Source organism: Sphingobacterium sp. ML3W (assembly GCF_000747525.1).
Lineage (GTDB): Bacteria > Bacteroidota > Bacteroidia > Sphingobacteriales > Sphingobacteriaceae > Sphingobacterium.
Map to the genome: position 1 here is coordinate 4,495,399 of NZ_CP009278.1, position 57,671 is coordinate 4,553,069.

A 57,671-nucleotide genomic window follows, 5' to 3' on the forward strand; every position below is an offset into this window, starting at 1 on the left:
GTAGATGTTACTCCTATCGAAGTAAAACGTTATTTTGAATCACTCAACACTGACAGCTTACCCTACTTTACTACTGAAGTAGAGATTGGTGAAATTGTCATGTTTCCGAAATTAACTACTGAGGAAAAAGCAGAATTTAAAGATAAAGCAGAAGGACTTCGAAAACAAGTCATGGATGGGTCTGAATTTGGTACGATTGCTCGATTATACTCTGAAGATGGATCAGCACCTTATGGAGGAGATTTAGGCTTTAATACCCGTGATAATTGGGTTAAAGAATTTGCAGCGATGGCCTTTAAATTGAAAGCTGGCGACATTTCGCCCGTATTCGAAACGCAATATGGATTTCACTTCTTACAGGTGCTAGAAAGACGTGGTGAAGAAGTTCATGTAAGACATATACTAATCAAATTTAAACCAACTGCTGCTAGTATAGAACGCACACAAACGAAAATTGATAGTATCTATAATTTAGTCACAACGGGTAAATTAGATTTCTATCATGCGGCTACAACGAATTCGGATAGTGAGGAAACTAAGTTCAATGGTGGGATGGTCTTAAATCAAGGTGGTGAAACACGTACTACCTTAATACCAGTTGATCAATTAGAAGCTTCGGTATTTCAAGCCATCGACACGCTTCAACCTGGAGAATATTCGAAACCCGCACAGTTTACAGATCGTACAGGAGAAGTTGGATTACGTTTTAACTATTTAAAATCTCGTATTGCACCTCATAAAGCGAATTTAGATGAAGATTTTTCTAAAATTAAAGAAGCTGCAAGACAAGATAAGGTTAACCGTAAATTGAATACCTGGTTTGAATCGAAAAGAGCAAATACCTATATCGATATTGCAGATGACTTTCAAAATTGTGATGAACTTAAGGTATGGATCACCAAATAAGTTAATGGATTTCTATATAAAAAAGTAAGGGCTTCAAATTGAATTTGAAGCCCTTACTTTTTTATATCATGAATACAATATAAGTACGCTATCGTTCAAACATCATTTCAACTAATACATTCCAATTTGCCTTAGTGACATCATCCTTTGCTAGTTCGCTCAGTTTCCATACACGGATATAGTTATACTTAACTACTTTATCTTTTAGTTTGATTGTAGCAGTACCAAAAGAGTATGCATACTCACCACTATAAGCTCGACCTACCTGCTCAGGAGTGGTGGTTATGTCCATGCGAGATTTTTTTAAATAGGCTAATATGTTCTTTTTCCCTTCTATTGGTTGAATCCAAGGAAAAAGAAGGCGTGCATCATCATTTAAAAACTCCTTATAGCCTGCTTGATTATCAGCTTTAAGCACGGCAGACATAAGCTTATCCGTCTCAAAAACGATCTCTTTACGTTGCCCTAATCGCACTTGTGAACGATGTTTTAAATACCATGATTCACTAGGTTCATAAAATGCCAATTCCGAAGCTTCCTTATTACCTAAGTTTTCTACTTCAGCACGTATATCTACCAGCCACTTGCCTTTTTTATTTCTTTTCCAAACCGTTAAATATTGTCCAAATCGTTTTCTTGCCCCTACCTTTTGAAACTCCATAGGGCCAGTTGTTATCCCAAAATCTTGACTTTTTGAAACCATAGCCAATGCAGGTTCCCATGTCATAACATCGGGAATATTAGGCCTATTGTTAAGGTAGTCAAGAGCATTGACTTCAGAAGGGACAAAAAACTTTGACTCTTTATCGATTATGGATAAAAATGCTTGATGTGGGGTGGTTGTTTTGGAAATCAGTGCAGCTTCTTTATCCGCACTGATCAAATTACCTACTTTATCGGGTATTTGTGCAAATACTTGTGCAGATAATGCACTCATAAAAACTACCGCCGATAATTTATTCCATATATTCATGTAATGTCTTTATTTAATTTGGACACTAACTATCAAATCTTATTCCAAAGTGTGCCATCTTTGCTATCCTTTAATTGAATTCCGATAGCATTCAACTCTTCGCGAATACGATCTGAAGTTGCAAAATCCTTATTTTGCTTTGCTCCATCACGCAATTTAATAACAATATCCATGACCTCATCAATACCATCATTATTTGATATTAAATCATTTTCAAGACCAAGAATATCAAAAACAAAATGTTGCAAGAATGATTTCAACTCTTCCAAATCACTTGCGCTGATTGCAGATTTTCCGTCATAGATAGAATTAATCAACCGAACAACTTCAAACAGCTCTGCAATTAAAATAGGGCTATTAAAATCGTCATCCATTGCCGCATAACATCTTGCACGTAAAACAGCTATATCTACTGCAGATTTCCCTTTAGAAGGCTTCAATTTATCCAGTAGACTAATAGCTGTCATTAAGCGTTTAAATCCTTTATCTGCCGCATCCAAGGCTTCATTAGAAAAGTCTAGCGTGCTTCTATAATGTGCTTGAAGCATAAAGAAACGAACGGACATCGGTGAATATCCCCGTTCTAACAAAGGATGATCACCAGTAAACAACTGATGAGGTAAAAAACCATTACCAGAAGATTTGGACATTCTAGCTCCATTTACCGTCAGCATATTGGTATGCATCCAATATTTGGCTGGAGCTGTGTGGTTACAAGCCTCAGACTGTGCAATTTCATTCGTATGATGCGTAGCTGCTAAATCCATGCCACCGCCATGAATATCAAATTGGTCACCTAAATATTTGCGACTCATCGCCGAACATTCAATGTGCCAACCTGGAAAACCAACGCTCCATGGTGAAGGCCAACGCATGATGTGCTCAGGTTTGGCTTTTATCCAAAGTGCAAAGTCCAATCTTCCACGTTTTTCATCTTGGCCACCAAGTTCACGTGTATTATTCAACATATCCTCTAGCTTACGATTGGTTAAAATAGTGTAATCGTAATCCTTAACATATTTTTCCACATCAAAGTAAACAGTACCATTACGCTCATAAGCATATCCATTGCTGATGATTTTTTGCACCATTTCAATCTGTTCAGAAATATGTCCTGTAGCAGTAGGTTCTATGCTTGGAGGAAGTGTATTGAATAGACGTAATACATCATGGAAACCAAGTGTATACTTCTGCACAATCTCCATTGGCTCCAGTTGTTCCAATTTTGCTTTTTTCGCAAATTTGTCATCTCCTTCGTCATTATCCCCCTCCAAATGCCCGGCATCTGTAATATTCCGCACATATCGGACTTTAAATCCAAGATGTTTTAAATAACGAAAAATCAAGTCAAAAGACACAAAAGTCCGGCAATTTCCAAGGTGAACATCACTGTATACCGTAGGCCCACAAACATACATCCCTACTAAAGAGGGATGTAATGGTTGGAACTTTTCTTTTTTACGTGTTAGCGTATTGTATAAATAAAGATTGTTTTCCATGTCTAGAAAATATCAGTTTCTATTTTTGTCTAAAATAAATTTGAAGTGGAACACCTTCAAAATCGAAGTGTTCACGTAATTTGTTCTCAATATAACGTTTGTAAGGATCTTTCACATACTGTGGTAAGTTACAGAAGAATGCAAACATAGGTGTACGTCCAGGTAACTGTGTTACATATTTTACCTTGATATATTTACCTTTTAAAGCTGGTGGCGGGTAATTTTCAATTACCTGCAACATCACTTCATTCAATTTTGAAGTTGGTATCTTTTTCGTTTTATTTTCATATACCTTAGCAGCTACCTCTAATGTTTTGAAAATACGCTGTTTTTCTGTAACTGAAGTAAAAACAATAGGCACGTCTGTAAATGGAGCTAATTTTTCTTTGATTCGCGCTTCAAAATCTTTCATCGTTTTATTGTCTTTTTCAATGGTATCCCATTTATTGACAACAATTACAATTCCTTTTCTATTTTTCTCAGCCAAATGGAAGATATTGATATCCTGAGCTTCGATGCCATCATTTGCATCTAACATCAAAATAACAACGTCTGAATCTTCCAGCGCTTTGATTGTACGCATCACAGAATAAAACTCAATATCTTCGTTCACCTTTGATTTACGTCTTAATCCAGCGGTGTCAATAAGCAAGAAATCATGACCAAATTGCTTATAATGAATACGAATCGAATCGCGCGTAGTACCAGCTACTGGCGTAACAATATTACGTTCCACACCTAACAAAGCATTTGTCAAAGAGGATTTACCAACATTTGGACGACCTACAATCGTATATTTTGGTAGTGAGGTGTCATCTTCAAATTCAGCTTCAAGAGTAGACACAACAGCATCTAATAACTCTCCTGTCCCAGAACCTGTAGCAGAAGAAACATTATAAATTTCACCTAAACCAAAGGCATAGAATTCTGCAGAATCATGGTGTAATTTTGCATGGTCAACTTTATTTGCAGCAACGTATACAGGCTTAGAACTTCTTCTTAAAAGATCCGCGATTTCATCATCTAGATCCGTAATACCTGTTGTTACATCTACCATAAAAATAATCGCAGATGCTTCTTCTATTGCGATATGGACCTGATCACGAATTGCTTCTTCGAATACATCATCCGAGCCATGTACAAATCCACCAGTATCAATTACTGTAAACTTTTTCCCAATCCATTCTGCCGTTTCATAGTGACGGTCGCGCGTCACTCCACTAAAGTCATCAACAATAGCTTTTCTACTCTCCGTCAGACGATTAAAAAGCGTGGATTTCCCAACATTTGGACGACCTACAATTGCAACAATATTTGCCATATTTTTACTATATATTATTCTCGTTACCTCACGGCAACTTATTTAAATACGATTTAACTCAGTTGGCAAAGTTACACATTATACCTGGTATTTTTGGAAACCAATCTAATCTAATCGTAAACAATAGCATTTTTTTGCGGAACTTCCCTATAATGCGATTCGAGATTGAACAAGCTTGCTACCAGTAAGTAATGTAAAGTTTTCTTTAACGTCATTTTTTATCTTTACAGTACTCCTATGCATATCTTAACCTAGGATGCAAAAAAAAGCCCTCGCTTATTTTGGAGGGCTTTTTACATTTTGATAAAGGATTTACTTATTGCAATACGATTTCAAATTTCTGAAGTTTTATATCAACAACATGATCTGACAAATTAATTAACCTGACCATCTTCGATTGAGATGTTTTCTTCGGAGACCAAATTTTACCATCCTCACTATATTCCAATTTCAAAACTTCTTGTTTTGGCACTATATCAAGATGCACTTCTTTTAAAAATTGAGGAGAAGTAATTTCTAGACCAATAAAATCTTGAGGGCTTAATTTAATAACTTCCAACAATGGACTTAGCTTCAGTACGGGCTGTGGTTTATTTCCTGCGATTACATCGTTTAAAACAGGCAAAGCCTTTAATGGCGCTAAACTTGTTAGTACTTTCCCAATAGCCTGGTCAATGGCGTCAGGTACTGAGAAGCCCTTTTCACGGAATAATTGCGCAAAATGAAAATAGGACTTTTCAACCCATGGTAATATATGACGACTCCCCGTAACTATACCCGGTTGGTATGGATTTCGATTATTGTTTTTGTCTATATCCACCAATTTGTTCCGCTCAGTTTGTAACTTCAAAAAATGAGCATAAGCATGCTGGTCGTCGTTCGCAGCCAATAAATCCAACAACGCTAAACTTGCATGGCCTAAACTTTCGAAATGTAATAACCAAGGTTTTATCTCAGTTACCAAATTCTGATTTTTCGAATTATTCAAAATATCATGAACCGCTGGAGCGAATTTCGAAAACTCAGTTCGCAATAAAGCTAAATTAAACGGCGATAACTCAATGGGAAAATCCGTTAATTGTGGCGTTTTAGCCAATAAACTGTCTAATATCGGACTAATGTCTTCAGATTCAACACGTCGATACTGATGATAACTCGGTCCAGGATCTGTATTATGTTTTGAAAATAAGGCATAAGATGCCTCCACATCAGGCAGTACTTCATGTATAGCGCGCAACCAAGAGGCTTTTGAATCAAAGGCTTTTGTATTCCAAGAATAATCTGCTACTGAAAAAACTGCTACTTTAGAAGCTTCGGCTTTATCCATCGGATTGGTAACAAAACCCGACATGTCAGATTTTATATCTTTATCCAATCCATAAACAGGTCCTAATAAAAGATGATTACGAACATAATCACTTACTGGAAAATTCCACCAGACAAACGAAGGGCGTTTAATTCTATTATTTACCCAAACTTGGCCTTCTTTGGTGATATCATGAATGACAGAATTACCAGTCCACATAATCTCAACCCTTTTATCCAATTGATCTCCCAAAATATCCAGATAAGTATTCGGTTCTAGATTTGACCACAATTTATTATATTCCGTTGGACACATGATTAATGCACCCACATCATGCTTTTTATCTACAAATTCTTTTTGTAAATAATTCAATAAACCAGCTTGCTTCTCTGCTTTTGTTCCCTCCCCAGAGATATCATCGAAGAATACTGCAAAGTGACGCACACCCAAATTATACATTAAATCAAACTTATGCAATACAGCCAAACTGTCCACCTCATTCCATTTAATATCTTTTCCTGGATGAATTGCCCAATAAAAATCAACTTCATTTTCCGTTGCAATACGCACTAAATCTTGTAAACGCTTCGCTTCATCTAATGGATATGGTTCTCTCCAACTGGGTGATGAATGATAAGGGTCATCTTTAGGACCATAAAGGTAAGTATTCATTTTCCATTCACCATAAAATCTCAATTGAGCAACTCGATCTTCAAAACTCCAAGGTTCCCCATAAAACCCTTCTACTGTACCACGAAAGGCAACATCAGGAAAATCCTGTATGGTCTGCTTCTGCAAAAATGAAGTCCGTTTGGCATCATCTAAAAGTTGTTTTAGGCTTTGGGCAGCATAAAAAGCATCCCGCTCGGTTGCATAATTTATCAAAATGAACTTTGAATGAACCTGCAGCTCATATCCCTCCTTACCAATTGCTTTTTTTAACTTCTTAAAACGAACTGGAATACCCGCTTTTTCTACATAAGAAGCGAGCACCGAAGAAACATGAGTACCCACTTTCCCTTTTAATTGTATTCCTTGATAAGGTATACGCCCTACTTTTAAAATTGTTTTTTGCGGTATAGGATAAATTTGTTGCGCTTGACTCTTTATACATAGGCATAACGTGACAAATAATAAAATTAAAAATCGAAGTTGTATGGTCATTTTTGAAAATTGAGTATTGATTAAAGTAAAAACAAGTATAACGCTATAGGCTGAATGTCACAAGTAGAAAAGTCATGAAATCGTTTGCATAAAATAACAGACCATACTAAAATGGTACTAACAAGAAATGGCTTTACAAAACTGCAAAGCCATTCATATAATAATCAGAAATTCAAATACTATTGTGTCGGATTTTGCGTCAATACTCCTGAATATGAATTGATCGCAGTCTGTGGTATAAAGTATACTACACGGAAATCGGTAGCTGCTATATCCTCAAATTGATTATGAGGTCCAGGATAATGGCGCGTTAATGCTTCACCATTACGGAAAACATCATAACTACGCTCTGCCTGAAACGCTAATTCCAATTCGCGTTCTTTATCGATCAGCTTACTTGCATTAGAAGCATCCAAAGATGCATATGCGCCATTCGTAATAGAACGTGTTCTGATCGTATTTAAATCTGAAAGTGCAGCACTGTAGTTTCCTAACTTCGCCTGTGCTTCAGCACGATTTAAATATACTTCACCCAACCTACTGATAATTGGAGAATGTAATTGGGATTCTTCACCTTCACGAGAGCATTTTGTGATATAAAATTGAGGATAACCATTATTCAATGAAATATAATAATCCAATAATCCTTCATACGTCTTTCCATCTTTGTATTTCACACTATATAAGCCTTGAGAAGCATCAATAACTGTCATTACATATGGTATTCTTTCCTCATCTTTCGTCGCTGTTTTCGGTATTACCTCAACTGCGATAATGCTATTTCCTGCTCGTTCAACTACAAACTGTGCATAACTCAATGAACTTTCCTTACCTCCTTTTACAAAACGAAATACCTCGGTATACTTACCTGTTTTTTCATCTTTAGCATAGGTAGGTTCAATAAATGATGCACGGGCATCTACCAAATGGAATTGATCCGAACGCCAATCGTTGCGGCCAGTTTCATTTAACAAATTGATGTATTTTTCACTTGCGTACATCTCTCCATAGCCAATTTCATTGATATTCGAATACATTCCACCAATACCACTATAATGATCATCTCCAGAAAACTCAGAGGCAACTCTTTTAATTGCAAAGATAGTTTCATTATTACTCTCAGGAGTGAAGGTATTATATTTCATAAACTGTTCTCTATTCAATAAGGAATAGGTACCAGAGTTGATGACTTTATCTGCATACTCTACAGATAGTCGCGCATATTCAGCATTCGGAGATTGATATGTACCACTCATATATAAATACACGCGTGATAACATTGCCTGAGCAGCACCTTTCGAAGCATATACATTACCTTTATTAATAGTTAGCAATGTCTCTGCCTTTTTTAAGTCGCTGATTGCTTGTTCATAGGTATCTTTCACCGACGAACGATCTGGAAGTTGCAAATCAAAAATATCATCTGGTGTCCCATTTACAATAGGCACACCAAGATTGGTTTCTGGGTTTTGATAATAGGGACGTCCGAAAGCACGAGAAAGATAGAAGTACATCATCCCACGGATGTAATAACATTCACCCAACTGATTATCAATTGTCGCATCAGTTCCCTCTTCCAACATTTTAATCACATTGGAAGATTGTGCAATAGCCTTATATCCAGCATCCCAAAAACTTGTTAAGCGCCAATTGTTAGCTGTTCTTGAATACGAAAGGAATTCATAAAAAGCATCTGTTGAAGAGCCTCTAATCATCATATTATCGCCTGCATACTCGCCTAAGCGATGCATCACATCTGACCATCCTTTTAACTGCCCATAGCTACCTGTAATCATAGCATCTGGGTTATTCACAATGACATCTGAATCCATCGAACCTTTTGATAAGCGATCGATATCACAAGATGTAACAGTAGCTGCTGCTACTAATATTAATAATAACTTTTTCATAAAAATCTTACCTGTTGTGATTAAAATGTAACATTAAGACCAAACATAAATTTACGTGTAGCCGGGTAGACTGAAGGTCCTGATGAACCTAAAATTTTACCAGTATCTTCATTGATCGAGATTTCAGGATCTACACCAGAGTAATTCGTAATGGTGAACAAATTCTCTCCTGTAAAGAACACACGTACATTTTTAACTTTATACTGCTCCAATTTGAAATTATATCCCAAAGTCAATGCACGTAATCTAAAGAAATCGTTATCTTCTAAGTAACGCGATGATGTTTTATTGCTATTGCTTTTATTACCATAAGAAGCAACGGGATGTGTCGCAACATCGCCTGGTTTTTCCCAACGGTTCCAGCCATCTTGCAATTTCATTTGATTTCTATCTATGTATGCGCCATCAGAATCATATTCTTGACGCGCGTAATTATAGGTTTGTCCGCCTATTGAATAACCAAACGAAGCATTTAAGTCAAACTTTTTATAGGTTACACTTGTATTGATACCACCAAACAAGTCTGGAGATGCTTTTCCTGCCTCTTGATAGGTCGCCTGTGCATAATTTGAGGTCTTAACTTGAGTAATGGTGCCATCTGTATCTGTCACTTCTTTATACCATTCGGGTGCACCAGTCTCTGTATTGACACCCGCCCAAATCGGCATATAATATGTATCTACCGGAAGTCCTGGATATAAGACTCTTTCCGCAGTACCTGAAAGACCTAGACCATCATCAATCGTAATTGGCTTAACAGAAAAACTACCATCGGCATTTCTACTTTTAATCAACTCAGTCAATTTGTTCTGATTGTGACCAATATTTAAATCTAAACTCCAAGTCAAATCATTTTTACGAATGATATCACCTCCTAAAGTAAGTTCGATACCTCTGTTCTGCATCTTACCCACATTCTTCCAAAGTCTAGTGACCCCTGTCACACCGCTAATAGGAACTTGGTATAAGATATTATCGGTATTCTTATCATAATAATCCACACTAACGCGAGCACGATTGTTGAACATAGAAGCATCCACACCAAAACCGGTCGTAAAAGTACGCTCCCAAGTTAAATCCGGATTTCCAATCTGACTAATCAATGCCCCCGGAATTCCATTATAACCCGATCCTTGGCTAATGGAGTACAAACTATATTGTGGATATAAAGCACTTGGGCGATTTCCAACAGAGCCATAGGATGCTCTTAATTTTAAATTATCAACCCAATCCGCATTAAACCAATTCTCACGATTGATATTCCAACCCCCACTTACTGAGAAAAAGTTACCATATTGTGCGTTGGTACCAAAGTTAGAAGCTCCATCACGACGGAAGGAAACTTGTCCTAAATATTTACCATCATAAGCATAATTCACATTAGACAACACAGATTGTACTGCCCATTCCGTGATTCCGCCACGAGCACGTTCCGGTAAAGAAACAACATCTAGTACCTCAAAACCTGGAATAAATCCTGTACCATAAACATCTAACGATTTGGACCAATAATCATTAAATTCATACGCTGCTAAAGCGTTTACCGCATGTTTACCCCAAGACTTATTGAATTTCAAAATCTGACTGGTGTAACGACGTGCATATTCCGTTCGATAATCGGTTAAACGACCTTGTACACTTAAACCACCACTGGAGCGCGGATCGATATAACCTGCCCTAGAAAAGCTATTATAACGGTAGTTATTGACCGATGAAAACGTCAACCAACTGTTAAATTTGATATCAAAATCCATGTTACCATTAAATTCATAATTGGTATTGGATTCTTTATTCCATTGCAGATCGTATAAGTAGTTCGTGCTTGAATTGTTCACCCAACCGTTATAACGATGTGGTACTAAATTACCATTCTGATCGTATGGACTATCCCATGGCAAATTGGTGTACATAGCTGTAGTAGAATACTGCCTATCATCAACCCCACGCTTTGCTCCTACTAAGGTTGGTTTAACAGTCAACCATTCATAGGGCTTGTAAACTGTGTTTAAGCGGAAATTATAACGATCGTATTCATATCCTTTTACGGCACCGACCTCATTATAATATCCCACAGACATATATGACCTTAACTTCTCTGTACCACCTTGGATCGAAACATTATGATTTTGGGTAATACCATTTTGTGTAGCCACTTTCCACCAGTCAAAATCACTATTCCTCAAATCTTGATTCCAACGTGAAAATTTAATATCTGATTGATTCGGAAAAGTAGCGTAATAATCGTACAATTCAGCACCGTTCATCATCTTCATATTACCATTAGTAAGCTGATTAAAGCCTACTTTTGAAGAAATATTGATGGAAGTACTACCTACAGATGGATTTTTAGTCGTTACCACGACTACTCCATTTGCTCCTTGCGAACCATAGATCGCTGTTGAGGCTGCATCCTTCAAAATAGTTAAAGTAGCAATATCATCTGGGTTTAAATCACCAGCACTTGAACCCAAGATTACACCGTCTACTACCCATAATGGACTCGTAGTACCGCTTAAAGTAGCTTGACCACGAATAACCACCCCTCCTTTTGCACCTGGTTTGCCAGTTCCTGGCGCCACATATACACCCGAAGCTTTACCATTTAACATATTCTCGACAGAAGGAGAAGTAACATCTCTTAATTGATCCCCTTTTACGGTCTGCAATGAACCTGTTAAACTTTCCCTTTTTTGGGTACCGTAACCGACAACCACAACCTCTTCTAATGCTTGATTGGATTCATCCAAGCGTACATTTAAAAATGCACCTTCCACCTTCTTTTCAACGGAATTAAATCCGATAGCGGTAAACACTAAGGTCTGTCCAGCAGTTACTTTAATGGAAAATCGTCCGCTTCCATCAGTAGAAGTAGCAGTTGTCGAATTTTCTTTAACATGAATAGTAACACCACTTATTGGGCCAGTACTCGAAGTAACAGTACCAGAAACTTGCTCTTGCAAACTATTACTTGTTGCACTAATCAAATCACCATAATCATTAGCTTGAACCATAGTCGGAGCTACAAGAGCCAACATCAAAGCCGAGGTTACGGGATAAAAATTAGTTGCAAAAAAAGGTTTTGTAAATCTTTTCTTCATCAGTAGCGTCCTAAACGTTGAAAAAAGTGGCGGTGTTTTGCTATAGCAAAGTTGCTATATTTAAATCGTCAAATTTTAACACACCGCCATGGTAAATTTAAACGTTTTTAGTCAGATTTTATCACTTATCGACCGCGAATTATTCAAGGTTTTGGTTGCTAAGCACAAGAGTGACAAACATTGTAAAGGGATCAACAGCTGGACGCATCTTGCTAGCATGTTGTTTTGCCATTTTTCTTCTGCAGATTCAGTTCGTGATATCAGTAATGGCTTACGTAGTACGACTGGTAATTTGAACCATTTAGGTGTTGGTAGAGCACCCAGCAAGTCCAATATTTCCTATATCAACAAGCACCGCACCCATGAACTCTTTAAAGATCTGTACTTTTCGCTATTAGATAAGCTATGGCAAAAGGATACCCATTTGCGCAAAGATCTAACGCAATTAAAGCGCAAGGTTTATCTGATGGATGCCAGTATCATCCCTTTATGTTTATCTGTATTTGACTGGGCTAAATTTAGAAGCACCAAAGGTGCTGTAAAACTGCACACTGTGCTGGATTATGATGGATGTCTTCCTGTTTTCATGCAGATTACAGACGGGAAAGTTCATGAAAGCCAGCGTGCGGGTAGCTATAGTTTTTCCAAAGGAAGCGTTGTAGTGGTGGATAGAGGTTATGTGGATTACAACTGGCTCGGGGATTTGGACAGCAGAGGTTGTTATTTTGTTACCAGGAGTAAAACTAACATGAAGTACAACGTTATCAAGTCATACCAGAGTGAAGCACTCCTTGAAAAGGGAATCATTAAAGATGAGATCATTGAGCTTTCTGGTCCATCAGCAGATAGATACAACTCTAAACCATTACGCTTGATTCACTTTTGGGACAGCAGCACAGACAACCAGTACCACTTTCTGACAAATAATATCCAATGGAAGGCATCACTAGTAGCTAACATTTATAAACAGCGATGGCAGATCGAGATTTTCTTCAAGCATCTGAAGCAACGCTTAAAAATATCATCTTTTGTGGGTACTTCTGAAAATGCGGTCATGATCCAAATATGGACTTCGTTGATTGGAATATTACTGCTCAAATACCTTCAGAAGAAGGCTAAATACGATTGGAATCTGTCTAACTTGGTCGGGTTTATCAGGATGAATATATTCGTGAAAATAAATATATGGCAATGGATAGATGATCCTTTTATCAGGCCACCAGTTAAGGGTAAAAATGGACAGCTACAGATATTCTCAGACTAAAAAATAGGGTCAAAATTGAAATTATCTAAAAATAGATACTGTTTCAAGGGAAACACGCGCCTAAAATTTATTTAGGACGGAAGTGTTTCTTCATAAAATTAATATCAAGATAATCAGTGAATTAGTTAATTATCATAATTTATATCCTGCAAAATAGTGTAAAGATTACTTAATATAAATTTAATATACAACGAAATCGATTGCGCAAATTAATGCAATCGATTGCAATGCAAACTAATATATAGTTAACAAGAACTAACCGAACAATTCATCGAAAATAACAACCATTTTAGCACCTTTATAACGACGGCTACACCTTAAGCATCAAGTATAACACATAAAAAAAGCAGGTATCTGTGAGATACCTGCTTTTTGAACTACTTTAAAAGGAACTAATAACCTTCATTTTGCTTTAATACGCCATAAGAAAGGTCAATTTCAGACTGTGGAATCGGCATTAAATACAATTTAGGATCCCAAACACGCTTCTGAGCTAAACCATTTGTAATATCATAGATATTATTCATTACAGCTCCTGCTATTTTCCATCTACGAATATCATAATAACGAGACCCTTCCAAGACCAACTCTACGGCTCTTTCATTACGAATCAATTCTCTTAATCCATCCTGACTAGCATAAACAGCACGATCCACTTTCGGCATGCCCGCACGAACACGTAACTGATCCAAAGCATCAAATACAGAAGCATCAGGACCTGTCAATTCATTTTGAGCCTCAGCATATGTTAACAAAATTTCAGCATAGCGAATTAAAATAATATTGACATATGAATCAACATCTTCCCTTTGTGAATAAGGATCAACTAATTTTCTAAAATTATAACCCGTTAGAGAAGTATTCGTAGATCCTTTGGGCCAAGAAAACACATAATCTCCAGAAGAAGTCAAGGCATTCCAAGGTGCTGATTCAAATAAAATTGAAGCATAAAAACGAGGGTCCCTGTTCTTAAATTCTTTTATAAAATCAGACTTATCACTTTTCGCATAGTTTGCAGCACGAACCTCATTGATTGCCATTTGCGCTGGTTGACCAGTTTTATAATTATAATATAAATTAACCAAATTCTGAGTCGGTGTTAAAGAGCTCCACCCTCCTACTGATGCATCCAAAAGTAATGTATTATTAAGATGAGACTGTGTAACACGAATTTGTTGTCTATCTAAAATAACTTCAGAATTACCTTCATTTTCATACTGAAAAATTCCTTCATAACTTCTAAGACCTAATCTGAAGTTAGTTTCATCTGCAGCATTATCAAAATCTACAAACTTTGCATAATTATCTTTCTGATTTCGAGCATCTTCTGTATTAACCCTAAATAAGGAGTAACCTAAGCCCATTACTTCTTTCGCTGAAATGGCAGCTTGTTCCCAATTATTTTCCATCAAGTATAAACGCGCTTTCAACGCCAGAGCAGCCCCTTTTGTTATTCTACCTTTTTCAGAAGAGTAAGAAATAGGTAACACTTTTGAAGCTTCTTCCAATTCATTATATAAGAAATCTAAGACTTCTTGTTTAGGCGCTTGAGGCACATTAGACTCCTCTCTAGTCAAAACTTTAGTAACTAATGGTATGTTACCGAATTTCTGAACGATTGGAATATAAGTATAAGCTCTAATGAAACGCACTTCAGCTTTATAACGCTCTTTTAATTCGCTATCCATAACCGCTTTATCCACGTTATCCAAGAAATAGTTACACGTCCGAATCGGAATATAATTCCAACCTGCATCTCGGTCGGAACCAATTGAACCTGCCGAAATCTCTGTAGAAGCACTTTCCCATGGATTTTTTGCATGCGTTAAATCAGAAGCACCATCATCAAACATTGCGTCTCCTAATTTACCATAAATCGCATTTACAGCTAGTTTAACATCATTTTCAGTATGCCAAAACTCTTCTTCTGCAACTTTGTTAGCCGGTGTACGATCTAAAAAATCTTTTGAACATGCCCCAAAAAGTAATGTCGTTGCTAATAATGAATATAAAATATGTCTTTTCATTGCTTTTCTATTAAAAAATTAAAACTTAGCTGTTAAACCGAAGGAAATAGTTTTAACACCCGGGTAACTTGCTCTTCCAGAACCTGTTTCAGGATCAAAATCACCAAGACGTTTGTCTGCCATAAAAGTAAATGGATTGTTAGAAGAGGCAAATAAGCGCAATTGTGACATTTTAATATTACTTAACACCTCTTGAGGGAATGTATATCCCACAGTAATGGCACGAATTCTAAAATAATTACCACTAAACAACCAAAAATCTGAAGTCTTGTAATTGTTAGGAGCAGCATCTGTTAAAGTTATACGTGGGAAATCTGCATCAGATACATTATTTTCTTCAGACCAACCATTTAGCCAAGCTTTTTTAATATTACCGCCATTAAAAAACGGTTGAACAGCTTCACTTTCCATATAAGTTTTCACTCCTCCAACACCATAAGTCAACACATCAATGTCAAAATTCTTATAGCCTGCACGAAAATTAAACCCATAAGTAAACCAAGGAACATCATTACCTATGATCGTACGGTCATTAGCATCAATTTTCTTATCATCATTGATATCTACATATCGGATATCCCCAACTTCTGGTGCACCACCTGCTGCTGAATAATCAATTCCTTTCAGTTGATCTTCAGAAGTGAATAAACCATCTGTTTTATAACCAAAGAAATCACCCACTGAACCACCTACACGGTTAATATAATAACCTTCAATGATTTCGTTCACGTTGCCAAGAGAAAGAATGGTGTTCTTAATTTTAGACATATTACCCGAAATGGAATATGTAAAATCCTCACCAACTTTACCATTGTAAGTTAATGCGATTTCAATACCTTTATTCTGCGTCACTCCTTGATTGTAATATGGCGTATGCTTTTTGTCAAATCCATACGTCAATAAAGTCGCTGGTTGCAATAGGATATCATCCGATTTTTTAACAAAGTAATCTGCAACGAAATTAATTTTACCACCTAAAAATGTTGCATCTAAACCAATGTTTGACATCGTTACTTTTTCCCAAAGTGCTAAACGGTTGGCTCCATACTGCTGTTCTAATCCATCTACAGCTATTCCATCGAAACTATAAGCAGCATAGCGGTCCAATAAATTATAATAATTACCAATCGCTACAGCATCTTGATTACCTAAAGTACCATAAGACCCTCTTAGTTTTAATAAATCAACCCATGATACATCCTCCATGAAAGATTCTTTGTTGATATTCCATCCTGCAGAGAACGATGGGAAGACAGCTCTTCTAACCTCTGGTGCAAATCGAGATGAATAATCCATACGAGCATTTGCTTCGAATAGGTATTTATCTTGATAAGAATAGTTAAAGCGTCCAAAGAATGAACGTAATGCCCACTCATCCTGAGTGGTACGGTTTGCTAAACCTTTATCATCTTTACTGATCTCTCCTGAGCTACCATTAATAATAGCAGAAGCATCATTACTCACAAAATTTTGTCTTCCTAAAAAAGCTTCTCTGTATACATTAGACTCTTCAGAGGCTCCTACAGTCATCTTACCATAATGATCTCCAAACTTCCGTTCGTAATTAATTGTACCTTGTATTAACAATTCTTGACGTTTACCCCAAACCTCCTTCAATTCATTGATTGGTGTACCCGTTTTATCTAAAGGAGTATTGGTATTAAAAATATTAATATTTGGCGTTCTATTAATAAAATCGAATGAATTTGCATTTGAATATTTCAATGAAATGGCTCCATCAATAGATAGTCCTTTCATAGGCGTTAAGGAGGCGTTCGCTGCTAATTGCAAATAATTATCACGATTATTTCCTCTTCCACCTTCAGTAATAGCTCTTAATTGATTGTTCTTCGTTGTATTGCCATTAGGTACTCCATTTGATATAGAGCCCCATGAACCATCAGATTGTTTAATAGCTGTAAAAGGCAAGGCTCTTCCCATTTCAACCCAACTGATCGGACTACCGCTACGATCGTAATCTTGTTTTAAAAAGGAAACGTTAGTATTAAAAGTCAATAGGTCCTTTATTACATTTGTATTGGTATTTAATTTAATATTGATGCGATCTTGCTTACGTCCTGGTACTAAAGATTCTTGATCAAAATAATTTAATCCCAAATAGTAATTCGTAATTTTACCTGGAGCGTTCACGTTCAACCCAAAGTCGCGTTGAGGAGCTGAAGATCTTAAAACCTCTTTATACCAGTCATTATTTGGATAATAATCTGGATCAGTTTGATTTTTGAACTTATTAATCACATCATCTGAAAATGTAGGTGCTTTACCCGCATTTTTCATTGCCTTATTATACAACTCAGCATAACCGACCGCATCAGCAAATTCTGGTAAATAAGATGCGCTTTGAAAACCATAATTAGCATTAAAACCAATTACAGCACGATCCCCACCACCACGTTTTGTCGTCACTAATATTACACCATTTGCAGCACGTGATCCATATAAAGAAGCTGAAGCAGCATCTTTCAAGACCGACATACTATTAATATCATTAGGGCTTAAAGCGGAGAATTCGGCACTTGTTGCAGGTATACCATCGATAATAAACATAGGTGATGGAGAACCTAAATTGGAACGACCACGTACCGTAATACCGCCTGCATTTGCTGATGCACCTGAAGACGATTTTCCTACCTCACCTGGACGGTTTAACACCGTAATTCCTGGAGAAATCCCCTGCAAAGCATTTTGTAATGAGGTAACAGGTCTATCTGCCAGTTGTTTCGGTGTAATCGAAGCTACAGATCCTGTTAAATTTGCTTTCTTTTGTGTACCAAAAGCAACAATAACAACCTCATCTAATGCTGTATTCGAAGAAGTTAATGAAATATTTAAATTACCGCCCGTATAAACAATCTCTTTAGGATCGTAACCCACAATATTAAAAATTAATGTTTTACCCGTTTCTGCATTTAATTCAAAAACCCCGGTTGTATTGGTAGCGGTCGCATTGCCTGTACCTTTCTCAGTAACGGTTACACCTGACAACACATTTCCCCTGTCATCTGTAACACTACCTTTCACTTTAATTTTTTGCGCAAAAGTTGCACTCATAACTAAAGATAAAGCAAAAGAAAGTATGGTAGCTTTTCTTTTCATAGATTAATATAATAAATGTAAATAATGATTTTAAACTCTGTATTACTTCTCGAAATAACGGTTTGTAAACACAATATTAAATTTATATTACCATATAAAAAAGCTATAACTTCAAACAATCGATTGCACATATTGCATAAGCAACTAAATAAATTTTCAATGATTCGATGTATACATTGTACACAAATAGACTGTAAAAAACTAACTAATAAATACTTAACAGCAGTATATCCTTTCGAATAAACATCCAAATATCAATTAGAATCGGAAAGCCAATTTGTAACGACAATCGATAAAAAACGGATAAAATAGGAAAATAGGAATGAAAAAATTTTGTATAATAGAAAAACCCTTAGCTTTTGACTAAGGGTTTCATGAGTAGCGGGAATCAGACTCGAACTGATGACCTTCGGGTTATGAGCCCGACGAGCTACCAACTGCTCCATCCCGCAATGTATTTTTAGAGTCCTGTCTTTCAAAGACTCTTTTAGTAGCGGGAATCAGACTCGAACTGATGACCTTCGGGTTATGAGCCCGACGAGCTACCAACTGCTCCATCCCGCAATGTATTTTTAGAGTCCTGTCTTTCAAAGACTCTTTTAGTAGCGGGAATCAGACTCGAACTGATGACCTTCGGGTTATGAGCCCGACGAGCTACCAACTGCTCCATCCCGCAATGTATTTTTAGAGCCTTGTCTTTCAAAGACTCTTTTAGTAGCGGGAATCAGACTCGAACTGATGACCTTCGGGTTATGAGCCCGACGAGCTACCAACTGCTCCATCCCGCAATGTATTTTTAGAGCCTTGTCTTTCAAAGACTCTTTTAGTAGCGGGAATCAGACTCGAACTGATGACCTTCGGGTTATGAGCCCGACGAGCTACCAACTGCTCCATCCCGCAATGTATTTTTAGAGTCCTGTCTTTCAAAGACTCTTTTAGTAGCGGGAATCAGACTCGAACTGATGACCTTCGGGTTATGAGCCCGACGAGCTACCAACTGCTCCATCCCGCAATATATTTTTGGTCAATCTTGCTTCTTAATGTAAAAAAACAAGATATCTTTACCTCCGAATTGGAGCACAAAGATATATTTTGTTTCTTTGTAATCCTAATTAAATTAAAAAAAATGGCGCATAAAGCAGGATTCGTAAGCATCATCGGAAAACCTAATGCAGGTAAGTCTACGCTAATGAACGCTTTAGTGGGTGAAAAGATGTCAATCATCACTCCTAAAGCTCAAACAACAAGACACCGCATTATTGGAATAGTGAATGATGAGGAGCACCAAATTGTCTTTTCAGACACGCCGGGTATCATCAAACCAAACTATTCGTTACAAGAATCAATGATGAATTTTGTCCAAGGATCGCTAATCGATGCGGACATTATTTTACTTGTTACAGATATCAATGAAAAATATGATGAAAGTGATGTTATTGAAAAATTAAAGAAAACAACCTCTCCTGTCGCTGTTTTAATAAATAAAATTGATAAGTCTAACGAAGCAGAAGTGATGGCTAAAGTGGAATTCTGGAAAGAAACCATCAATCCTGAAGTTATTTTTGCTATATCAGCTCTTCTCGATCATAACATTACAGGGGTGATGGACTATATTAAGGAAAAACTTCCTGTACACGCTCCGTACTATGAAAAAGATGAATTAACAGACAAGTCGATGCGTTTTTTTGTATCGGAAATGATTCGCGAAAAAATATTCAAACTGTATGACAAAGAAATTCCATACAGTACTGAGGTCATTGTTACATCCTACAAAGAAGAACCAAAAATAACACGTATTGCAGCAGAGATAATCGTGGAGCGTGATTCTCAAAAGAATATCATCATCGGTACGGGTGGTGCAATGATTAAAAAAGTCGGTACGTATGCTCGTCAAGATATTGAGGCATTTATTGACAAAAAAGTTTTCTTAGAGATTTTTGTTAAAGTAATACCCGATTGGAGAAGTAAGAAAAATTACTTAAAAAGATTTGGTTACGAAGACTAAAACAAGGTAATATTTTTAAATAAAATAGTAATCAACATACAAAAGCCCCAATAACGAAAAACGTTTATTGGGGCTTTTTATGTATAGTTACAAAACTTTGAACGATGATCAATTACGATTGAAATAAGTCAAAAGTGCTTGTAATTGTTTTAAATTCAACACTTTTTTCAACTCTTCCTCTGGAGCTTCTTTGATTTTCTTAACAGACTTAAAAGTTGTCAGTAATTTTTCCACTGTTGTTTTCCCGATTCCTGGAATTTCCTCCAATTCTGAAACAAAAGTTTTACGACTGCGCTGATTCCTGTGAAAGGTAATCCCAAACCGATGGGCTTCGTCCCGCAAGTGTTGAATAATTTTCAAGGTTTCCGATTTTTTATCCAAATAAAGTGGATATTGGTCCCCTGGATAATATAATTCCTCCAATCTTTTAGCAATACCAATTACAGTCACTTGTTTTTCTATCCCAAGCAATCTTAAGCTTTTCAGTGCTGCACTTAACTGCCCCTTTCCCCCATCAATAATAATCAACTGCGGCAATCCTGCGTCTTCCTCAAGAACACGCTTATATCGCCTGTATACAGCTTCCTCCATCGTTGCAAAGTCATTCGGACCTACAACAGTTTTTACATTAAAATGGCGATAATCTTTTTTTGAAGGTTTAGCATCTTTAAACACAACAATAGCCGATACAGGATAACTACCTTGAATATTAGAGTTATCGAAACATTCGATATGTTGTGGCAATACGTTCAACCTTAAATCTTTCTTCATCTGATTTAAAATCCGATCCACACGCACATCTGGATTTAATTTTTCATAATGAAGCAATCGCTCCTTTTTAAAGAAAGCAACATTCTTCAAGGATAAATCCAATAGTTTTCGTTTCTCTCCTAACTTTGGAATCGTAAATTTAATGTGTTCATTTTCTTGTATATCCAATTCAAAAGGAACGATAATTTCTCTCGATAAGCTCTTAAAACGTTCACGAATTTCGGGAATTGCCAAAGCGAGAAGCTCTTGTTCTGTTTCATCCAAACGACGTTTCATTTCAATGGTCTGCGTTTGAATAATAACGCCATTCATAACCTTTAAATAATTAACAAAAGCATAACTATCATCCGAAGCAATACTAAAAACGTCCACATTAGTGATGGATGAATTAACAACCGTAGATTTGCTTTGGTAGGAGTCCAACTTATCCAGTTTCATTTTAAATGCATGTGCCTGTTCAAAGTTCATATCTGAAACAGCCGCAAGCATCTGCTCTTTGATACGATTAGTAACCACGGCAATCTTACCATTCAAAATATCTTTGATATCACTAAGATTTTGATCATAATCTTCTTCAGACTGGTATCCCTCACAAGGTCCTTTACAGTTTCCTATTTGATACTCAAGGCAAATTTTAAATTTACCCCTTGAGATATTTTCCTGCGTCAATGCTAAATTACAGGTTCTAAGAGGAAATAAGTCACGAATGACATCCAATACAATATGCATCATCCCCGTTGAGGCATAAGGTCCGTAATATCGTGACCCATCCTTAATATATTTCCGTGTCCAAAATACTCGAGGAAACCGTTCATTTTTGATAACAATCCAAGGGTAGGTCTTATCATCCTTCAATAAAACATTGTACTTAGGCTGATGCTTCTTGATAAGAGAGTTCTCTAACAACCAAGCATCCACCTCAGTATCGACGATTGTGAAAGCAATACGAGTGATCTGACGGACTAAAACACGAGTCTTACCATTTAATTGCGTTTCATTTACAAAATAAGATCCAACTCTATTTCTTAAATCTTTAGCCTTACCGATATATATCAATACATCCTGCTTATCAAAATACTGATATACGCCAGGTTTATGTGGTATCCTTTTAAGTTCTTCTTTATAATCAAACACGTTCATTCCCAATAAATAAGCCAGATAACAAATTTCGAAAAACTCAATTACCTGGCTAAATACTTATATTTTATAAAATTAAAATCCTAATCGGTCATCGTTTAAGGTTTCGGCCCCAGAACTGTCATCAACAGAACCTCCGCCACCTTCCCCATATTTAGAACAGTCCGTAACGCGACTCATTCCTCCTTCCGGAAGTTCAAAATCCCCTTTCGTATAGTTTAGTTTTTTATCCGCATACACTTTCTGCATATATAAAGCAAATACGGGCATAGCAGCAGCTGCACCCTGACCATCTTGCATATTAGCAAAACTAATACTGCGATCTTCAGCACCTGTCCAAACACCAGATACCAACTCGGGAGTTATACCAATAAACCAAGCATCCGCATTATCATTGGTTGTACCTGTTTTTCCACCTATAGGATTGGTCAAATGATATTTCCATTGAATCCTTCTTCCTGTTCCTTTGGAAACAACAGACTTTAACATATCAACAATGATATATGCCGACTCACTATTCAAGGCCTTCACCACTTTCGGAGCCTTCTCATATATTGGTGTTCCATTTTTATCTTCAATCCTAGAGATTGCGTTTGGTTCTATCCAAGTACCATGATTAACAAAAGCCGAATAGGCTCCCACCATATCAAATACCGAAGCTTCATATGCGCCAAGAGAAATGGATGGGTAATTGGGTATTTCACTCGTAATACCCATTTTTTTCGTTAATGCCACAACTGCCTCTGGGGTTACTTGACTCACTAGATAAGCTGTAGCATAGTTTTGTGATAAAGCCAACGCATTAGCCAAAGTAATTGGGTTTCCCCCTTCAGCGGTCCCTCTTGGTGTCCAGTTCCCATAAGTCTGTTGATAATTAGGAATGTTATAACATGGAGAATAGCCATTATCAATGGCAACGGCATATGTAAACGGTTTAGCTGTTGAACCCACTTGTCGCGTACCCATCTTTACTTGGTCATACTTATAGTGTTCAAAATTTATTCCACCTACCCAAGCTTTAATATGTCCTGTCTTTGGCTCCATGGACATCATCGCATTACGTAACATCAACTTATTATATCTAATGGAGTCTATTGGTGTCATCACTGTATCTACCGAACCTTTCCATGTAAAAATTGACATCGGTACTTTTACCTGAAATGCTTTCTTTATTTCATTTTCAGAAAGACCACTTTCCTTCAATACGCGATAGCGCTCTGATCGTCGCATTCCCGTTGTCAAAAGCTTAGCCTTATCCCCTTTAAAAGCATCCTTATTTTTCCATTGGGCATCGAATTTCACCTGCAAAGACTTCATCCACTCTTTTTGCGCTTCTTCAGCATATTGCTGCATCGACATATTGATCGTTGTATAAATTTTCAACCCATCTCTATCCAAATCATAAGCCGTACCATCAGACCTTGTAATGGATAATCGTGCAAATTCCTTTTTGATTTCTTCCTTAAGTACAGCACGAAAATAAGGTGCCAATCCTTCTCCATAATTGGCTATCCTCAACTTTAATCCTAGTGGTTTAGCTTTAGCACTGGCCTCCTCTTCTAACGAGATGAAATTCTCTTTATTCATATTGTCTAAAACTGTATTTCTACGTATTAGCGCGTTTTGAGGATACCTTACTGGAGAGTATACCCCAGGGCCTTTTAACATACCAACCAATAGAGCAGCCTGCTCAGCAGTTAACTTATCTGGAGTGGTATTAAAATAAGTACGTGCTGCAGATTTGATACCAAAGGTATTGTATGCACCAAAATCCACAGTATTAAAATACATCGTGATGATTTCTTCCTTAGTATAATTACGTTCTAGGCGGACCGCAGTAATCCATTCCTGAAATTTTTGTATAATACGTTTAGGGGCACTTTTAGCCCGACCTTCTGAAAATAAATTAAGTGCCAATTGCTGTGTTATCGTACTAGCACCCTGTTTATTACCTGTCAATGTGTGGAAAATAACTGTAATAGTACGTGTATAATCTATTCCCGAATGATTATAAAACCGTTTATCTTCCGTAGAAATCAAAGCTTGTATTAAATAAGGAGACAGCTCACTGTATTTCACGTTAGAACGATTCTGTACGTAATATGTACCTAAGACCTGATTATCCTCTGTTATAACTTCTGAAGCTAAGTTACTTTTAGGATTTTCGAGATCACTAAAAGATGGCAATTTACCAAACAAGCCCAGTCGCACACTAAATATAAATAGAAATCCAAAAGCTACTATTCCAATAATAAATTTCCAGAAGTTACGTGTGTATCGCTTAATATCTTCTGGTTGCAGTTGGTTTTTTTTTGATTCTCTCTTCATTGAACCTTATTCTTTCTCAATTTTACTTTTTAATAAATCTCATGAATTATACTCCCCGCTACAATATCAGATAATGTGCCAAAGATTATATGTATGACAACAAAGATATTACAAATATTTTGAGGAATCTTCATTCGGCACCACATCCATCAAAAAAACACAAAAAAAGATTTCATTGTTTCATTGAAAAATAGTGTCCATTATTTGATAAACTGGCTCCCATCGATAAGACAAGCATAAATATAAGACATACGAAATTTCAAATCCCATATCAACTCTCCTCCATAATAATTTGGAATATAGTCTTAGCTTGTTATTTCAGAAATTTAGTTTAGATTTAAAAATAAATTATGGCAGCTATCTTTAGATTGATATAAATAGGAATACTTAACTTATTAAGTTTCAGGATTTGATTCTAAATTATTCAAAACCATAACAAAACAGTATGCAGGTCAACACGTCAAAAAGCTTATTCTTCATTTTTTCAACTGTACTAATAGACATTATTGGCTTGGGGATTATCATCCCAGTGATGCCCAAATTAATTGAAGAGTTAATTGGAGGCACCCTAAGCGATGCATCACGCTATGGCGGTTTGCTGATGTTTAGTTATGCATTAACCCAGTTTTTTTTCGCTTCTGTATTGGGGAATCTCAGTGACAGGTTTGGCAGAAGACCGATACTCTTAATTTCGCTTCTAGGATTTTCAGTGAATTATCTATTAATGGGGTTGGCACCTACGATACTTTGGCTCTTTATAGGCCGTTTCATCGCAGGTATAACAGGTGCGAGCTATACCGTAGCTGCAGCTTTTATTGCGGATATCAGTTCGCACGAAAAGAAAGCTCAAAACTTTGGTCTATTGGGTGCAGCTTTTGGCTTAGGGTTCATCATTGGACCATTATTAGGAGGTGTATTGGGGCATTATGGCGCCAGAATACCATTCTATGCTGCTGCTATTCTTAGTTTTATGAATTTTCTCTATGGTTACTTTTTCATTCCTGAATCCCTTAAGAAAGAAAATAGAAGACCTTTCAAGTGGAAAAATGCCAATCCAGTTGGTGCATTCAAACAACTCGCTAAATTCCCCCACTTGAAACAACTGTTTATTTGTATCTTTTTAATTAATATTGCAGCTCATGCGGTACAAAGCACATGGTCCTATTATACGATGGAAAGGTATCATTGGGATGAAAGAATGGTCGGTCTATCATTAGGTTTTATAGGGACATTACTTGCGATTGTTCAAGCTGGACTACTACGCATCATTATTCCAAAACTGGGTTTAGAAAAAAGCATTCTCATTGGATCCGCCCTCTACATGATAGCAATGCCATTAATGGGAGCTGCATATGCTCCCTGGCTACTTTTCGTTGCCATTGTCCCCTACGTTTTTGCTGGGATAACTGGAACAGCAATTCAAAGTCTTGTTTCTAATGAAACACCAGCAAATGAACAAGGCCAGATACAAGGCGGACTGACGAGTATAATCAGTCTTACTGCCATCATTGGTCCACCGGTAATGAGTTGGCTATTTGCACATTTTACCGATAAAAAAGAAGCTCTCTATATACCCGGAGCTCCTTTCTATTTGGGGTTTGTACTCACTGCAATAAGTTTTATTGTCGCCTGTTTCTTTTTCAGAAATAAAACGAAGAATTAAACTTTCTCAATTAAACAAACTGCATAAGCGACTACACCTTCTTGTCTTCCGATAAATCCCATCGTTTCATTGGTGGTTGCTTTGATGGAAATATCATCAACGGAAATACCCGCAGCTTCCGCGATTTTCTCCTTCATCTGGCCAATATAAGGCTTGATTTTTGGAGCTTCCAAACAAAGCATTGCATCTATATTTCCAATTGTATAACCTTTATCTCCGATTAATCGAACGCAATGCTTTAATAGAATTAAACTACTGATTCCTTTCCATTGCACATCAGTATTTGGAAAGTGATAACCAATATCTTCCAAATTAGCTGCACCTAATAGTGCATCGCATATTGCATGCGCTAAAACATCGGCATCTGAATGACCAAATGCACCGGCATGGTGATCCAATTCAACACCACCTAATATAAACGGATGTCCCTCCTTTATTTGATGGACATCAAAGCCAAAACCAACTTTAATTTTCATAATAGCTAAGGTAACACTTTAAATTATCTTCCTCATCATAAACTCGGTTACCAAAACAATTTGTATACTCATATATGCATACCCATAAATCTCTAAGACCAGACATCAATACGCTGTGCTTCCATCAATTTTATAACCTAATTTTAAATAAAACATGACCTATACCCGCATGTTTTACAACATAGGACTATATCCATCATTGCGAAAGAGCAAAAAAAAGCGTCTAATTTCTTAGACGCTTTTAAAAATTTCAATAATGGTCGCTACCTTAGACTGTAGTTTCTTCTTCTACAGGAGCAAATTGATCAAACAAATCATTGAAAGCTTCATAGTCATCATCACCATTTGGTTCGAAAACTTGAATACCCTTCTCATTTACATACGCAAGTATCTCTGGGTTTACACCAGCTTCTGCTATAACTGCAACATCTGTAAAATTCAACGCTCCTTTATAGATATTCACATAACTACCATCTCCATAAGGGGCAACATCATCCTTAGTCAACGCACCTTCAGGAGCTATTTCTCTGTATCTATCGCCTAGAGTTCCTGAGAACTCCTCATTATACAATGAATACATCACTTTGGCTCCCTTAAAAGTAGGGTCATCTTTATATGTTGTCTTTAAATAAGCCGGAACTAACGCTGAGAACCATCCATGGCAATGTACCACATCCGGTGACCAACCTAATTTCTTAACCGTTTCCAATGCTCCTTTACAGAAGAACACAGAACGCTCATTGTTGTCATTAAAAAATTCTCCATTCTCATCACGAAAAACTTTTTTCCGCTGAAAATAGTCTTCATTATCCAAAAAGTAAACCTGCATACGTGCCGCAGGCAATGAAGCTACCTTAATGATTAGCGGATTGTCATTGTTATCCACCACAATGTTTAAGCCTGACAAACGAATCACCTCATGCAATCGATTTCTACGCTCATTGATATTACCAAAACGAGGCATAAGAATTCGGATTTCAAATCCTTTTTCTTGCATAGCCTGTGGCAATTGACGCGTGATTTCAGAAATTTTAGTTAATTCGAGGAAAGGCGACATCTCGTGGGTTATAAACAATATCTTCGTTTTTGCCATCTCCAGTTTTTATTTATTTTATTTTTTATTAGAACAGTAAAATCGGTCTACAAAGATACATAAAATATCCCGACTATGCAATTCATTACAAATCATCGTTTTATAATCACAAATATATTCCCCACTTTTGCCCTGTATTAAAATTTCTAAAAGTGAGAATTTTCAAGACTAAAAAAGAGCTCCAAGATTACCTGGAAACAGCGCGAATCAACAAGCAAAAAATAGCTCTTATCCCGACAATGGGTGCATTACATGCGGGACATATCTCGTTATTGGATTACGCAAAACCGTTATCCGAAATCACAGTTTGTAGCATTTTCGTAAATCCTACGCAATTCAATGATCCCAAAGATTTAGAAAAATATCCAAGACCATTAGAGCAAGATATTGCTTTATTAGAAGTTGCCAAATGCGATGTGCTATTTTTACCTTCCGTCGAAGAAATGTACCCCGATCCAGACGAACAATGGCATATCAATTTAGCTGGACTTGATGAAATTTGGGAAGGTGAAATGAGACCTGGACATTTTCAGGGAGTTACCCAAGTTGTTTATAAATTATTTAGTTTAGTACAACCCGATATTGCTTGTTTTGGTCAAAAAGACTTTCAACAGGTGATGGTCATTGAACATATGATTAAAGTAAAGCAATTACCGATTACAATAGCACTCTGCCCTATCATCCGAGATGAACATGGACTTGCTTTAAGTTCTAGAAATATGCGCCTCTCTGAAAAAGGTAAGTATCAAGCTTTAGCTTTGTTCCGAACACTCCAGTTTATCAAAAACAATTTTACAAGCAAACCCTTACATGAAATACAAATACTAGCTACTGAACAGTTAGAAGCAAGCGATGGTATCGCATTGGAATATCTTGCTATTTGCGAAACGACCACGTTACAGGAGGCCGATACAATTGACGCAAATAAAAAATATGTGGCACTTGTAACAGCACGCGTAGAGGATGTACGCCTTATTGATAATATGATTTTGAATTAATTGTCACATTATACTTATTAGCTTTACATTTTTACAAGAAAAATCTAACTTTGTCACATGTTTATAGAGGTAATGAAATCTAAAATCCACCGTGTTCGGGTTACTCAAGCCGAGCTGAATTACGTTGGTAGTATCACAATTGATGAGGATTTAATGGACGCAGCAAATATTATTGCAAATGAAAAAGTTCAGATCGTTAACAATAATAATGGTGCTCGTTTAGAAACATATGTTATTCCTGGAAGAAGAGCGTCTGGTACTATTTGTTTAAATGGAGCTGCAGCAAGATTAGTTCAGGTAGGTGATATCGTTATCATCATATCATATGCACAGATGGAGATGGAAGAGGCCAAGAAACATATTCCGAGCTTAGTTTTTCCAGATGACAACAATCAACTTATAAAATAAACTCTTAAAAATAAACTTTCAATAGAAAGATACGTTTATTTTCAATAATTTAGCACTCGTATTAAGCGAGTGCTTTTTTATTATCCACATGTCGAATAAAACAAATATCAGGAATATCTTAGCATCAATGCAACTTGCATTGATCAGCTTGATTATTATTTCTGGTGTTATTTTTATGCACAAAGAGGTAAAATCAAACGGGGAGATTGTCATGCACAATCACCCTTACGATTTTACAAACGATCAGCCTAGACAGCAAGAATCCGATGACCAGATTGATTTCTTAAATGTTGTCTACCATCAAAATTTTGTTCAAAGTGAATTTATAGTTTTTGAAGAACCTATTCGAACTATCTTTCATGTATATAGCTATCAAGTCTATACGCCCGTATCCTACAATCGTATAGTCAATCATGCTTTTCTTCGGGGACCCCCAAAAATTTCTTAAAATAATATAATATTTTGCATTCATCTCCAATTAAGATGAATGTTATTCGTCGTGCAATAGTATGTCGCACAGCGGCCTGCTATGCCATATTCATAATTTCAACGAAATGATGAAACCTTCAAGAGCAAACAGCAATGAAATAGGCAAACTATGCCTTTATTTCATTACCGGGAATTAAAAAACCTGCTCATGATAGCTTCATGCATTTAAAATCGAGTGCAATGAGCCCAATAAAACAATGGGGCTAACACGCATCATTAAAACAACTATATTCTAATGAAAAATATCAACTTATTGATCCTCTTAATGATCATGATCAATATGCATACCTATGCGCAACATACATTAAAAGGTAAGATTATCAATAATGAAGGAACAGCAATTTCTGGAGCAACCATCAGCATCGAAAACGGTGATCAGATAACCTTTTCTGACACTTCAGGAAACTTTGTCTTCCAAGAACTAGATAAACAAAGACAAAGTATACAATTCAAAGCAGTCGGCTATCAAACCTTAAAACAAACGATATTCCTTACGGATTCTACCGTTCATTTCCGCTTAAACACGGACAACCTGCATCTCAATGAAGTTGTTGTGAGTGCAACACGCTATGGCGTAAGTAAAAAAGAAGCCCCGGTTATCGTACAAGTCTTAGGACCTAAACTTTTTCAAGCCACACAGTCAGTTGCTATGTCCGAAACTTTAAACTATCAACCTGGGGTACGTGTGGAGAACAATTGTCAAAACTGTGGCTTTTCACAAGTCCGTCTTAACGGTTTAGAAGGTGCTTATTCTCAAATTCTGATCAACAGTCGTTCGGTATTCAGTGCATTGAATAGCGTATATGGATTAGACCAACTTCCGACCAGTATGATTGACCGTATAGAGGTGGTTCGTAGTGGAGGGTCAGCCCTATTTGGGGCAAATGCGATTGCTGGAACAATCAATATCATTACGAAAGAACCTGTCGAAAATGATTGGCAAATTAAGTCCACCAATTCGTTGATAGGTGGCAGCAGCTGGGATAACACAGTGGACTTCAATACCTCATACGTGGACGAAGACTTAAAGACAGGAGTCACTTTCTACGGCATGCACCGCAATCGCCAGCCCTATGATAAAAATAAGGATGGATTTTCAGAGATTACAGAACTTAATAATACCACTTTCGGAACGAAAGCATTCTTCAAGCCATCGGATGTCAATAAGATAACCGTAGATTTTAGTACCGTTCAAGAGTTTCGGAGAGGTGGTGACCAGTTCAATAAATCGCCACATTTTACAGCAATTACAGAACAACTAGAGACCAATTCGCTTATTGGAGGGTTGACCTATGATCATTATCTCGCAGACTATAAACAAAAAATATCAGTTTATGCATCAGGTCAAAAGACAACGCGTAAAAGTTTCTATGGAGGATTAGGTGAGTCTCCTACAGCAGTAGATAGCTTAAGAGCAGCCAATTCTTATGGCAATACGGATGATGCATCCTTCGTGACTGGTACCCAGTACACCAATAATTTTGAAGATGATGTATTCACTGCTGGCATCGAATTCAATTACAACAACACGAATGATCAGATTCCAGGATATCAACGTATCATCGACCAAAAGACAAAAGGTTTAGGAACTTATGCGCAGTACGAGTGGAAACCATTAGCTGCTTTTAAAGCATTAATAGGTATGCGATACGATCACGTATTTGTCGACGGTCAATACCATTTGCAAGACGTAGAACGTAGCAGCAAAAAGAATTTTGGTTCGTGGAATCCACGTTTAACTATCTTGTACGACATCAATAATAGCATTCAATTCCGTGGTGGATATGCTCGTGGATTCCGAGCTCCACAAGCCTTTAATGAGGATATGCATGTAACTTCTATTGGGGGAAAACAAGTTTTTGTCTTAATTGGTGAAAATCTAAAAACCGAATACTCTAATGCCTATACGGGCTCATTGAACTTCAATAAAAACTTTGGTACGACACAAACAAGTCTTCTAGTTGAAGGCTTCTACACACAATTGAATAATCCATTTACCACGATTCTGACATCTGAATCCAATGATATCATGATTGAGGAAATGCGAAATGGAACAGATGCTCATGTTTTTGGTACAAACCTAGAACTTAACATTGCGCCATCAGGAGTATTTACCTTTCAAGCTGGAGGAACCATTCAACGGTCACAGTTTCAATCAGCACAATTGATTGCCGAAGCTAAAACTGGTCAAGAAGCAATCTTGTCCAAAGATTTCTTACGTACACCAAATGTATATGGCTATTTGAATGCCAATTGGAAAGCAACAAAAAAATTCGCTGTTGATGTAACGGGGGTTTATACCGGTAAAATGAAAATCTCGCATATACAACAAGAAATCATGAGCTTAAAAAACACGGTTGATTTTATGGAACTCAATACACGATTGGGGTACACATTTGCAGTACATAAAGATTTTAATCTCGAACTATTTGCTGGGGTTCAAAATATGTTCAATGCTTTTCAAAAAGATTTTGACAGTGGTGCTAATCGCGATTCTAATTATGTTTATGGACCAACAAAGCCGCGAACGATTACATTTGGTATTAAAATTGGACATTTTCACTAATGCGTATCTTCATTACAATAATACTATTCATTTTCTTGCGCCTACCTATACAGGCGCAAGAAATAGAATGGCTATCATTCCCACAACTTTCAGACTCTTTAGATGTAAATCCAAAACCCGTATTCTTATTTTTTCATACCGATTGGTGCAGTTATTGTCGAAAAATGGAGAAAGATGTATTCACAAATAAAGAAGTAATTAAAATATTGAACAATCAATTTTATGCCGTAAAATTTGATGCAGAAAGTAAGGAGTCATTTATTTTCGATGGACAATTACTCAAAAACAGCAACCTGCAATCAAAAGCATCATTACATGAAATTGTTGTTCTATTAGCATCTAGAAGAGAAGGATTTGCTTTTCCCACAACTTTAATTTTTGATAAAAACTTTCGAGTGATCAAACGTAAATTCTCCTATTTATCCAGTAAAAAATTGCTTGACTTATTAAAAATACATTAACCATGCGTTCTAGTATTTTGGATACATAAATGCCTCTTTGGGTAGTTTCTTCCATCGAGAGGTTTTTTTTTGAGGAAATAAAAAGCTAACTATTCACTATTTTTAATAGCACATTTACAATAATGTCAAATTTTTCTTTAAGAACTTGTAGCACATTTTAGTGATGGAACGTTTAAGTTTATATAATCAAATTAATACGTACATAATTTTATGAAAAATTTTACAAAAATTTTACTTGCATTTTTATGCATAGGCTTAGTTTTCGCATCTTGTAATAAAGATAACTTCGATTATGAGCAAGCTGAAAAAGATCAAATTGAAAGAAACAGAATAGAAAAAGCACGTATCGACTCTTTAAAAAAGATACAAGCTCCAATTTTAAGAGACTTTGCAATTAACAAATGGGGTGATAAAGCAGAGTATTCCGACTCTACAGGCATTTGGTTTGTTAAAGAGTTAGCTACAGGAAACGACACGCCATTCGCATATACAGGTACCATAGGTTACTATGGACCACAAATAAATTCTTGGTCAGCAAGTGTAAATTTCAAAGGTGAGTTGATGGACGGTAAAGTATTTGACAAAAGTTCAGACGGAATTCCGAAAAATTACAGCAACATCAACCAAGCAATTACCATTTATAAACAAGCATGGATTCAAGCATTTATACCTACAGTTGTTAATATTCAAGGTAATGATGTGAGATTCGAAGGATTATTAGCTAAAGGTTTACAAAAGGGTGATAAAATTAGCTTCATTTCACCTTCATACTATACTTTCGATCAAGAAGAGTACACGAAAGGTAGCGAAAAGGTAACAGTTCCTAAAAACACTCCTGTTGTATATACAATTGAAGTTACAGCACTTGGAACAGCTACAACAAACTAACTCAATTATTTTAAGAAATTTAAGCCATTTTTCATTTATGAAAAATGGCTTTTTTTGTATCAAACAATAACATAAGTTTTATAATTATAATTTATCAAGAATTGCTAATTTACAGGATATTTTATTTTAAAATACGAATGCTACAGAATCAAACACATGTAGCATATTGAAAATCAACCCACAAAAGAAAATGTAGGATGATTAAATTTGCACATAATAGATACAAAATGATATATCTAATTTTCATTACTTTTACATTTTGTAGCAATTCAGTAATCTCACACGTTTTATAAAAAAACTTTATTTATTAAATTTTATGAAAAATTTTACAAAAATACTATTTGGAATGTTGGCAGTTATTATTGCTTTCGCATCTTGTAGTAAATCTGACGACTATGCAAAAGTAGCTGAAGAACAAAGAATTAAAGATTCAATCAATAATGCTCGAATTGAAAGAATTAAAGCAGAACAGGCTCCCCAATTGAAATCTTTTGCGATTAAAAGTTTTGCTAATCCAAAAATAGACTCTGCAACAGGAATCTGGTATGATTTAATTGCAGAAGGTGAAGCTGATTCTTATACTTACCAATTCTACTCTGATGGCAGACTCATCTTCCCAATTACTACGGTAAATTATAAGGTAACGTTATTAAATGGTGAAAACATTGGAGCACTTGTTGATGAATCTAAAGAGGGTACTCCTGCGAGGTTTTCAACAGGTAACGTTATCCCTTTCTGGCAATTAGCTTTTTTTCCAAAAAAGTTATCTTTCCAAGGTCAAGAAATAAATATAGGTGGATTAACACTAAAAGGATTAAAGAAAGGAAGCAAAATAAAAGTTGTTGCTCCATCCCCTTACGGATATGATGAAACTGCAAATGAGAAAGTTCCTAAAAACTCTCCTTTATATTCTGAAATTGAAGTTATCTCTATCAATTACTAATAACAAAAACAGGCTTATTATTTTATAATAAGCCTGTTTTATTTTACAAGCAATTAGCATTCAAAAGAAACACTTAACCTCATCTTGCAAGAGGAAGCATAGGGAAGGTCAACTACAATCTTTCTTCATTATATGTTTAATAGATCTTTACGATGAAAAGAACCTTTTTTGAGTACCTGTTAAGAAAAAAATATATTCCGAAACAAAAAGTAGTCTAAAAAACTTCTTATCTTGGTCTTCTTATCAGAATCTTATTTTAAACAACATCGTAACATGAAAATAGCGCTAGCCCAGTTAAACTATCATATCGGTAATTTCAGTGCTAACACCACAAAAATCATTGCAGCAATCGAAAATGCAAAAGCTCAACAAGCTGATATTATTGTTTTTTCTGAATTAGCAATTGGAGGCTATCCAGCGAAAGATTTATTACTAAATACAACATTCTTACAACACTGCCAAGAGTCCCTGTCTGCTATTGCTTTGGTATGTCAAGATATTTTATGCGTTATAGGTGCCCCCATTCCAAATACTGACCCAGAAGGGAAAGCCCTTTATAATGCTGCAGTTTGCCTAGAAAATGGAAAAACAACACATATCAGTAAAAAAGGACTGCTCCCAACTTACGATGTATTCGACGAATATCGATATTTTGAACCTAACCGTAAGTTTACTTGTTTCACTTATAAAAACACCAAAATAGCCCTTACAATTTGTGAAGACTTATGGGATGATGATTTAGGAAATAATTCTTACGTCGGCGATCCAATGCAGGAACTAAATAAAGAAAATCCAGATCTGCTTATCAATATCGCAGCTTCACCATTTTCTTATATTCATCACCAGCGCCGTACTTCAGTTTTAAAAGCTCAAGTTGTAAAAGCCAAATGTCCGTTAATCTACGTTAACCAAGTTGGAGCACATATGGATCTAATTTTTGATGGTAGATCGCTAGCCTTTGATGAAAACGGAAATATTTGCTGTGAACTGAAAAAGTTCGAAGAAGATATGCAGCTTGTGACATTCACAAACAATACAATTCTGACAAACACGCCATACGAAGAAAAGCATCAACCAGAAATAGCACTCATTTACGATGCATTATTATTGGGTCTACGTGATTATTTTAATAAATCTGGTTTCAAAAAGGCTATTTTAGGTCTATCTGGCGGTTTGGATTCCGCACTAGTAGCCGCACTCGCATGTGAAGCACTTGGACCTGAAAATGTACTTGCAATACTACTCCCATCCATCTACTCTTCAGACCATTCCATTCAAGATGCTCTAGATCTGGTAAAAAACACACAATGTAAGCATCACATCCTTCCCATAAAAGATATAACACAAGCTTTTGAAGCAACATTAGCTCCGCTATTTGAAGGCTATCAAGCAGATACAACAGAAGAAAATATCCAGGCCCGTACCAGAGGAACATTATTAATGGCTATATCCAATAAATTTGGTCATATTCTTTTAAATACCTCCAATAAAAGTGAAGCTGCGGTTGGATATGGCACCTTATACGGCGATATGGCAGGCTCTATATCGGTCATTGGAGATGTTTATAAATCCAAAGCATACGACCTTGCGCGCTATATTAACCGTAATCGTGAAATAATTCCAATAAATACAATTGAAAAGGCACCATCTGCCGAATTGAGACCTGACCAAAAAGACTCAGATTCATTGCCTCCTTATGATATTTTAGATGCCATATTATTTCAATACATCGAGCTTCAAAAATCAAAAGAAGAAATTATTGCATCAGGAATAGATGAAACAACGGTCAATAAAGTAATTAAACTTGTCAATAATTCGGAGTTTAAAAGATTCCAAGCTCCACCTATATTACGTGTAAGCCCAAAAGCCTTTGGTCCGGGTCGTTCCATGCCTTTAGTTGCCTTATATCAATAATTTTTTATACATATTATTAAACTTTTATCAGTTCTATTTGTCTAACCCTAAGAAAATAACATAAATCCTATTGGTCATGAAAAAAATAATTTATTTCTTATTTGCAAGTCTAATTCTTGCTTCCTGTGCATCTTATCAATATAATACGATGCGTGACGAAAAGGTAGATTTTTCGCAGTACCATACATATGGATGGTTACCGCCTGTAGACTCCCTTTCTAAATCATATTTTGATAACGATATCGCAAGAACAAATATATTAGACGCTAGTAATAACGAACTTCAAGCAAAGGGACTTACTTATAGTAAAGATAATCCAGACTTGTTATTTCGTTATATTACTATTGTGAATAACAAGAGTCGTTTAGTGTATGGGACCTCGTACGCGTATGGCGGACCTTGGAGCTGGTATAGACCATGGTTTTCACCTTATTATGGATATGCTACATACCCTGTCGCTAAAGAACGTTATCGTTATAGCCACCTAATTGTGGAAGCTATAGACCGTAGAACAAATAAAGTGGTTTGGCAAGCACGAGGCTCAGGTGAAGTCAATAGTCCTGAAAAAGCAACGACAAATATTGCAAAAGTAGTAAAAGGAGTATTTAAGCAATACCCTACTACATTGAAAAAATAATTTCTTGATGACAAAAAAAAGCCATGAAAAATTTCATGGCTTTTTTTTGTTGTAAAATTTCACTTATATCGAGGCCCTAATTTTGATATGGAACGGAACTTCAACTCGATCTTTTGATTTGTTTTTGATCAAATCTGCAGCCATACGCCCCATCATTTCAAAATCAGTCGATATCGTAGTGATTCCATTCAAAATAAATTTCTTTAGTGGAGTCTCATTATAAGAAATGATACCAACATCTTTGCCTATTACCAATTTTTTCTGCAGAATCTTATTCAGTAATTTAACCAAATCATCTTCGATAATATTAATATAGCAGGTCCCTACCGCCACCTTTTCCTTATTTAATTCAGATACCAGTTCATGATCAAAAGCATATTGCTGACAAAACTTATAAAAACCCTTTATAATCGCTTTTGGAAAATCACTATGATCTGGAAATACCAATTTCAACATCTTATATTTACTTAATGCCTCATTAGCTTGCTCTAATGCCAAATAAATATCCTGTTCATAGTTTTCATAGACCGCTGGAAAATCTCCTGGGACATCATCTATAAATTTCCCTAATAACATAAGTTTATCAGTTGGAATCCTACGGATAATCTCTGGAGCTTTATCTCGGCCCTCTTTAAAATGTGGGAAAAGCACATAATAATCGTAGGTCTTAGTCAGGTTGGAAAGTAAATTTTTTAGGTAAGAAAGATCCGAATTATAAACAAACAGATCTAAATTAGCAAAGTCACCAAGCTCTTTGGCAAATGAATCATAAACTATTTTTTTATGAACACTTAACTTATTTAAAAACAAAGCTATTTTGCATTTTGATTGTAGGTCACTTTTATTGACATAATACCCCTTTCCAGGAATAGATGCGATAACTTCGTACTTCTTTAAATACCGATAGGCCTTTTCAACCGTATCTCTAGATATTTCAAGATAAGCACTGCACTCATTTATTGAGGGTAGCATTTCATTTTTTTTAAGCACCTCATTCTTTACTGCATCAATGATGGTATTGGCTAGTTGCAAATATTTAGGAGTTGCAGAGAAATCACTAATTTCTAGTTTTTGTAAAAACTGAGCGCTTGAATCGGTCATTTTATAATTAAGATTGAACATTAAAAATAACAATTAATTAGGATATGTTTGAAACATCATATCTTAAAATTTTAGAAAAACTTATCCTAGATCTAAAGGTATTGGGATATAAAACAGTTCTTTTTTCTTGCTTTTGCTTGGCAAGTACACCATTAATTACGACCATAACGGCACAGGATGAGTACCAATTAAATTACACTTAACTTGCATCAATAAATTGATAACAAACAGTTTGACTAGGTATTTATAATAAATATCGAATCGAACAGTGTGTTATTTTTCATCATAATTTAAGATTAATTGGTTTTTTAAAAGGCTTTCATTCTCCCCGTTTGAAAGCCTTTATTCAACACTTTCTTTCCGATACCATGTCCATACGAGTGCAACATTATAATCAATCCTAAGGAAAGCTTATTCTTCTACACATCAATTTCCTCTAAAATATCTCAATTCAATAATATCATTTGGAATAGGTTTTTCGTTCCAATGTTCATGGATAACAAGTGCAGCACCTAATGCTGTCGCTTGTGCCATGGAGGCACCAAAAATCTCTACCTCAGGAAATTCTTTTGCCAAGAGATTCATGTAAATATGGTTTTTACTAAACCCTCCATCTACAAAAATTCTAGATACCTTTTTAGCGTCCAAAACAAGCCTTGTCGACTCAACTTGAGCCTTGATCAAGTGTAGCATTAAACTATGGTAAGCCTCTTCATAATCATGATAGCGACCCAAATCCACCTTTGAAAAAATTTTCAAATCCCCTGCTATACTTTCCTTAGCTAATTTAGCTACTATTCTAGGATTGAGTTGAATATTACGAAACTTGGCTGTAGTAACATGAAAAAAATCAGCTATCCGTTTAGACTGTACCTCATGCTCATATCCGGCAAATAATCTGGAAGCTTTAACTGGCTTACCAGCATAAGACTGATAAAACAAACAATCTTTCCGTAATTCATCTACAGTTAAATCACTATGGTTAAATGGATTGAAAGAAATACACCAGGTTCCTGTAGATATAAGAACAAAAGGTTCATTAAAATTAAGCAAATAAGGAATTAAAGCAGAAGAACTATCATGAAGTCCAGCACCTACCCGATAAGGGCTACCTGGAAATGCGCCATCAAAAACCTCATCCCCCTTTACAATTGGCGCTAATATCCCCTGTATTCCTTCCTCCTGTACCCATTGATGATATTCATCTTTATTAAAGTCCCACAAAGCAGTATGGCAACCTATACTCGTCATATCAGAATACACCTTTCCTGAAACTAAAAAACTTAAATATTGTGGCAGATGTAAAGCAAACCTAACGCGTTCAAAAATTTTTGGCTGTTCCCTTTTTAATCGCAAAATCTGTAAGCCCGAATTTAAGCTGCCCAATGCAGGCGAAGAGCTTGCCAAAGAAAAGGCCTCTTCTCCACCATACTTATTATACAAATCTTGCTGAAGGGCAACTGGGAATTCTTTCAAGTAATTATACAAAGGAGTCAAAGGTCTACCATCATCGTCGATATATACAAAGCTAGCTCCATAGGAGGTGAAATTAATCGCTTTAACCTCAAATTCATTCTTCCGAAACACTTCATGAAGCGAGTCGAAAACTGACAATCTCAAACTTTCAAGGTTCTCACACGGATCTCCATCTTCATCCACAGTTTCTAAAAATCTTGCAGAACGCTCGAATACAATTTGGTAGTTTGCATCAAAAAGAAAAAGCTTTTTATTAGTTTTACCTACGTCGAAAATAGCAACTACTGGAATTTTATCGTTATTCATTCTTTAACTTTTATAATCCCGTTGCAATAGTATTTAAACCTCGCTCTTTTATTAATTTTTCCCGTAATTTCTCCTCATTAAATAGCAATACAGGATTCAAGGCTGCACCACTCCGTAATCGCGATTCGGCAACTAATGGTCGTACATCAGTACGGAAAGCATCTTGAAGAATTTCTTGTGCCTTCACAATATCATTCAATTGCTGAGCTTCTTTAAGTGCAGCACGATCGACCAATAATGCTTGTGCATAGGCAATTTTTATAGCTTCTACAGATTGCAATAAATCCACTAGGGGGTCTTTGAGATTATGCGAAGCATCAATCATCCACCCCAAACCTGTTGCATGGTCCATTCCATTCAAATCCATGCCATCAACGAGCTCATTAAAAATAAGGAAGAGTTGATAGGGTTTTATACTTCCAGCTGTTAAATCATCATCGGCATATTTACTATCGTTGAAATGAAAACCACCTAGCTTACCCTCCATCAACAACAGAGAGACTATCTGTTCGATATTAGCATTGGGTAGATGATGACCCAAATCAACTAAAGTAAACGCCTTAGGTCCCAGCTTATTCGCTAAGAGCAGCGATTGCCCCCAATCTCCGATAGTCATCGAATAAAAATAAGGCTCAAAAGCTTTATACTCCACAAACAATTTCCAATCTTCTGGCAAATGTTTATAAATTTCTTGCAAACTGGATAAAGTATTTTGAAATGCTTCACGAAAATTCAGTTGTCCAGGAAAAGATGAACCATCAGCTAACCAGACGGTCAGAGATTTGGACCCTAATGACTTACCATAATTAATCACTTCAATGTTATGATCAATGGCCTGCCTGCGTACCAATGGGTCAACATGGTGTAACGACCCATGTTTATAACTATGTTCTTGGTTAGCTTGATCTTGAAAAGTATTGGAGTTAACGGCGTCAAAAGTAATCGCTAAAGAACTTGCTAATGCTTTGATCTTATCTGCATCTTTTGGGATATCCCAAGGAATATGCAAGGAAATAGCACCACTAGATTTATTGAGCGCATGCAATAATCCAACATCCTCCAACTTTTGCTCTAAAGTACCGGGCTCTCCCGGACCAGAAAAACGTCCAAAACGTGTTCCTCCAGTGCCCAATGCCCAGCTTGGTATTGCTATTTGAAATTTCTGAAGCTTCTCTAAAACCTGTTCAACAGCTGCAATATCCTGTGAGATATATGCAAAATCTCTCTTGTGTTTATCTCTTAATTGACTATTATGCGCATCTATTAGCTGCTTGTCTAAAATCATAATTAAAATGGTTAATGGTTGATAACGTAGATAGATATCGAGTGAATTTTCACATCATCACTCGACATCTAAGATATAAAAATTAGCGAACAAATGCCATTGCAACGCCTCCATCGACATTCAAAACATTGCCTGTAGATTTATTCAACAAGCCACCAACATAAGTGAAACATGCATTAGCAATATCTTCTGGAAGGATAATCTCGTTCAGTAAAGTACGTTTCGCATAAAAAGCCGGTAACTCCTCGATGGTTACTCCATATGCTTTTGCGCGACCCGCGGCCCATCCGCCAGCCCAAATATTACTATCGGAAATTACAGCATCGGGATTGATAACATTCACTCGTATTTTTGCTGGCCCTAGTTCTGCAGCACACAGACGACTTAGATGTAATTGAGCAGCTTTTGCACTACCATATCCCGCATTGTTGGGGCCACTAACGAGCGCATTTTTACTCACAATATTAAGAATATCACCACCTATGTTTTGCCCCTTTAAAATTGGAGCTACAGCTTGAATAACCAAAAACTGACCTTTTACCAAGACATTATAGAGCAAATCCCAATCCTCTTGCGTATGGTCTTCAATCGTTTTAGAAATTGATAATCCAGCATTATTAACAATAATATCAATTCCACCAAATGCCAATACAGCATCATTGAGTGCATGTTTAATCTGCGCTTCATTGGTTACATCAAGAATTGTGGTGATAACCGCATCTCTCCCAAATTCTGCTACAAAATCTTTCTCACAGGCAGCAAGTCGCTCAGCATTGATATCATTCAACACCACGACAGCACCTTCTTGGGCCATCTTCTTTGCAATAGCCTTACCAATACCTCCCCCACTCCCTGTCACCAACGCTATTTTACCTGAAAGTGCTTTGGGGCTTGGCATACGCTGCAACTTAGCTTCTTCCAACAACCAATACTCAATATCAAAAGCTTCTTGACGTGGCAAGGCCGTATATTCGCTAATAGCTTCAGCACCTTTCATCACATTGATTGCATTAGTGTAAAATTCAGCTGCCACACGAGCGGTTTGTTTATCTTTTGCAAATGAGAATAATCCTACGCCTGGATATAAGACAATTACGGGATTTTTATCACGAATGCTCGGACTATTTTCATGTTTACAATTTGCATAGTATTGCGCGTACATCTCTCGATAGCCTTCAAACAATGGTTCCAACTTCTTTTTCAGTTCTTCCACATTATCTAAGTTTTCAGACTTGGATAAGGTGAGTACCAAAGGCTGAATTTTAGTGCGTAAAAAATGATCCGGACAACTCGTACCTAAAGGAGCTAATCGTTCTAGATCATTTGAATTGATGAACTCCAATACACGGTCATCATCTGTAAAATGTCCAATCATATGACGCTCACTTGAACAAAAACCCCTTAATATAGGAGCTAATTTTGCAGCTTGAGCATTTCTTTCCTCTTTATTTAGGCTTTCATTCTTCTGCCCTCCAAATACAGGACTTTTTTTACCATAATTTTGTTCTAAATATGTTGCACATGTTTCAATAACATCTAATGAATTTAGATAACAATCGTAAGCAGAGTCTCCCCAAGTAAATAAACCATGCGATCCCAACATGATACCTCGGATGTCTGGATTTGCTTTTAGACAGGACTGCAGCTGTAAGCCCAAATCAAATCCAGGACGCTGCCAATCAACCCAACCGATAGAACCATTGAAAAGTTCTTCCGTTATTTTCTTTCCATCTTTTGCAGCTGCTATTGCGATAGCAGCATCTGGATGTAAATGATCGATATGTTTGAATGGCAAAAAACCATGCAAGGGCGTATCTATTGAAGGTGCTTTGGAACTCAAATCAAAAATACAGTGGTTGAATAGTTCCACCATTTCATCTTCATATGCAATCCCCCTATAGACATTTTCAAGATTGCGCAAACGTTGCAGGTATAATGCTGCAAGTCCTGATTTTTTCAATGTACCAATATCCCCTCCAGACCCCTTTATCCACATTACTTCAACATCTTCATTCGTAAGAGGATCTTTCTCCCAAACCTTACAAGAGGTATTACCACCACCATAATTGGTAATTCTTAGATCTGCACCTAAAATATTTGAACGATATAATAATAGCGCAACCTCATCACCTTCCAATGATTTCGCTTTTTGATCGTCCCACAAGTAATTTACATGTTTATACGTTTTCACTGCCATATATATTAAATTAATTTTCTAAAGTTCTTGCAAATCCTACGACGCAAATAGAAATTATGATGAGCACTATTCCACCTATTATGGAACGATAAGCAGTTTGGTTCACCCCTTTCCATTCTTTTAATACAACTCCCCAAGCATTTGAAATCAAGATGATAAACGCCATATGAAGAATCCACGAACTGGCACCGTTACCTAAACGACTCTCTCCCATTCCGTAAAAAAAGAATTGTAAATACCAAGTCGTACCAGCCAGGGCACATAAAAGTAAATTCTTAGCTTTGGGAGCATCGGATTTAGTATAATCTGAAAAGGTTTTATTTTTAAATAAAAGATAGATACACCAAATAAAGTTTGTAGTAAAGCCCCCCCACAGGATAATGATGTAAGTAACGTTATTCTGATATAGAAACTCTCCATCGTTAGGATTACTACTCTTCCACACGGAATTTGCCACATCAGCAAGCGGTTTTCCTGCCTCAATGCCAAAATTGAAACAAGCACTAAGTACTCCGGAAACCAGTGCCACTACAATGCCAAGCGTGAAGTTATAATCAGACTTTGCATCACCAGACAGTGTTGATAAACTTTTTTCTTTTGACACACCTGCCTTGCCACAAAGACACACCCCTAAGACACATATCAACAAACCTATTAATATGCAAATGCCAGATTGAGTAGTAAAGAAGTAATCTATTCCGTGCTTTCCTGTCGTTTTATTAAAAAAATAATAAATACTGGGCATCAATGACCCAAATACCATACTTAAACCTAAAATAATACTGCTACCCAACGAAACACCAAGATAACGTACCCCAAGACCATAAGTAAGCCCACCTATACCCCATAACATCCCGAATAAAAAAGTATAGGATAAAGTACCAGCATGAGCATGCATGATAATCTCTGAAAAATTAGGAATAGTTAACCATGCAGCAATTGGTGGGACAATAATCCAAGAAAAAAGACCGCCTAAGATCCACATGGACTCCCAAGACCATCCTTTCACTTTCTTATAAGGAACATAAAAACTTCCTGACGCAAAACCGCCGATGAAATGGAATATTACTCCGAAAATAGCATTCATACTTATCTTTTTAGGTATTTTACATGAACTAAATTAAATGATTTCCACATCTAAACTGTTATGCACTGTTATGCACTGTTATACATAACAGCTTAGCATCCAAATACAGATCGATGCAGTTATAAGTGGAAATCTGCTTTCAATATTTTAGAAATTGTTCTTTTATTTCCGCTTACTTTCTCTAAATAATAACATTATCAAAGTTGGTCAGATCTAAAATTGGTTAAGCCAAAGCTAATCAAATTGGATATATCAAGTGTGCAATTGGGGCTTATTCAAGGTGTAAAATGGAGACATTTCACGAATTTAATTTTTTCTAATCTGTTTTCAGCTTGTATTTAGCCTGGATCCATTTCTATAACTCTTTTGTTTAAGTTGCATTAGCACAGAAAGTTTCAAATAAATGTTTCTTTTACATTTATTTGAAAAATAGTATCTATCTTTAAAAAAGAAATCAATTTAAACCAAGTGATTTCACCCAATAACACATTCATATTTACGAACAAAAGGAATAACAAGTTATTTATCTAACTAATATTTACTAAAAAAATGAGAAAACAAATTTTGTCCATAACCTTATTCTTATGTTATTTATGCGCACCTGCTCAAGACAACACCCCTGCAGAAAAAGATCACGTCGCCTATATATTTGCCAACTTTTTAGGAAACGATATTAAAGAGGAGCAACCATTCAACATGACACATGGACAAGAGATAGATCCTGATGTTTCTAGAGACCCGAAGACTGGAAAACACCACCTCTACTGGGGGAATGGATACACTGCTGTTGCAGAGTTAAATGATGATATGCTGGGCATCAACAAAGAAAGCATAAAAGTAATTACTCCAGATAGCACCTTTCGCGAAGGAATCTATGTTTTCTATAGAAAAAACATCTATTACTCTCTTTGGTCTGAAGATGACACCAAAAGCGAAGACTATCGTGTACGATATGGAGCGTCAACCTCACCAACCGGCTCCATTCAGATACCTGATAATAACCTAATTTTAACTAAAAATCCAGAACTAGGTATTTACGGAACCGGACATAATGCCGTATTGCAAACACCTGGTGAAGATAAATGCTTTATCGTATACCATAGGATAAAACCCGTCATTCCCACATTATAGCTTATCAATTATGAGCTGTATCCAATTGATTAGATACTCATTTGCAAACCAACCTTATTCACATTTAACACAAAAACAATCAATAAAGCGCCAGATATCAACATATTTGCTGATTAGATGATGATAATTTATTCAATAATCACTAATTTTAGTAACGAAAATACGAGCAATTCTTTGAAAAATTATATATTATTCCTTGACACAGAAACATCAGGACTTCCAAAAAAATGGGACAAAAAGTATAGTGATATACAAAATTGGCCACATGCACTTCAAGTAGCATGGATTATTTTTGATGCAGATTTCAATGAAGTCAAACGGACAAACAAGTACATTTACGAACCCTTTATTTTTATAAGTCGAGAATCCGAACAAATTCATGGACTAACACCACAATTTTTAAGAGAACATGGGGAGAACAAAAAAAATGTTCTACGGAAATTAGCGCATGATTTAAAAAAATATCAGCCGTTGATCGTTGGTCATTTTTTAGCATTCGACTTGCAAGTTATCGCAGCTGAATTTGTTAGATCAAAATTAAATATACCTTTTGAACAGCTCATCTATTTTTGTACACTATGGCATAGTAAAATGTATGTAAGAAATCCCAATATGGTCCATATGAATCTATCCCACCTTCATGAAACCCTATTTACAGAAATACCTAAAGATCTACATAATGCTGAAAAGGATGCAGAAATAACTGCAAAGTGTTATTTTGAAATGGTTAACAGAAATCAACTTTCCACAGAAGATATTGAAAATCAACAAGTACGATTTGTAAATTTACTTCAACCTTAATTCCGTTTCTATGAATAATCCAGATATTATTTTAGCGCTATTAAAAACTACGGCACCTTTTCATGTTCTACCAGAATCTGTACAAAAAAGTCTAGTTGACCTAATGACGAGGTTCACATTCTCAAAAGAAGCACTTATCTATAGACAAGGTATTACTGATATTGACGGAGTTGACCTTATTTATAAAGGGCAATATGAAACATTTTTTCTCGATACGGTAGAGGACAAACGTTCGATCGAAATACATGAAAGCCCATACTGTTTTGGAGGTATTTCAGTGCTTTTAAATCGTAAAAAAGCATTAAAATCCGTCATGGTCAAAAAAGGGACCATCATATATCGGTTACCTCGTAAAGATTTTATTGAACTTTGCAATGTCAATGAGGAGTTCTTCCATTTCTTCACCAATGCATTCGGACGTAAAATGCTTGAAGAAGAATTTTCTCATTTTGTGAAATCACCTGCGTCATTTGAAGAAAGCTATTATGCCGCAGATCAGCTTTATTCACGTAAGATCGACAATATCATTTATAAAGATATTGTTTCTATAGCCTACAATACTCCTATTTATGAAGTAGCAAAAACGATGTCCCAAAATAAGGTGAGCTGCATTTTCATTACAGAAAAAGATCATATTGTTGGCTACGCAACAGATATGACACTTCGTGATAATGTTATTGGAAAACAAATAAACGTTACACAGGCCATAGGTTCTGTCATGGACAATCCCATCGTCAGTATCTCTAACCAAGCTTTTCTCTATGAGGCAGTATTGATGATGTTTCGAACAAAAACAAAATATCTTTTAGTTGAAAAAGAAGGGAAATATGTTGGCTTTTTGAGTCGTAACCGCCTGTTGAGTGAACAAGGACAATCTCCTTTAGTTTTTATACAATCTGTAAAATTAGCAGAGTCATTAACTGAATTGCAGGAAAAATGGGATAAGGTGCCTAAAATTATCAATCAATTGTTAGGTCGAGGAGTAAACGCTGCCATTACAAACCAAGTCATAACGACAATAGCCGATACCATTGCCATAAAGGTGATCGAGAAAGTTATCCAAGAAATGGGCAAGCCACCCGCTAAGTTCGTCTTTATGGTAACTGGAAGTGAGGGAAGAAAGGAACAAACACTAAAAACGGACCAAGATAACGCCATTATCTATGAAGATAAAGCCAATGAACACCGTGAACTGGTTAGAAGCTATTTCCTTAAATTTGCGAGCCGTGTTTCCGACGACTTAAATAAAATTGGATTTGTCTATTGCACTGGTGGATATATGGCTAGTAATCCCGAGTGGACACATTCTTTATCGCATTGGAAAAACAATTACAAAAGTTGGATTGAAGACACCATACCTGAAAATGCAATTAAATTTTCAACATTTTTTGATTGTAGAAGACTTTATGGCGACCAAGGAATTATAGACCAACTTAAGTCATTTTTAAATGAGGAGTTACAAAAGCCAAATGACCGCTTTTTTTCATTTATCGCGAAAAATGCTTTGCAATATGAACCACCACTAACATTTTTTAATGCGATTAAAACACAAACCATTGGCGCTTCCGAATTTCTAAACATAAAAAAAGCGATGACTCCAATTGTCGATCTAGTCCGAGTATACGCACTAAAAAACAGAATTTACGAAGAAAACACCGGCGAAAGACTTAAGAGATTGGTCGAACTTGAAGTCTTCAACCAGTCACAATACGAAGAATTGCACCAATCTTATTATTACTTAATGGCGCTGCGATTAAAAAATCAAGCGAATGAGATCATAACAACAAAATCTAATCCCGATAATTATATACGAATCGATAGTCTTACTAAAATTGAAAAAGCAACTTTAAAAGAAATTTTCAAAACCATCCATAATTTTCAATTGGGAATAAAATTCAAATTCACAAACAATCTGCTGGGATAGTACAAGCTTAGAATCTAGCAATCTGTCAATTTTTCAAAATGACAGATTGCTAGATAGCCAAGTCAGCCCTATCTTGTTAAGAAACGATATTCAGTCTTTGAAGAATACGTTTGTCCAGGACTTAGCACAGTAGATGCAAAGTTGGCATGATTAGGCGCATCTGGAAAATGTTGTGTTTCTAAACATAAAGCTGCCCTAAAACCATAAGTATGACCATTTTTACCTTTAGGATCTTGATCCGTCATGAAATTGCCACTATAGAATTGTAATCCTGGTTCAGTTGTATAGATTTCCATTGCAATACCTGTTTTTGGAGCATACAAAGAAGCTACTTTTTCAAATTCTGCAGATTTGTTCAATTCAAAATTATGATCGTAACCCTTACCTATTTCCAATTGATTGTTTTTATCATCTATTTTTGCACCTATCAATTGTGGTTTGGTAAAATCAAAAGCAGTACCCGCTACAGGTAAGCTTTTTCCAGTAGGAATAAGTGTGCCATCAACTTCCGTAATTGCGTTAGCATTGATTTGAAGCTGGTGATCCAAGATCGTTGCGTCACCCGCACCATTTAAATTAAAGTAAGCATGGTTGGTTAAATTTAAAATGGTTTCTTTATCAGTTGTCGCTTCATAGTCTATATTTAGCCCCCCATCATCTTTTATAGAATAAGTAACTTCCATGTTCACATTCCCAGGATAACCCGCTTCTTTATCTGGTGAACTATAAGCTAAAGTAATGGATGTTGCTGTATTACGAACTACATCCCACACCTTATTATAGACTCCATTTGTACCACCGTGCAATGAGTTTTCACCATCATTTTTTTCTAACAGAAAGGTCTTACCATCCAAATTAAACGAGGCTTTTCCAATTCGATTACCATATCTACCCACTACTGCTCCATAAAAATTATTCGCATTCTTTTTATATTCCTCAGCCGAATCATAACCCAAAATGACATCTGTAGGATGTCCGTCCTTATCTGGAACAACAATACTCACCAATCGAGCACCATAATTGGTTAACGTAACCGTCAATTTCCCATTTTGAAGGGTATATAATTTAACTGATTTTGCATCGATCGTCCCATCAAACGAATTCAATTGCGTCGTGTCTGTGCTTTTCGAAGCCTCCTTGTTATTTCCAGATTGGCATGACATCGTGAGTGCCGACATGACAAAGAGGATTCCATAAACTTTCTTATACATATTTATTTAATTTAAAATTAACTGTTTAGTTTTAAAACTACCAAAATCGTACATATACTACTGTTACCAAAAGCAAAGTCAATACAATCATGGCTATAACTGAAGGTTCTAATTTAAACATGGTCTTATCGAGTACAAAGGCCTTTGGATTAATTTTAGGTCCCAACAAACTGACTGATATCATCGCAATCATAGTAAAGGCAAAAGCCAATCCCATACAAATTTGGAAAGGGATCTCATATACACCATTTTTATTGAGATATGCAGTATAGATCCAGGTTTCATTTCCAAAAACTTTTGTTGCAAACTCATTAAAAAAGATGGACAGAACAAATCCCGTAATTAGACCCGTAATTGCTGCAGAGCCTGTAGTACGCTTCCAAAACATACCTAATAAAAACATGGAGAATACCCCTGGACTGATAAATCCTGTATATTTTTGAATAAATGTAAATCCCCCCGCTCCACCAATACCTAACGTGTCACTCCAAGTAAATAGTACTGCAATCAATATAGAAACAACAATAGTAATCTTTCCAATCCAAACCATTTTGGATTCACTGGCCTCTTTATCGATATATTTTTTAAAAATATCCAAGGTAAATATAGTCGCTATACTATTGGCTTTTCCTGCAAGACCAGCAACAATAGCAGCAGTAAGTGCCGCTAAGGCTAAGCCCTTCATCCCATTAGGTAAATGCCCTAAAATAGCAGAATAAGCATTATCGGCATGAAAAACTCCTCCAGGAGCCATCTCTTGTTGCAATGCACCATTTTTATAAAGTACATAAGCAGCTATTCCAGGAAGCATGACGATAATCGGCATCAATAATTTAAGAAATCCTGCGAAAAGAATACCCGTACGAGCAGTTTTCAAATCCGCACCCAAAGCACGTTGCGTAATGTATTGATTACAGCCCCAATAATTTAGATTAACGATCCAGATACCCGCAAGATACATTCCTATCCCGGGTAACATCAGATACTTATTGACATCTTCTTGTGAGGCTCCGGGACCTGGTTTATCCACGATTAAGTTAAAGTGATTGGGTGAATCTTCCATAAGTTTATTAAACCCTGCTAAAACATCCTGACCAAGCCCAAAATGTTCACTGACCATAGTCAATGCAACATAGGTTGTTGCCACACCACCAATAATCAACACGACCACTTGTATAACATCTGTAAAACCAATGACGCGCATACCACCCAGTGTAATGATAACAGCAAATACAGCTAATGCGACCATGATCATATGAAAGCTATCTCCACCACCTGCCATACTCGATATTGCGATAGCTCCGAGATATAATATGGATGTCAGATTAACAAAGACATAAAGGAACAACCAAAAGATGGCCATAATTAAACTCGTTGTCTCATTATAACGATTATTCAAAAACTGAGGCATTGTAAAGATTTTATTCTTCAAATACACCGGAATAAACCAGACCGCGACAATGATAAGGGCTACCGCAGCAATAAGTTCATAAGCGGCCACAGCTATTCCCACCTCAAAACCATTTCCACTCATGCCTATAAATTGTTCTGCAGAGATGTTGGAAGCAATGAGGGAAGCTCCAATAGCCCACCAAGTCAGAGAGCCCTCAGCTAAAAAATAATCTTTGCTACTACTTGTGTTACTTGTCTTTTTACGATATATCCAGTAGCCGTAGCCAGCTACGACAAAAAAGTAGATTATAAAAATAAGATAATCTACCGTTGCAAATTTTTCCATAATTTCCCAAATCGGTTAGTTGAAAAGTGTCCCCTTCAAATTGCTATTGAAAGGAACGCTCAATTTATTATTTTTTCAACAAATAATACAATTCATTCCATTTTAATTGATTTTCAAGATTGTTCAGTGTTGTCTTTTCATCGATGCACACAAATTCAACACCTGCTATACGAGCAAAATCTTCTAAATATTCAGGAGTTAAACTTAAACTATAAGCTGTATGGTGCGCTCCTCCCGCAATAATCCAAGCACTACAACCCACTTTCATATCCGGAAGAGGTTTCCACAGTACACGGGCTACTGGAAGATTTGGTAAAGGTTCGTTCACTTCCACACCTTCCACTTTATTAACAATTAAACGGAAGCGTGTGCCCATATCTACCAAAGAAGCGTTCAATGCACAACCGCTTAGACCGTTAAAAACAAGCCGTGCAGGAGCTGCTTTACCACCTATGCCTAATGGATGGACCTCAATACGTGGTTTATCAGCTGCTAAAGCTGGATCTACTTCTAACATATGAGAACCTAAAACCATTTCATTTTGGGGATCAAAATTATAGGTATAATCTTCCATGAATGCTGTTGTTCCCGTTAACCCCGCTCCCATTACCTTGCAAGCACGAACCAAAGCCGGAGTTTTCCAATCTCCTTCACCAGCAAAACCATAACCCTCTGCCATCAGTCGTTGTACCGATAGGCCAGGCAACTGTACCATACCATGTAAATCTTCGAAAGTATCCGTAAAACCTTTAAAATTTCCACGTTCCAAAAATTTACGTAAGCCAATCTCGATTTTGGCAGCTTCAATCAAATTATCATGGAATTCAGCTCCAACTCTGACATTATCGGCTAAATCATAAGTTTCCTCATATACGTTCAATAAAGCCGCTATTTCTTCAGAAGTACTTGCATTGATGACTTCTACCAAGTCACCAATGGGATAGGTGTTTACAGAAAAACCAAATTGAGATTCAGCTTCTACTTTATCTCCATCCGTAACAGCTACATACCGCATATTATCCCCAAATCGAGCATATTTAGCTCCCTGCCAATCGTGCCAACCAGCAGCAGCACGTGACCAAACACTAATACGTTCCAAAACCTCTTCGTCCTGCCAATACCCGGTAACAACCTTTCTACCGATATTTAAACGGGTCACGATATGTCCAAATTCACGATCACCATGAGCACTTTGATTTAGATTCATAAAATCCATATCAATACTGCTCCATGGAATGTCTCTATTATATTGTGTATGCAAATGCAATAATGGTTTTTGCAAAGCTTTTAATCCTCTGATCCACATTTTTGCTGGCGAGAAAGTATGCATCCAAGTAATGATACCAATACAATTTTCTTCCTGATTCGCAGCAACTAAAGTTTCATAAATTTCATCCGTATTCTTAACGATTGGCTTATAAATAATTTGTACAGGGATTACTTCATGTGAAGATAAATAATGGGCAATTTCTTCAGCATGAACTGCAACTTTTCGAAGTGTCTCTTCGCCATAGAGATCTTGACTACCGACAACAAACCAAACCTCAAGCTCTTTTAAATTGATATTCATATTTTCAGTCTATTTACAATTGATTTTATATATTATTTTTTACTGTCCGTAATAGGCATTACGGCCATGTTTTCTTTCATAGTGTTTTTTCACTAATGCATCTTTAAGTTTTGGAGCACTAGGATTAATCTGTTCTGTGAGAAAAGCCATTTTTGCCACTTGCTCTAGAACTGCGCTATTGTACACTGATTTTAGTCCCGTTTTCCCCCATGCAAAAGGAGCATGATTGCCTACTAGCATCATTTCCAATTCTTTATAATCAAGATTATGGTTCTTAAAATGGTCTAAAATCTGAATACCGGTTTCATATTCATAATTTCCAGCTATTCTATCATCCTCCATTGGCGGAGCACAAGGAATATCGGTAGTCAAATGATCCGCATGAGTAGTCCCAAAAATAGGAATATCACGTTGACTTTGTGCCCAAGCAGTTGCATAGGTCGAATGTGTATGGGTAATACCACCGATTCCATCCCAATGTTTATAAAGAACCGCATGCGTTTTCGTATCAGAAGATGGTCGTAGGTTTCCTTCAACAATACGACCATCAAAATCCACTATGACCATATCATTTGGTGATAATTCTTCATAAGGAACGCCACTAGGTTTAATGGCGAATACGCTTTTGTCACGATCCGAAACAGAAACATTTCCAAAGGTAAAAAGCACCAAACCTAATTTTGGTAGTTGCATATTACAGTGATAAGCTTCTTCTTTAATTGAACTGTACATGTTATATTAAAAATTAAATAGAAAATGTTGAATAAGAAACGTTATAATCTAGTATCGATAAACCCACCCAATTTCTTGTAACGATTGTACCGGGCGGCATAAATATTTGCCATTTCTACTTGTGGAAAATAGGTTTTCTCAAAACCTTGGCCCATTGCAGTCATTGCATCTTCTACACGTGTATAAATCCCTGCGACCGTAGCTGCGAACATGGCCGCGCCAATAGCACAAGTCTGCTCGCTTTTATGTATTCGAATGGGCATGTTGATGACATCCGCCATCATCTGCATAATAAAAGGAGATTTTTTTGCTACTCCTCCCAGACCAATCAAGCCCTTCACAGGGATTCCCTGTTCCTCAAAACGCTCGACAATACTTTTAGCACCGAAACACGTAGCTTCTACAATAGCTCGAAATATACGAGGAGCATCAGACCCTAGGTCAAGTCCTTGAATAGCTCCTTTTAATGTTTGATCTGCATCAGGAGTACGTCGTCCATTGAACCAATCAATCGCTAATTCCGAAATTAAAGTCACAGGAATTTTGGAAGCCTCCAAACTCAAATTTTCAAGCAGCCTATCGGCTAATAAAGCTTTTATCCTGTCTAGATCAACATCAGATATGCCTACCACCTCCTTGAGTAAATTTTGAGTAGGCCAAAGTAATACCTGTTTAAACCATGCATAAGAATCACCAAAAGCAGACTGCCCAGCCTCCATACCAATCATACCCGGTATTATCGAGCCTTCAACCTGTCCACATATTCCTTTCACCAACTTGTCACGAACCTCTTCAGGAGGAGCGACAAGCATATCACAGGTAGAAGTACCCATAACCTTACTTAAATAATAAGGTTCAATCTGACCTCCCACTGCACCCATATGACAATCAAACGCACCAATCCCAACCTGAACATCTGTACTAAGCCCCAATCTTGCAGCCCACTCCGATGAAAGGTAGCCGGCTGACTGATCTGCCGTATAGGTTTCCGTAAACAATCGCTCAGTAATTCCATCTAGTAAAGGATCGATAGCATTGAAGAATGAGTTGGGAGGAAGCCCTCCGAATTCTTCGGCCCATAATGATTTATGTCCAGCCGAACAAACACTCCGTTTTATTTCATCAGCTTTTTCTCCTCCAGTAAGCAAGAAAGGGATATAATCACAATGTTCTACCCAAGTGTATAAGGCATCCCTTACTTTTTTATCATCCCTTAATACATGAAGGAGCTTTGCCCAAAACCACTCAGATGAATATATTCCACCTACATACTTTAAATAATCAATAGCACTTTCCTTCGCATGGTCATTTATCTCTTTTGCTTCTCGAACAGCAGTATGATCTTTCCACAAAACAAACATGGCATTTGGATTATCAGTAAACTCATCCAACAAAGCTAGCGGTACACCATCCTTATTGACAGCAATTGGAGTTGATCCAGTCGTATCGATTGATATCGCTTTTACAGAAGAACTATCAATATTTCCAGATTTACTTAAACATTCCTTTATTGTATAGGCTAGTCCTTCTATATAATCGAGAGGATGTTGACGAAACTGACTCAATGTGCTGTCACAAAAATGCCCCTGTTTCCATCGCGGATAATAAAAGACTGAAGAAGCTATTTCATCCCCATTGCTAGCATCAACTAACACCGAGCGAACAGAATCACTGCCATAATCTACGCCGATGACATAAGATTTATTCATGATATATTTTGAATTTGGTTTATAATTTTATAATTGAATACGATCAAGTATATTACTTCGATATCAGTACGCAGGTTTATAATTAATGTCAAATTAACATTTAATTATTAAATATGAAACTTTTTTTTCATATTTAACAAAATGATGTAAAGACAAACAGTTTGTAAAGAGGAAAATACAACTGAAATGAGAGGATTAAAATGTGATATTTATAATAAATTATGCTGTGTATAGCAAACCTGATGCTTTTATAAAGCTGTAATAGATTATAATTTAGAATTAGTTACAAGAATTGAAAAATGACATTTTTAGTTTTAAAAATTTATATGGATGGAATTTTATAAAAATGACCAAGGAATATTATTAGCAGTGGATTGTATAATATTCGGATTTACAGGCGAATCATTAGAAGTTCTACTCATCAAAAGAGATTTTGAACCAGAACGTAATAAATGGAGTCTGATGGGTGGTTTTGTGCAAACCAATGAAAGCCCTGAAGGAGCCGCCAGCAGAGTATTAAAACAATTAACTGGATTAGAGAATGTTTATATGGAACAGAGTAATGTCTTCGGCGAACCTAATCGAGAAAAAACCAATCGAGTTGTTAGTATAAGTTATTTTGCCTTAATTGATAAAAATCAATATACACATATATTAAACGATGCTTATGAAGCGCATTGGTTTCCACTCCGAGATCATCCAGATTTAATCTTTGATCATAATCAGATGATCAGTGCAGCGCAAAATAGACTTAGGATGAAGGCCGCATTATATCCTATCCTTTTTGAATTACTACCCGAAAAATTCACAATTCCACAAATTGCTGCGCTATACGAAGCAGTCTATAATATGGAATTGGATAAAAGAAATTTTAGCAGAAAACTCCTATCATCGGGATTAATTATCAAATTAAAAGAAAAAGATAAAGAGAATTCAAAAAAAGGAGCTTATTATTTCAAAATAAATACCGAAATCTACAAAGAAAAGATAATGTCTTTCTTACGCTATTTACCAAGTTGGTCAATAGATAATTAAAGATTTCCAAAAACTAACCTCCTATAAAAACCTTCATTATAAAAGCGCACACGATGAAGCTTTTTTAATGAAGGATATAGGGTGAAAAAAGTAGAAAACGACTTCATTTCTCCCTAATATACCCCAGAGAAATATCCATTTTATAAATAAATTTCAACTTTAAAAGCTAAAATCTTAACTTTTTAGTATATATTAGAAGCAATCATTATTTTTGTAAAAAATTTGTAACGTTTATTCATATATGCATATTTTAAAATCACTAGTTATAACCGTATCGCTTTTATGTGCGCAACAGCATTTCACTTTAGCTCAAACACCAGTCACTCAAGGAGCAACAACGAATGTAAATAAATTTAGTGCAGAAGGTCTACGTAAAGGTACTCTTGCAAATCAGTTTGACCATTTGAATTACATTTCAAAAAACAACTATGATTACAAGATGGTACGCAAAACGAATCTTGATATCATCAAAAAAAATGTAGTTGATTCGGTCAGCAAACTTCAAAAAGAAATCAACACATTAAAATCAGCATCGTCAAACTACGGTTCCACAACAAAGGGCTTACAGGATAGTGTCCAAATATTACAAGATCAACTAGCCCAAGAACAAGAAAAAGTAGATAGCTTTTCTTTCTTAGGTATCAGCACGAGTAAATCAACCTACAATACGATAGTTTGGTTAATCATTGCGGGACTTCTGATCAGTACAGTTACTTTCTTATTCTCTTTTCGCAAAGCAAAAGTGAATACCGATGAATATCAAAAAACTGCAGATCAGGCGCAAGAAGAGTTAGCCCTATTCCGTAAAAAAGCACTTGAAAAAGAACAAGCACTGAAACGTCAGCTACAGGATGAACTAAATAAGAGATCTTAATGATTTCCTTTTAATAAAAGAGGGGCAATTACAACATGTAGTTGCCCCTCTTTTATTAAATTATACGTAAATCAGGAAGCCTAATCACACAAATAACGGTGAAATTAATTCAAATACTAAGCTTTATGCGCT

Annotated in this window: 40 protein-coding genes and 6 tRNA genes (1 of these 46 running past the window's edge); 18 read left to right on the forward strand and 28 right to left on the reverse strand. The window is 36.3% G+C overall.

Translation table 11 applies throughout. The features are described 5' to 3' along the window. A protein-coding gene (locus tag KO02_RS19300; protein WP_038700954.1) for a peptidylprolyl isomerase crosses the window boundary here: on the forward strand, positions 1–906 show its 3' portion. 441 nt of this gene lie to the left of the window's left edge; only the last 906 of its 1,347 coding nucleotides appear in the window; its start codon lies off the left edge, out of view; the stop codon is at positions 904–906. 88 nt (positions 907–994) lie between these two features. Here KO02_RS19300 and KO02_RS19305 read toward each other — a convergent pair whose 3' ends face one another. The 6 genes from KO02_RS19305 to KO02_RS19330 form a co-directional block, all read right to left on the reverse strand. Continuing rightward, a complete protein-coding gene (locus KO02_RS19305; protein WP_038700957.1) occupies positions 995–1,879 on the reverse strand; it encodes a hypothetical protein in 885 nt (294 codons plus the stop codon). 32 nt (positions 1,880–1,911) lie between these two features. Then, positions 1,912–3,378, reverse strand: coding sequence for a cysteine--tRNA ligase (gene cysS, locus KO02_RS19310; protein ID WP_038700959.1), 1,467 nt, complete (start codon positions 3,376–3,378; stop codon positions 1,912–1,914). Positions 3,379–3,397: 19 nt separating this feature from the next. Continuing rightward, positions 3,398–4,699, reverse strand: coding sequence for a ribosome biogenesis GTPase Der (gene der / locus KO02_RS19315; RefSeq protein WP_038700961.1), 1,302 nt, complete (start codon positions 4,697–4,699; stop codon positions 3,398–3,400). 316 nt (positions 4,700–5,015) lie between these two features. Next, complete coding sequence (locus KO02_RS19320; RefSeq protein ID WP_051960074.1) at positions 5,016–7,169, reverse strand: beta-N-acetylhexosaminidase family protein; 2,154 nt, start codon at positions 7,167–7,169, stop codon at positions 5,016–5,018. Between the two features lie 179 nt (positions 7,170–7,348). After that, on the reverse strand, positions 7,349–9,079 hold the full coding sequence (locus tag KO02_RS19325; RefSeq protein WP_038700963.1) for a RagB/SusD family nutrient uptake outer membrane protein: 1,731 nt from the start codon (positions 9,077–9,079) through the stop codon (positions 7,349–7,351). Between the two features lie 20 nt (positions 9,080–9,099). Continuing rightward, complete coding sequence (locus tag KO02_RS19330; protein WP_200878570.1) at positions 9,100–12,177, reverse strand: SusC/RagA family TonB-linked outer membrane protein; 3,078 nt, start codon at positions 12,175–12,177, stop codon at positions 9,100–9,102. A gap of 88 nt (positions 12,178–12,265) precedes the next feature. Here KO02_RS19330 and KO02_RS19335 point away from each other — a divergent pair, with 88 nt between their 5' ends. Continuing rightward, the gene (locus KO02_RS19335; RefSeq protein WP_038694773.1) at positions 12,266–13,441 is read left to right on the forward strand and encodes an IS4 family transposase; all 1,176 of its coding nucleotides are present in this window, start codon (positions 12,266–12,268) and stop codon (positions 13,439–13,441) included. 392 nt (positions 13,442–13,833) lie between these two features. Here the strand turns inward: KO02_RS19335 and KO02_RS19340 are convergent, their stop codons facing one another. The 8 genes from KO02_RS19340 to KO02_RS19375 form a co-directional block, all read right to left on the reverse strand. Further along, positions 13,834–15,468, reverse strand: a complete 1,635-nt coding sequence (locus KO02_RS19340) for a RagB/SusD family nutrient uptake outer membrane protein (RefSeq protein ID WP_038700965.1) — start codon at positions 15,466–15,468, stop codon at positions 13,834–13,836. Between the two features lie 18 nt (positions 15,469–15,486). Next, entirely contained in the window at positions 15,487–18,585 is a 3,099-nt protein-coding gene (locus KO02_RS19345) for a SusC/RagA family TonB-linked outer membrane protein (RefSeq protein ID WP_038700966.1), read from the reverse strand. A 379-nt stretch (positions 18,586–18,964) separates the two neighbouring features. Further along, a tRNA-Met gene (locus KO02_RS19350) sits at positions 18,965–19,037 on the reverse strand. A gap of 39 nt (positions 19,038–19,076) precedes the next feature. Then, positions 19,077–19,149 (reverse strand) — tRNA-Met (locus tag KO02_RS19355). A gap of 39 nt (positions 19,150–19,188) precedes the next feature. Continuing rightward, a tRNA-Met gene (locus KO02_RS19360) sits at positions 19,189–19,261 on the reverse strand. A gap of 39 nt (positions 19,262–19,300) precedes the next feature. Continuing rightward, positions 19,301–19,373 (reverse strand) — tRNA-Met (locus KO02_RS19365). Between the two features lie 39 nt (positions 19,374–19,412). Beyond that, positions 19,413–19,485, reverse strand: a tRNA-Met gene (locus tag KO02_RS19370). 39 nt (positions 19,486–19,524) lie between these two features. Then, positions 19,525–19,597: transfer RNA gene (locus KO02_RS19375), tRNA-Met, on the reverse strand. A 114-nt stretch (positions 19,598–19,711) separates the two neighbouring features. Here KO02_RS19375 and era point away from each other — a divergent pair. Further along, positions 19,712–20,590 (forward strand): GTPase Era, encoded by an 879-nt coding sequence (era, locus tag KO02_RS19380; RefSeq protein ID WP_038703021.1) that lies wholly within the window; start codon positions 19,712–19,714, stop codon positions 20,588–20,590. Positions 20,591–20,698: 108 nt separating this feature from the next. On the opposite strand, the gene uvrC is transcribed toward era, so the two are convergent. Both uvrC and KO02_RS19390 read right to left on the reverse strand, forming a co-directional pair. Beyond that, complete coding sequence (gene uvrC / locus KO02_RS19385; RefSeq protein ID WP_038700968.1) at positions 20,699–22,501, reverse strand: excinuclease ABC subunit UvrC; 1,803 nt, start codon at positions 22,499–22,501, stop codon at positions 20,699–20,701. 72 nt (positions 22,502–22,573) lie between these two features. Further along, the gene (locus KO02_RS19390) at positions 22,574–24,826 is read right to left on the reverse strand and encodes a transglycosylase domain-containing protein (RefSeq protein ID WP_038700970.1); all 2,253 of its coding nucleotides are present in this window, start codon (positions 24,824–24,826) and stop codon (positions 22,574–22,576) included. Positions 24,827–25,271: 445 nt separating this feature from the next. Between KO02_RS19390 and KO02_RS19395 the strand changes: the two genes are divergently transcribed. Next, positions 25,272–26,489 (forward strand): TCR/Tet family MFS transporter, encoded by a 1,218-nt coding sequence (locus tag KO02_RS19395; RefSeq protein WP_038700972.1) that lies wholly within the window; start codon positions 25,272–25,274, stop codon positions 26,487–26,489. Here KO02_RS19395 and ispF read toward each other — a convergent pair. Continuing rightward, complete coding sequence (gene ispF / locus KO02_RS19400) at positions 26,486–26,965, reverse strand: 2-C-methyl-D-erythritol 2,4-cyclodiphosphate synthase (protein ID WP_038700974.1); 480 nt, start codon at positions 26,963–26,965, stop codon at positions 26,486–26,488. The two genes, KO02_RS19395 and ispF, sit on opposite strands and share 4 nt — an antisense overlap. A gap of 268 nt (positions 26,966–27,233) precedes the next feature. Further along, the gene (locus tag KO02_RS19405; RefSeq protein ID WP_038700976.1) at positions 27,234–28,058 is read right to left on the reverse strand and encodes a glycogen/starch synthase; all 825 of its coding nucleotides are present in this window, start codon (positions 28,056–28,058) and stop codon (positions 27,234–27,236) included. A 152-nt stretch (positions 28,059–28,210) separates the two neighbouring features. Between KO02_RS19405 and panC the strand changes: the two genes are divergently transcribed. From panC to KO02_RS19450, 9 genes are all read left to right on the forward strand, one after another. Then, on the forward strand, positions 28,211–29,056 hold the full coding sequence (gene panC, locus KO02_RS19410) for a pantoate--beta-alanine ligase (RefSeq protein ID WP_038700977.1): 846 nt from the start codon (positions 28,211–28,213) through the stop codon (positions 29,054–29,056). 57 nt (positions 29,057–29,113) lie between these two features. Continuing rightward, on the forward strand, positions 29,114–29,464 hold the full coding sequence (gene panD, locus KO02_RS19415) for an aspartate 1-decarboxylase (RefSeq protein WP_038700979.1): 351 nt from the start codon (positions 29,114–29,116) through the stop codon (positions 29,462–29,464). An 88-nt stretch (positions 29,465–29,552) separates the two neighbouring features. Further along, positions 29,553–29,912 (forward strand): hypothetical protein, encoded by a 360-nt coding sequence (locus tag KO02_RS19420; protein WP_235212292.1) that lies wholly within the window; start codon positions 29,553–29,555, stop codon positions 29,910–29,912. Positions 29,913–30,188: 276 nt separating this feature from the next. Further along, the gene (locus KO02_RS19425; protein WP_144243362.1) at positions 30,189–32,519 is read left to right on the forward strand and encodes a TonB-dependent receptor domain-containing protein; all 2,331 of its coding nucleotides are present in this window, start codon (positions 30,189–30,191) and stop codon (positions 32,517–32,519) included. Continuing rightward, a complete protein-coding gene (locus KO02_RS19430; protein ID WP_038700983.1) occupies positions 32,519–32,980 on the forward strand; it encodes a thioredoxin family protein in 462 nt (153 codons plus the stop codon). The genes KO02_RS19425 and KO02_RS19430 overlap by 1 nt, the downstream gene beginning before the upstream one ends. 210 nt (positions 32,981–33,190) lie before the next feature. Further along, the gene (locus KO02_RS22985; RefSeq protein WP_051960076.1) at positions 33,191–33,868 is read left to right on the forward strand and encodes an FKBP-type peptidyl-prolyl cis-trans isomerase; all 678 of its coding nucleotides are present in this window, start codon (positions 33,191–33,193) and stop codon (positions 33,866–33,868) included. A gap of 316 nt (positions 33,869–34,184) precedes the next feature. Beyond that, positions 34,185–34,811: an FKBP-type peptidyl-prolyl cis-trans isomerase gene (locus KO02_RS19440; RefSeq protein WP_038700985.1), complete on the forward strand. Its 627-nt coding sequence runs from the start codon at positions 34,185–34,187 to the stop codon at positions 34,809–34,811. Between the two features lie 273 nt (positions 34,812–35,084). Continuing rightward, the gene (locus KO02_RS19445) at positions 35,085–36,725 is read left to right on the forward strand and encodes an NAD+ synthase (protein WP_038700987.1); all 1,641 of its coding nucleotides are present in this window, start codon (positions 35,085–35,087) and stop codon (positions 36,723–36,725) included. Positions 36,726–36,801: 76 nt separating this feature from the next. Next, complete coding sequence (locus KO02_RS19450; protein WP_038700989.1) at positions 36,802–37,362, forward strand: DUF4136 domain-containing protein; 561 nt, start codon at positions 36,802–36,804, stop codon at positions 37,360–37,362. A 63-nt stretch (positions 37,363–37,425) separates the two neighbouring features. On the opposite strand, the gene KO02_RS19455 is transcribed toward KO02_RS19450, so the two are convergent. The 5 genes from KO02_RS19455 to rhaT form a co-directional block, all read right to left on the reverse strand. Further along, positions 37,426–38,484: a GntR family transcriptional regulator gene (locus tag KO02_RS19455; protein ID WP_235212293.1), complete on the reverse strand. Its 1,059-nt coding sequence runs from the start codon at positions 38,482–38,484 to the stop codon at positions 37,426–37,428. A 405-nt stretch (positions 38,485–38,889) separates the two neighbouring features. After that, entirely contained in the window at positions 38,890–40,245 is a 1,356-nt protein-coding gene (locus KO02_RS19460) for an FGGY-family carbohydrate kinase (protein WP_038700993.1), read from the reverse strand. Between the two features lie 10 nt (positions 40,246–40,255). Then, positions 40,256–41,530, reverse strand: a complete 1,275-nt coding sequence (locus KO02_RS19465) for a TIM barrel protein (RefSeq protein WP_038700995.1) — start codon at positions 41,528–41,530, stop codon at positions 40,256–40,258. Positions 41,531–41,612: 82 nt separating this feature from the next. After that, a complete protein-coding gene (locus KO02_RS19470; protein WP_038700997.1) occupies positions 41,613–43,727 on the reverse strand; it encodes a bifunctional rhamnulose-1-phosphate aldolase/short-chain dehydrogenase in 2,115 nt (704 codons plus the stop codon). 10 nt (positions 43,728–43,737) lie between these two features. Continuing rightward, positions 43,738–44,814, reverse strand: coding sequence for an L-rhamnose/proton symporter RhaT (rhaT, locus tag KO02_RS19475; RefSeq protein WP_038700999.1), 1,077 nt, complete (start codon positions 44,812–44,814; stop codon positions 43,738–43,740). Positions 44,815–45,363: 549 nt separating this feature from the next. Here rhaT and KO02_RS19480 point away from each other — a divergent pair. The 3 genes from KO02_RS19480 to KO02_RS19490 all read left to right on the forward strand — a co-directional run bounded on the left by KO02_RS19480 (position 45,364) and on the right by KO02_RS19490 (position 48,670). Next, on the forward strand, positions 45,364–45,945 hold the full coding sequence (locus KO02_RS19480) for a family 43 glycosylhydrolase (protein WP_038701001.1): 582 nt from the start codon (positions 45,364–45,366) through the stop codon (positions 45,943–45,945). Between the two features lie 174 nt (positions 45,946–46,119). Further along, positions 46,120–46,746, forward strand: coding sequence for a 3'-5' exonuclease (locus KO02_RS19485; RefSeq protein ID WP_038703027.1), 627 nt, complete (start codon positions 46,120–46,122; stop codon positions 46,744–46,746). A 10-nt stretch (positions 46,747–46,756) separates the two neighbouring features. Continuing rightward, entirely contained in the window at positions 46,757–48,670 is a 1,914-nt protein-coding gene (locus tag KO02_RS19490) for a DUF294 nucleotidyltransferase-like domain-containing protein (RefSeq protein WP_038701003.1), read from the forward strand. Positions 48,671–48,738: 68 nt separating this feature from the next. Here KO02_RS19490 and KO02_RS19495 read toward each other — a convergent pair whose 3' ends face one another. From KO02_RS19495 to KO02_RS19515, 5 genes are all read right to left on the reverse strand, one after another. Beyond that, positions 48,739–49,881, reverse strand: coding sequence for an aldose epimerase family protein (locus tag KO02_RS19495; RefSeq protein ID WP_038701005.1), 1,143 nt, complete (start codon positions 49,879–49,881; stop codon positions 48,739–48,741). A gap of 37 nt (positions 49,882–49,918) precedes the next feature. Continuing rightward, complete coding sequence (locus KO02_RS19500; protein ID WP_038701007.1) at positions 49,919–51,619, reverse strand: sodium:solute symporter family transporter; 1,701 nt, start codon at positions 51,617–51,619, stop codon at positions 49,919–49,921. 67 nt (positions 51,620–51,686) lie between these two features. Further along, entirely contained in the window at positions 51,687–53,189 is a 1,503-nt protein-coding gene (gene araA / locus KO02_RS19505) for an L-arabinose isomerase (protein WP_038701009.1), read from the reverse strand. Positions 53,190–53,228: 39 nt separating this feature from the next. Next, positions 53,229–53,921 carry an L-ribulose-5-phosphate 4-epimerase gene (locus tag KO02_RS19510; protein WP_038701011.1) on the reverse strand — a complete coding sequence of 231 codons (693 nt, stop codon included), beginning with the start codon at positions 53,919–53,921 and terminating at the stop codon, positions 53,229–53,231. A gap of 41 nt (positions 53,922–53,962) precedes the next feature. Next, positions 53,963–55,630: a ribulokinase gene (locus KO02_RS19515; RefSeq protein WP_081918435.1), complete on the reverse strand. Its 1,668-nt coding sequence runs from the start codon at positions 55,628–55,630 to the stop codon at positions 53,963–53,965. Positions 55,631–55,960: 330 nt separating this feature from the next. On the opposite strand from KO02_RS19515, the gene KO02_RS19520 reads away from it, so the two are divergent. Both KO02_RS19520 and KO02_RS19525 read left to right on the forward strand, forming a co-directional pair. After that, positions 55,961–56,665: an NUDIX hydrolase gene (locus KO02_RS19520; protein ID WP_038701015.1), complete on the forward strand. Its 705-nt coding sequence runs from the start codon at positions 55,961–55,963 to the stop codon at positions 56,663–56,665. A gap of 241 nt (positions 56,666–56,906) precedes the next feature. Continuing rightward, complete coding sequence (locus KO02_RS19525) at positions 56,907–57,539, forward strand: hypothetical protein (RefSeq protein ID WP_038701017.1); 633 nt, start codon at positions 56,907–56,909, stop codon at positions 57,537–57,539. Positions 57,540–57,671 lie beyond the last annotated feature (132 nt).

What these genes read in the sequence shown, in the direction of transcription:
- KO02_RS19305 (WP_038700957.1), bottom strand. Translation starts at nt 1,879, where the DNA reads ATGAATATATGGAATAAATTATCGGCGGTAGTTTTTATGAGTGCATTA.
- cysS (WP_038700959.1), bottom strand. Translation starts at nt 3,378, where the DNA reads ATGGAAAACAATCTTTATTTATACAATACGCTAACACGTAAAAAAGAA.
- der (WP_038700961.1), bottom strand. Translation starts at nt 4,699, where the DNA reads ATGGCAAATATTGTTGCAATTGTAGGTCGTCCAAATGTTGGGAAATCC.
- KO02_RS19320 (WP_051960074.1), bottom strand. Translation starts at nt 7,169, where the DNA reads ATGACCATACAACTTCGATTTTTAATTTTATTATTTGTCACGTTATGC.
- KO02_RS19325 (WP_038700963.1), bottom strand. Translation starts at nt 9,079, where the DNA reads ATGAAAAAGTTATTATTAATATTAGTAGCAGCAGCTACTGTTACATCT.
- KO02_RS19330 (WP_200878570.1), bottom strand. Translation starts at nt 12,177, where the DNA reads ATGAAGAAAAGATTTACAAAACCTTTTTTTGCAACTAATTTTTATCCC.
- KO02_RS19335 (WP_038694773.1), top strand. Translation starts at nt 12,266, where the DNA reads ATGGTAAATTTAAACGTTTTTAGTCAGATTTTATCACTTATCGACCGC.
- KO02_RS19340 (WP_038700965.1), bottom strand. Translation starts at nt 15,468, where the DNA reads ATGAAAAGACATATTTTATATTCATTATTAGCAACGACATTACTTTTT.
- KO02_RS19345 (WP_038700966.1), bottom strand. Translation starts at nt 18,585, where the DNA reads ATGAAAAGAAAAGCTACCATACTTTCTTTTGCTTTATCTTTAGTTATG.
- era (WP_038703021.1), top strand. Translation starts at nt 19,712, where the DNA reads ATGGCGCATAAAGCAGGATTCGTAAGCATCATCGGAAAACCTAATGCA.
- uvrC (WP_038700968.1), bottom strand. Translation starts at nt 22,501, where the DNA reads ATGAACGTGTTTGATTATAAAGAAGAACTTAAAAGGATACCACATAAA.
- KO02_RS19390 (WP_038700970.1), bottom strand. Translation starts at nt 24,826, where the DNA reads ATGAAGAGAGAATCAAAAAAAAACCAACTGCAACCAGAAGATATTAAG.
- KO02_RS19395 (WP_038700972.1), top strand. Translation starts at nt 25,272, where the DNA reads ATGCAGGTCAACACGTCAAAAAGCTTATTCTTCATTTTTTCAACTGTA.
- ispF (WP_038700974.1), bottom strand. Translation starts at nt 26,965, where the DNA reads ATGAAAATTAAAGTTGGTTTTGGCTTTGATGTCCATCAAATAAAGGAG.
- KO02_RS19405 (WP_038700976.1), bottom strand. Translation starts at nt 28,058, where the DNA reads ATGGCAAAAACGAAGATATTGTTTATAACCCACGAGATGTCGCCTTTC.
- panD (WP_038700979.1), top strand. Translation starts at nt 29,114, where the DNA reads ATGTTTATAGAGGTAATGAAATCTAAAATCCACCGTGTTCGGGTTACT.
- KO02_RS19420 (WP_235212292.1), top strand. Translation starts at nt 29,553, where the DNA reads ATGTCGAATAAAACAAATATCAGGAATATCTTAGCATCAATGCAACTT.
- KO02_RS19425 (WP_144243362.1), top strand. Translation starts at nt 30,189, where the DNA reads ATGAAAAATATCAACTTATTGATCCTCTTAATGATCATGATCAATATG.
- KO02_RS19430 (WP_038700983.1), top strand. Translation starts at nt 32,519, where the DNA reads ATGCGTATCTTCATTACAATAATACTATTCATTTTCTTGCGCCTACCT.
- KO02_RS22985 (WP_051960076.1), top strand. Translation starts at nt 33,191, where the DNA reads ATGAAAAATTTTACAAAAATTTTACTTGCATTTTTATGCATAGGCTTA.
- KO02_RS19440 (WP_038700985.1), top strand. Translation starts at nt 34,185, where the DNA reads ATGAAAAATTTTACAAAAATACTATTTGGAATGTTGGCAGTTATTATT.
- KO02_RS19445 (WP_038700987.1), top strand. Translation starts at nt 35,085, where the DNA reads ATGAAAATAGCGCTAGCCCAGTTAAACTATCATATCGGTAATTTCAGT.
- KO02_RS19450 (WP_038700989.1), top strand. Translation starts at nt 36,802, where the DNA reads ATGAAAAAAATAATTTATTTCTTATTTGCAAGTCTAATTCTTGCTTCC.
- KO02_RS19455 (WP_235212293.1), bottom strand. Translation starts at nt 38,484, where the DNA reads ATGTTCAATCTTAATTATAAAATGACCGATTCAAGCGCTCAGTTTTTA.
- KO02_RS19460 (WP_038700993.1), bottom strand. Translation starts at nt 40,245, where the DNA reads ATGAATAACGATAAAATTCCAGTAGTTGCTATTTTCGACGTAGGTAAA.
- KO02_RS19465 (WP_038700995.1), bottom strand. Translation starts at nt 41,530, where the DNA reads ATGATTTTAGACAAGCAGCTAATAGATGCGCATAATAGTCAATTAAGA.
- KO02_RS19470 (WP_038700997.1), bottom strand. Translation starts at nt 43,727, where the DNA reads ATGGCAGTGAAAACGTATAAACATGTAAATTACTTGTGGGACGATCAA.
- rhaT (WP_038700999.1), bottom strand. Translation starts at nt 44,814, where the DNA reads ATGAATGCTATTTTCGGAGTAATATTCCATTTCATCGGCGGTTTTGCG.
- KO02_RS19480 (WP_038701001.1), top strand. Translation starts at nt 45,364, where the DNA reads ATGAGAAAACAAATTTTGTCCATAACCTTATTCTTATGTTATTTATGC.
- KO02_RS19490 (WP_038701003.1), top strand. Translation starts at nt 46,757, where the DNA reads ATGAATAATCCAGATATTATTTTAGCGCTATTAAAAACTACGGCACCT.
- KO02_RS19495 (WP_038701005.1), bottom strand. Translation starts at nt 49,881, where the DNA reads ATGTATAAGAAAGTTTATGGAATCCTCTTTGTCATGTCGGCACTCACG.
- KO02_RS19500 (WP_038701007.1), bottom strand. Translation starts at nt 51,619, where the DNA reads ATGGAAAAATTTGCAACGGTAGATTATCTTATTTTTATAATCTACTTT.
- araA (WP_038701009.1), bottom strand. Translation starts at nt 53,189, where the DNA reads ATGAATATCAATTTAAAAGAGCTTGAGGTTTGGTTTGTTGTCGGTAGT.
- KO02_RS19510 (WP_038701011.1), bottom strand. Translation starts at nt 53,921, where the DNA reads ATGTACAGTTCAATTAAAGAAGAAGCTTATCACTGTAATATGCAACTA.
- KO02_RS19515 (WP_081918435.1), bottom strand. Translation starts at nt 55,630, where the DNA reads ATGAATAAATCTTATGTCATCGGCGTAGATTATGGCAGTGATTCTGTT.
- KO02_RS19520 (WP_038701015.1), top strand. Translation starts at nt 55,961, where the DNA reads ATGGAATTTTATAAAAATGACCAAGGAATATTATTAGCAGTGGATTGT.
- KO02_RS19525 (WP_038701017.1), top strand. Translation starts at nt 56,907, where the DNA reads ATGCATATTTTAAAATCACTAGTTATAACCGTATCGCTTTTATGTGCG.